This window comes from Defluviimonas salinarum, from assembly GCF_026013545.1.
In the GTDB taxonomy this organism is placed as follows: Bacteria; Pseudomonadota; Alphaproteobacteria; order Rhodobacterales; family Rhodobacteraceae; genus Albidovulum; species Albidovulum salinarum.
On the sequence record NZ_JAPDOG010000007.1, the window covers coordinates 1 to 55,061 of the forward strand.

A 55,061-nucleotide genomic window follows, 5' to 3' on the forward strand; every position below is an offset into this window, starting at 1 on the left:
CCCTACAAGCCCCGCGCACCCCGTGGCGAGGGCGAGCGGCCCGAGCGCTCCGGCGACCGTGGCCCGCGCCCGGGCGGCGGCGCGCGGCGGGGACCGAAGCCCGGCCGAAAGTGAGCCGGGCCCGGCGCGCTAGCCGCGCCGTGGTGTCAACCGCAAATTCCTGTTCCGCCTGCGGTCGCGGTCGCTACCGGGGCTTGGCCCGCGCGCCGCGCCATGCCAGTGTTGCGCGCATGGTGTGGGCAACGGAAACGCGAATCCAGACTCGGTTCAGGGTGTTGCGTCCAGCGTCCACGATCCGGCACTCCGGCGACCGGAAAAGGGAAAGATGATGGGCGAAAGTTGTGCTGGCGGACCGCGTCCCGGCCTGGATCGGGATGGCAACTCCCGGCCGCGACTCGGGCGCCCCCTGCGCCCTCTCTCGACGCCTGCCGACATCAGGCCTGAACGGAGCGGCTGATCGAGAATGACCTCCGCCCGCCTCTCGCGCCTCGTCCTACTGCCCGCGCTCGTCGCGGCGCTCGCGGCCTGCGACCCTGCCGCGCGGACGCCCGGCGCCGCAAGCGGATCGGGCACCTCCGCGCCGGTCGCCGCGCCGCCCTCGGCCGAAACCCTCGCCGCGCGCGACTATTACGGTCGGGTCGAGGCCAACTATCTGGCCCAGGATCTCCTGCGGATCGACGGCGGCGAGCGTGATGCGCCATTCGGGCCGGACGACCTCGCCGAGAACTTCATGCGCATCGCCTTCTACGACGAGTTCACCGAGGCGGGCGGTCGCCTCGTCGCGCAGTCGCGGGAGAACCGGCTGCACCGCTGGGACACGCCGCTGCGCCTCAACGTGGAATTCGGCGACTCGGTGCCCTTCGACCAGCGCCAGGCCGACCGCGCTGAGATCGCGGGTTATCTCGACCGGCTGTCGCAGCTTACCGGGATCCCGATGCGCGTCACCGCCTGGCGACCCAACCATACGGTGATGATCCTCAACACCGACGAACGCGAGGCTGCCGCGCCCCGGATCGCCGCGCTCGCGCCCGGCACGTCCGAGGCCGCGCTTCGATCCGTGACCGCGATGGCGCCCGAGACCTATTGCACGGTCTTCGCCTTCACCTCCGGCACCAGCGCGACCTACACCAATGCCATCACCGTGATCCGCGGCGAACTGCCGGAGCGGCTACGGCTCTCCTGCATCCACGAGGAGCTGGCGCAGAGCCTTGGCCTCGTCGCCGACTACCCGCGCGCGCGGCCGTCTATCTTCAACGACAACGAGGAGTTCGCCGCGCTCACGACGCAGGACGAGCTGATGTTGGAGATGCTCTATGACCGGCGGCTGAAGCCGGGCATGACGCTCGCGGAGGCGCGGCCGATCGTCGAGATCATCGCCGCCGAGCTGATGCCCGGCGAGAGCTGAGCCGGCCTCAGCCGCGCCCGATCGGCACCTTGCGGGCCTTGGTCACTTCGGGCGCGGCGCGCTCCACCGTGAGCATCAGTACGCCGTCCTTGAGATCGGCACTGACCTTGGCGGGATCGGCATCGGCCGGAAGCCGGAACGAACGGCTGAACGAGCCGTACTGGCGCTCGCTGAAATACCAGGTCTCGCCCTTCTCCTCGCGGCTCTCCTTCTTCTCACCCTTCACCGTGACCATGCCGTCGTCGATGCTGATGTCGATGTCCTTCTCCTCGACGCCGGGAAGTTCCACCGCGATGCGGTAGACCTTGCCGTCCGAGGACGCCTCGGCGGCCGGCGCCAGCCATTCGGAAAGCCGCGTGCCGAAATGCCGGAACGGCTCGTAGAACGACGGCCAGAACGAACTTGCAGGGGTTTTCTCGACCATGACGACTCTCCAGTTCTGTCATACAGCACAGATCTTGAACCCGCCCCGCCCCGCCTGCCCTGACGCGCGTCAATCGGTGCGGCCCCGCCCGGTTGCGCCGCCGTTCTGCCCGCGCTATGCCGCTCCTGACAAGCCCGTTCCGAGCCGAGGAGTCCCCGATGCGCGCACTTGTCCAAAGGGTCAGCGAGGCCCGCGTCACCGTCGAGGACCGCGTCACCGGCGAGATCGGCTCCGGTCTGATGATCCTCGTCTGCGCCATGCAGGGCGATGGCGAGGCCGAGGCCGACCAGCTTGCCGCCAAGATCGCCAAGCTCCGCATCTTCAAGGACGAGGCGGGCAAGATGAACCGCTCACTTCTCGACACCGGCGGCGCGGCGCTTGTCGTCAGCCAGTTCACGCTCGCCGCCGACACCTCGCGCGGCAACCGGCCCGGCTTCTCCACCGCCGCCCCGCCGGCAGAGGGCGAGCGGCTCTACCGCTGCTTCTCCGACCGGCTCCGCGCCGCGGGCATCGAGGTCGCGAACGGCGAGTTCGGCGCCGACATGGATGTGCGCCTCGTCAACCAGGGGCCGGTGACGATCTGGCTCGAGACCTGAGCCGGGGCGCTCATCCCTGCGGCGTCATCGCCTTGCGCTGGCGCGCGCGCTCGAGCCCGAGCCGGTGTTCGCGCCAGATGATCAGGATCCCGGCGGTGACCACGAGCGCGGCACCGGCGAGCACGGTCAGCGTCGGCACCTCGTCGAAGACCACATAGCCGACGCCGAGCGCCAGGAGCATCGAGGCATATTCGAACGGCGCCACGACAGAGGCGTCGGCATAGCGGTAGGAGGAGGTCAGAAGTACCTGGCCGAGCCCGCCGAGGATCCCGGCAAGGACGAGCATCGCGGCGCTCGCGGGATCGGGCCAGACCCAGCCGAAGGGCAAGGTGATCAGCGAGAGGAGCGTCGCGTTTAGCGAGAAGTAGAAGACGATCGCCGCCGTGCGCTCCGCCTGCACAAGGCGGCGCACGAAGACCTGCGCGAGCGCGGCGAAGACCGCGCCGACGAAGACCACGATCGCGCCCAGCGCCTCGGTGCTGCCGATCTCGCCCGCGCCGAGCGCGGTCAGCCGCGGCGAGAGGATCACCAGCACGCCCATCATCCCAAGCGCCACCGTCGCGATCCGGAAGGCGCGCACCTCCTCGCCGAGGAACATTGCCGCGAAAACCACGGTGAGGAGCGGCGCGGCGTAGCCGATCGCCGTCACCTCTGGCAGAGGCAGCAGCCCGAGCCCGGCGAAGCCGAAGCCCATCGCGGCCGCGCCGACGAGGCCGCGCCAGAAATGGCCAAGCGGGTTCCTAGTCGCGAGGCCCGCGCGCAGGTCCCGACGCGCAATGAGCCAGAGCAGGATCACCGGCATCGCGAAGGCCGAACGGAAGAACACCGCCTCGCCCGGCGGTACGACATCGGAGGTGGCCTTGATGAGGCTCGCCATGCCGACGAACACCGTGACCGAACAGAGTTTCAGCGTGATGCCGCGCAAAGGTGTCATGGCCGCCCCCTTCCCGGCGCCAGAAAGACCGGGCGCGCGGGCAAGCGCAAGCCGAAACCGTCAGTCGGGCCGGACCCGGGCGGCGGTCTTGTCGGCAAAGGCCTCGAGCCGGCCGCGCGCCTCGCCTTGCGTGTTGACCACGCCCGCGACCACGGCCTCGGCATAGGCGGCGTCGAGGGCGGACATGTTCTGCATGTGGCTGATTGCCGAACAGATCGCGAAATTGGACAGCGGCGGGTTCTGCGCCGCGGCCCGGGCGAGCTCGTAGGCCTTGGACTCGCTGTCCTCGACGAGGTACTGGCAAAGCCCGACCGCGACCGCCTCCTCGCCGCGGTAGACCCGGCCGGTCAGCATCATGTCGATCATCCGCGCCTTGCCGACGAGGTCGGCCACCCGGATCGTCGCGCCGCCGCCGGTGAAGAGCCCCCGCTGCCCCTCGGGAAGGGCGAAATAGGTCGAGACGTCGGCGACCCGGACATGCGCGGCAGAGGCAAGCTCCAGCCCGCCGCCCACCACCGCGCCCTTCAGCGCGGCGATGATCGGGACGCCCGAATATTCCATCTTGTTGAAGGCCTCGTGCCAGCGCAGGCACACATGCATGAAATCGGCCGCCGTCCGCCCGGCGTGGAGATGCTCGACAAGATCGAGCCCGGCGCAGAAATGCGGCCCCTCGGCCCGGAGCACCACCGCCCGGACACCCGCGCGCGGCAGCGCCGAGAACAGCGTCACCAGCTCCTCGATCGTCGCCGCGTTGAGCGCGTTGCGCTTCGCCGGGCGGTTCAGGGTGACGGTGGCGATGCCGTCCTCGTCCGTGGCGACGGCGAGATTGGCGAGCGGCAGGTCGTCGATCCGGGTCATGGCATCCCTCGCATCCGGTGGCGGGTGGACGATGCCAGAGCCGGCGGCTGAAGGCCACCGGCCGAGGTCATGGCGCGCCGTGACGCTGCGTCACGCGCGGGCGGTCAGAGCCCCTTGGAGCGGTAGCTCTTCGCCACCCGGTCGATCGCGACGATATAGGCCGCCATCCGCATGTCGGTAACATCGTTGCGGCTGTGCCAGGTGTGGCTGATCGACTGGTAGGCGGCGCGCATCGTGTCGTCGAGGCCCGAGCGCACCAACTCCAGCTCGCCCGCACCTTTCAGGTACTGCTGCTTGAAGCCCGGCGACAGGGTCCAGCCGAGTCCCTTGTCGTTCGAGAGCCGCTCCAACTCGTCGATCAGGAGCTGGTGGCGCGCCTCTTCCTGGCGCCGCTGCATCCGGCCGAAGCGGATATGGCTGAGGTTCTTGACCCATTCGAAATAGGACACCGTCACGCCGCCCGCGTTGGCATACATGTCGGGGATGATGAGCGTGCCCTTCCCGCGCAGGATCTCGTCGGCGCCGGCGGTGACGGGGCCGTTCGCGGCTTCGATGATCAAGGGCGCCTTGATGTTGCTGGCGTTTCCGAGATTGATCACGCCCTCCATCGCCGCCGGGACGAGGATGTCGCAGTCTTCCTCGAGTAGCTTGGCGCCGTCCTCGACATAGGTACCTTCCGGGCAGCCCTTGACGCCGCCGGTCTCGACCAGCCAGTCGCGCACGGCCTGCACGTTCATGCCCTCGGGATTGAAGAGCCCGCCGTCGCGCTCGATGATACCGGTGATCCGGGCGCCGTCCTCCATCGAGAGGAACAGCGCGGCATGGTAGCCGACGTTGCCGAGGCCCTGGACGATGACCCGCTTGCCGTCGAGCTTGCCGTCGAGCTTCGCGGCCTTCATGTCGTCGGGATGGCGGAAGAACTCGCGCAAGGCGTATTGCACTCCGCGCCCCGTCGCCTCGACCCGGCCCTGGATGCCGCCGGCGTTCAAGGGCTTGCCGGTGACGCAGGCCGCGCCGTTGATGTCGGTGGTGTTCATCCGCTTGTACTGGTCGACGATCCAGGCCATCTCGCGCTCGCCCGTGCCCATGTCGGGGGCAGGCACGTTCTGGGCCGGGTTGATCAGGTCGCGCTTGATCAGCTCATAGGCGAAGCGCCGGGTGATGAGCTCCATCTCGTGCTCGTCGTACTGGCGCGGGTCGATGCAGAGACCGCCCTTCGAGCCGCCGAACGGCGTCTCGACCAGCGCGCATTTGTAGGTCATCAGCGCCGCGAGCGCCTCGACCTCGTCCTGGTTCACCGATGTCGCGAAGCGGATGCCGCCCTTCACCGGTTCCATATGCTCGGAATGGACCGAGCGGTAGCCGGTGAAGGTGTGGATCGCGCCCCTGAGGCGCACCCCGAACCGCACCGTATAAGTCGAGTTGCAGACCCGAATCTTCTCTTCAAGCCCCGGCGAGAGGTCCATCACCGCGACGGCGCGGTTGAACATCAGATCCACGGACTGGCGGAAGCTCGGTTCCCCGTTGAAGGCCATGATTTCCTCCTTGGCTGGCCACCGGCCTCTTTGCGGGCCGGATGCGCGCCGCGACATTGCTTGTTCCGGGATTTCCGGCGCCGTCGGTCACGCTAATGCGCCTTGGTTACCAGAGCCCAAAGGAAACACAACCCGCACCGATTTCGGCAAGAACCCGGCTCCTCGGCCGGCTTTCCAGCGCTCGGGGAAGCATAAAACCCCACCGCTTTCGGCAAGGATCCGCGCAAAAGGGCATGATACCGTACCGAATCGAGGCATTTGGGGCTATGCCGCGCCCATCGCCATATTTTCACCTCATACCAGTCCGCAGAATTGCCCCTGCACGGGGAAACCCTGCGCCAGCTTGCGTGAACACTTCGACAACTCGTCCATGGGGAAGACGTGGAAAGGGTAAAGAGGATGTCACAGTTTCGGATAGCCCCGGACGGCGCCGTCGCGTCGCGGGCGGCGCTCCGCGGCCTTCATGCCAGGCTGGCCCGCTTCCGGCAGGCGGAAGACGGCTCGCTCGTGATCTTCGGGCTTTTCACCTTCGTGATCATGCTCATGCTGACCGGTGTCGCACTCGACCTGATGCGGTTCGAGGAGCGGCGCACGGTTCTCCAGAACACGATCGACAGCGCCGCGCGCGCCGCGGCCGCCCCCGGGCAGACCCTGCCCCCGGAAGAGGTCGTGCGGGACCATTTCGTCAAGGCCGGGCTGACACCTCCGACGAACAGGGACATCATCGTCACGCGGGGCACCGACGATGTGCTCCGACAGGTCGAGATCCGCGCCGCGGAAACGCTCGACACCTGGTTCGCGGATCTTGCCGGCGTGTCGACGCTGACCGCGCCCGCCTCGTCGAGGGTCAAGGAAGACATCGGGCAGATCGAGATCTCCCTCGTGCTCGACGTCTCGGGTTCCATGAACGGCGACGGGCGGCTCGGCCACCTCAAGGAGGCGGCGAAAACCTTCGTCGAGCAGGTCTTCGCTGCCGCCGAGCCCGGCAATGTCTCCATCTCGATCGTCCCCTACGCGACGCAGGTCGCGATGCCCGCCGATCTGGCGAGCCACTTCAACATGACGGTCGAGCATGACAGCTCGGCCTGCATCGAGTTCAGCGACGCGGTGGGCGTCTTCAGCGAGACCGAGAGCGACTTCACGACCACGGCCGTCGCGTTCGGCTTCGGCCCGGACGACCGCCGGTACCAGCGCAACGGCCATTTCGATCCGTTCAGGCTGGCGGCCCCGCCCGAGATGACCAACTGCCCGACCGGGGCCAACCGCGAGATCCTGCCTTTCTCGGGCGACAGGGCGGCGCTCGTGACGTTCATCGACGGGCTCGAGGCCGAGGGCAACACCTCGATCGACATCGGCATGAAATGGGGCGCGGCGCTCCTCGATCCGTCGATGAGGGGCGTCGTCGAGGACATGGTCGGGAAGGGCAAGCTGCCGCTCGACTTTGTCGGCCGCCCCCATGACTTCGCCGGCCCTCATGCACGCAAGGGCCTCGACGTTCTGAAAGTGATCGTGCTGCTGACGGACGGCGCCAACTCGGCCGAATACCGGCTGCGCAACAACGACGACGGCGATCCCTACTACGACGAGGGGATGAGCCCGCTTTGGCGCAATGCCGCCTACAGGACGGATCCGGGCGACGAACTCGGCGACGACGCGCTGGAGCAATATTCACTCTTCGATCCGCAAAGCGGCAAGTTCTACGTCTTCGCACTTCAGGCCTGGCGCGACTCCCCCTGGGGCGATGCCGTCTACGACGCTGATGTGTGCACCGGATCGGGCGAGACCGAAACCTGCGGCATGTCGCAGGCGAACGATGCCGGATTCGACGGCACCCATCCGATGGCCCAGCAAATGACTTGGCCGGAGGTCTGGTCGTCGATGTCGATGTTCTACTTCTCGGACGAGATCATCTACGGCGCCTATCAGGACCGCGACCTGCGCAACCAGTGGCGCCCCGACGCGGAGGATCCGGTCGCGAACACCTCCGTCGCGAACACCGCCGCCGCCAGCACGAAGGACGCGCGGACCCTCGCGGTCTGCGATGCCGCCAAGGATCCGGGCCGTGACATCCGCATCTTCTCGATCGCGTTCGAGGCACCGGTTGAAGGTCAGAAACTGCTCTCCGCCTGCCAGAACTCCGGCTTCTATGCGGTTGACGGCAAGGATATCTCGGATGCCTTCGCCGGCATCGCGGGCGCGATCACCAAGCTGAGGCTGACCCACTGATGGCGGCCCCGAGGGGACATATTCGCGCCTGGTTTTGGCGCAAGATCCGGGAAGAGCACGGCGCGACGGCGACGATCCCGTTCATGATCTTTCTGCCGTTCTTCTTCCTGCTGATGATGTCGTCGCTGGAACTCGGCGTGATGATGGCGCGCCACATGATGCTCGAACGCGCGCTCGACCTCACGGTACGCGACCTGAGGCTGGGGACATGGGAGCAGCCGAGGGGCCGCTTCGCCAGCGAGAAGGCAAACCGGCGGGTAACGCATGCCGCGTTCCGCCGTGCCGTCTGCCGGCACACGGTGCTGCTCCCGAACTGCGAAACGTCCCTGCTGGTCGAACTGCGCCCGGTCAGCACGGAGACCTGGGCCGGGCTGCAAACTGGGCCGACCTGCGCCAGCCGGTCCGAGGACATCGTCATGCCGCCCTCCTACGCCCCGGGTGCCGGCGACGAGATGATGTTGATCCGCGCCTGCGCGAAGTTCGCCCCCGTCTTTCCGACCACCGGGATCGGGATCCGGCTGCCCACGGACGAATCCGGCACCTACTCGCTGGTTTCGGTGACCGCCTTGGTCAACGATCCGGGCACGGGAGGATGACACCCATGTCCCTCATCTCGCGCCTCAGGCTTCGCGGCCGCGACTTCGCCACCGACACGCGAGGCTCGATGCCGGTCGAAGGGATGATCGCCAGCGTCTGGCTGATCTGGTGGCTCGTCGCCTCGGTTCAGATCTTCGATGCCTTCCGCCAGAAGAACCTCAACCTCAAGGCCACCCACACGATCGCCGACATGGTCGCGCGCGTGCAGCAGGACGATGTCGTCGACGACGCCTATATCGAGGGGCTGAACAAGCTCTTCGGCTACATGACCGCGTCGTCCGAACCGACCTGGGTGCGGCTGTCGAGCGTGATCTGGGACGACAAGGACGAGCGTCACGAAGTCGCCTGGTCCCACGCCTCCGGCAGGACCCCGGCGCAGACGACCGGGTCGATCCACCCGCAGACCAGCCGGATTCCGGTGATGCCCGAGGGTGAAGCCGTGATCATCGTCGAAACCGGCATGGCCTACGAGCCGATCTTCAATGTCGGGCTCGCCGCACAATGGCTCACGTCCTTCGTTCCGACCGCGCCGCGCTTCACGTCCTGCGTCAAGTTCGATCCGGGCGACGGCGCGACGGTTCCGGCCTGTGTCTACGACGGCGACAAGAAGATCGAGCTGAACGGCGACGGCAACGACGACGGCACGCGGGATCCGTCGATCGATTCGGACGTGTCAGGCTGACGGCTGCCCGCCGCGCTCTGCGATCAGCGCATCGATCCGGTCGGCCATGTGCCGCCCCTCGGCGCCCGAGATCACGCCGCCGATGCCGACCCGCCGCCCCGAGCGCCACCAGAGGCCCGGCGCCCAGGCGCGCGGCCGAGTCTCGGCCAGGTGCAGGAGGAACCCGTTCGAGGGCTTGAAGGCGAAGGTGCCGCGCTCGACCTTGCGGATCTCGGCGAGCCGGGCGACCTCGCGTCCTTCGCTGTCGCGGATCCCCGCCGCGGTGAGCAGGAGCCCCTGCCCGGTCGCACGGAAGAGCCGCACGCAGAGCACGAGTGCGGCCACGCCGAGCACGATGAGAAAGAACTGCAGCGGCATCGAGGCGGGCGGGCGCAGGAATGCGAGCAGCACCAGGAGTGCGCCGAGCGTCGCCAGAACGCCCGTGGCGAAGGCGCGCCGCGCCGGTGAGGGCGTGATGCTGGCGAGGATTTCGTCCTGGATGTCGTTCATGCCGTGCCCCCGATCGCGCCTGTGCACCGCGGCACAGGTCCTGTGATGCCCCGCGGCTGAGAAGCCCTCCGCCCCGCCGGTTTTTGCCCTATATTACGGCAAAGCCCCAGGAGGAACCGAAATGTCGATCCGTCCCGTCCTCGAAACCCGTCCCGCCCGTCCGGCGCTCGAAGGCGCCGGGGTGCGGCTGCACCGCGCCTTCGGCTTTCAGGACCCGACCGAGCTTGACCCGTTCCTGCTCTTCGACGATTTCCGCAACGAGCGGCCGGAGGACTACCTGAAGGGTTTCCCCTGGCATCCGCATCGCGGCATCGAGACGATCACCTATGTGCTCGCCGGCACGGTCGAGCATGGCGACAGCCTCGGCAATGCCGGCCGGCTTGGTGCGGGCGACGTGCAGTGGATGACCGCGGGATCGGGGATCCTGCATCAGGAAATGCCGCTTGGAAACGCGAAGGGACAGATGCACGGGTTTCAGCTCTGGGCCAACCTGCCCTCTCGGCTCAAGATGACGGCGCCGCGCTACCAGGACGTGAAGGCGGCCGACATCCCCGAGGTGATCGACGACGACGGCACGCGGGTGCGGGTCATCGTCGGCTCGTTCTGGGGCCGGAGCGGCCCGGTCGATGGCATCGCGGCCGACCCGCAATACCTTGACATCTTCGTCCCGGCCGGGGTGAGAAAAACCTTCAAGATCGACACCTATCGCCGTGCATTCGCTTATGTTTTCGAAGGTGCGGGGCGGTTTTCCGAAGCGAGCCGGCCCGAGGGCGTGCTGCTCGAGAAGGAGGTGATGGGCGAGGAGGTCCGGATCCGCGACCTGTCGGGCGACCGCACGCTGGTGCGCTTCGGCAGCGGCGAGGAGGTGACGGTGCAGGCCGGCGACCAGGGCATCCGGTTCCTGTTGATCTCCGGCGCCCCGCTCGAGGAGCCTGTGGCCTGGCACGGGCCGATCGTGATGAACACGAAGGCCGAACTCATGCAGGCGATGGCCGATTTGCGGAACGGGACCTTCATCCGCCCCGTCGGCTAATTGCGGCGATGCGGGGGGCCGTCTGCCCCCCGGCCCCCCGAGGAAATTTTCGGCAAGATGAAGGAACAGCGGTCAGGCGGCGACGGATTTCCGGACCATGTCCCAGTAGATGTCGCCGACCCGGTCGCGGCTCAGCCGGCCGCCCTCGCGGTACCAGGTGTTGACCCCGGTCAGCATCGCGATGATCGCGAGCGTCGCGAGCTTGGTGTCGGGCGCGGCGAAGGTGCCCGCCGCCTGGCCCTCGCTGAGGATCGCCTCGAGCCGGTTCTCGTAGTCGCGCCGCAGTGCCTCGATCGCGGCGAAGTTCCCGGGCCCGAGGTTGCGCAGTTCCATGTAGGACAGGAACACCGCGTCTGGCCGCTCGAGGTTGAAGCGGATGTGGAAGCGCACGAAGGCCTCCAGCCTTTCGCGCGGCGAGGCGCCCCGCGGCTCGGCCTCCCAAGCGGCGATCAGCTCGTCCATGTGCTCCTTCAGGAGATCGAAGAGCAGCGTTTCCTTGTCGGGCGTGTAGAGGTAGAGCGCACCGGCCTGAACCCCGACCTCGGCGGCGATCTGGCGCATCGAGACCGCAGCGAATCCGTGCCGGGCGAAGAGTTTCAGCGCCGCCGCACGAATGCGGGGGCCGGTGATTTCGGAATGGGAGCCGGTCTTGCGTGCCATGGCGCCAGAGTATCTGAACGCACGTTCAATACAATCCCCGACCGCGACCGCTTGCGGCCGGGGCGGCGGCCGGACTACTCTGCCGCCCGCCTGCCGGAGACCCGAACGATGCGCCCCGCCGTCCTCATCGCCGTCCTGACCTGCGCGGCCCTCGCGGGCTGCGCCCGCTTTCCCGAGGTCGAAGCCGCCGCAAATCCGGCGGTCGGCGACGCACCCTACCCGGAGTTCCTGCAGCTCGAAACCTTCGATTCCATCACCCCGCCCGCGCCAGAGGCCGATCCGACGCCCGAACTCGAATCCGGGGCGGCGGCGCTGAAGGCGCGGGCCGAGGCGCTGCGCCAGTTCGACCCGGACGCCTGAGCGGCACCGGACCGTGGCCGCCGCGCCCCCGCCCGTCGCCAATTCGCGCGGGCGCGTTGCAAGGCGCCGCCGGACAGGCTAAGAGCCGCGCGACTTGCCCGCACGCTCGATCACCATGGAGAACCTCATGCCCACCCCCCTGCGTCTCGGCATCGCCGGCCTCGGCACGGTGGGCATCGGTACCGTCAAGATCGTCCAGCACCATGCCGCGCTGCTCGCGCGCCGCGCCGGGCGCGAGATCGTGGTTTCCGCCGTGTCCGCACGCAACCGCACCAAGAACCGCGACGCCGACATCTCCGGCTACGCCTGGGAGGACGATCCGGTCGCCCTCGCCCGGCGCGAAGACGTCGATGTCTTCGTCGAGCTGATGGGCGGTTCGAACGGCCCGGCGCTCGCCGCGACGAAGGCCGCGATCGAGACCGGCAAGGACGTCGTGACCGCCAATAAGGCGATGCTCGCGATCCACGGCCAGAAGCTGGCGCTCGCGGCCGAGGAACACGGCCGCGTGATCCGCTTCGAAGCCGCCGTGGCGGGCGGCATCCCGGTCGTCAAGGCGCTGACCGAGGGGCTCGCCGGCAACGAGATCCGCCGGGTGATGGGCGTGATGAACGGCACCTGTAACTACATCCTGACCCGGATGGAGAGCGCCGGCCTTCCCTACGCCGAGGTCTTCGAGGAGGCGCGCCAGCTCGGGTATCTGGAAGCCGACCCCAATCTCGACGTGGGCGGGATCGATGCCGGCCACAAGCTGAGCCTGCTCGCAGCCATTGCCTTCGGCACCAAGGTCGCCTTCGACGCGGTGGAGTTGGAGGGGATCGGCCGGATCTCGATCGACGACATCCGCCGCGCCGGCGACATGGGCTACAAGATCAAGCTGCTCGGCGTCGCGCAGATGACCGGACGCGGGCTCGAACAGCGGATGTCGCCCTGCCTCGTACCGGCCGAAAGCCCGCTCGGTCAGCTCCAGGGCGGCACCAACATGGTCGTCCTCGAGGGCGACAGCGTCGGCCAGATCGTGCTGAGGGGTGCGGGCGCCGGCGAAGGCCCGACCGCCTCGGCGGTGATGTCGGACGTGATAGAGATCGCCCGCGGGGCGCGGATCTCGACCTTCGGCCAGCCCGCGGCGACGCTCGCCGATCCGGTACCCGCCAAGGCCACGGCCCCGGCGCCGCATTACCTGCGGATGGCGCTTTCCGATAAGCCCGGCGCGCTCGCCAAGGTGGCGACGGTGCTCGGCGAAGAGGGAATCTCGATCGACCGGATGCGGCAGTACCACCATGCCGATTCGACCGCGCCGGTGCTGATCGTCACCCACAAGACGACGCGCGACGCGATCGACCACGCGCTGAAGCGGCTGCCGGCGACTGGCGTGGTCAGCGGCGAGCCGGTGGCGATCCGGATCGAGACCGTCTGACCGGCGGGCCGCTTCGGGCGGCCCTTCGCCCTTGCCCCGGTGGGGCGCGACCGGCTAGATGCTGAGAAACCGACAGTACAGGGACAGACCATGGCCGACGCCCAGGAATTCCACGACCGCATGCTTTCGCTGGGCCTCGCCCGCGTTTCCGAAGCCGCCGCCCACGCCTCCGCGCGCCTGATCGGCCGCGGCGATGAGAAGGCCGCCGACCAGGCCGCGGTGAACGCGATGCGCGACCAGCTCAACCTCCTCGACATCAAGGGCACCGTGGTGATCGGCGAGGGCGAGCGCGACGAGGCGCCGATGCTCTACATCGGTGAGGAAGTGGGCACCGGCAACGGGCCGGAAGTCGACATCGCGCTCGACCCCCTTGAAGGCACGACGCTGACCGCGAAGGACATGCCGAACGCGCTGACCGTGATCGCGATGGCGCCGCGCGGCACCCTTCTGCACGCGCCCGACGTCTACATGGACAAGCTCGCCGTCGGCCCCGGCCTGCCGAAGAACGTCGTGTCGCTCGAGATGAGCCCGACCGAGCGGGTCGTCGAGCTTGCCAAGGCGAAGAAGTGCAAGCCTACCGACATCACGGTCTGCGTCCTCGAACGGCCGCGCCATGCCGACATGGTGGCCGAGATCCGCGCCACCGGCGCGGCGATCCGGCTCATCACCGACGGCGACGTCGCGGGCGTCATCCACTGCGCGGAATCGGAACTGACCGGCATCGACATGTACATGGGCTCGGGCGGCGCGCCGGAAGGCGTTCTGGCGGCCTCGGCGCTGAAATGCATGGGCGGGCAGATCTGGGGCCGGCTTCTCTTCCGCAACGACGACGAGCGCGGTCGCGCGGCCAAGGCCGGGATTACCGACCTGAACCGCGTCTATGCGCGCGACGAGATGGTGCGGGCCGACGTGATCTTCGCGGCGACCGGCGTGACCAACGGCTCGATCGTGCAGGGCGTGAAGCGCGAGCCGCATTTCATCCAGACCGAGACGATCCTGATGCGGTCGAAGACCGGGTCGGTGCGGCGGATGATCTACCGCAACCCGATCCGCTGACGGCGGGCGCCGGGGGCGCTGCCCCCGGATTCCCGAGGTAGTTGGGCCAAGTTGAAGAGGCGGGCGGGTCTTTCGGCCGGTTCCCGCGTCAGGAGGCACATGACCGCATTTCTCGGGGTTGAGTCTTCCGCGACCGGCCGGCGCTGGACCGGCCCCTCGGTCGAGGCCGACCGGCTCGCCGAGGCGATGACGCAGGAGACCGGGCTGCCCGCGGCGCTTGCCCGCGTGCTGGTGGCGCGCGGGGTGGCCCCGGAAGAGGCCGCGCGCTTTCTCGAGCCGCAGCTTCGCGACCTCCTGCCCGATCCGCGAGGGCTGAAGGACATGGAACCAGCCGCCCGCCGGTTCCTGAAGGCGGTCAGGGACCGCGAGCGGATCGCGGTCTTTGCCGATTACGATGTCGATGGCGGGTCGTCGGCGGCGCTCCTCCTCACGTGGCTCCGGGCTATGGGCCACGACGCCACGCTCTACATCCCCGACCGGATCGACGAGGGCTACGGCCCGAACGAGCCGGCGATGGCTTCGCTTGCGCGCGACCACCGCCTCATCCTCTGCGTCGATTGCGGAACGCTGTCGCACGGGCCGATCGCGGCGGCGGCGGGGGCCGACGTGGTGGTGCTCGACCACCATCTCGGCGCCGAAACGCTGCCGCCCGCGCTCGCCGTGGTGAACCCCAACCGGCAGGACGAAGACGGGTCGCTCGGCCATCTCTGCGCCGCCTCGGTCGTCTTCCTCATGCTGGTGGAGGCGAACCGGCTCCTGCGCGAGGAGGGTGCCAAGGGCCCCGACCTGATGGCGATGCTCGACCTCGTGGCGCTTGCCACCGTGGCCGACGTGGCGCCGCTTGTGGGCGTCAACCGGGCGCTGGTGCGGCAGGGGCTGAAGGTCATGGCCCGGCGCGAGCGCATCGGGCTCCGCGCGCTCGCCGACGTGGCGCGGATGGACCGGGCGCCGACGCCCTATCACCTCGGCTTCCTGCTCGGCCCCCGCGTCAATGCCGGCGGCCGGATCGGTGCCGCCGATCTCGGCGCGCGGCTCCTCGCGACCGAGGATCTGCACGAGGCGCAGGCGCTCGCCGAACGGCTCGACGCCCTCAACACCGAGCGCCGCGAGATCGAGAACCGGGTGCGCGACGCCGCCCTCGCCCAGGCCGAGGCGCGCGGCTTCGATGCCCCCCTGGTCTGGGCCGCCGGCGACGGCTGGCATCCCGGCGTCGTCGGCATCGTCGCGGCTCGGCTCAAGGAGGCGACGAACCGCCCCGCCGTGGTCATCGGCTTCGACGGCGACGAGGGCAAGGGCTCGGGCCGCTCGGTCGAGGGCATCGACCTCGGCGCCGCGATCCAGCGGCTCGCGGCGGACGGGCTCCTGCTAAAGGGCGGCGGCCATCGCATGGCGGCCGGGCTGACCGTCGCCCGCGACCGCCTCGACGCGGCTATGGAGCGGCTCGGCGACCTGCTTGCCCGCCAGGGCGCGGATCGCATCGGCCCGCGTGACCTCAGGCTCGACGGACTTTTGATGCCGGGCGCGGTGACCCATTCCCTCATCGAGGAGATCGAGCGCGCCGGCCCCTTCGGCCAGGCCGCCCCGGCGCCGCGCTTCGCCTTCCCGTCCGTAAGGATCACCCATACCCGTCGGATCGGCGAGACACATCTCAGACTCGGCTTCTCCGACGGGCAGTCGCCCGCGATCGAGGCGATCGCCTTCGGCGCCTTCGACAACGGCCTCGGCCCCATGCTGGAAGCGCATGGCGGGCTCGGCCTACACCTCGCGGGGCGGCTCGAACTCAACCACTGGCAGGGCCGTTCGAAGCCGCAACTGAGGCTCGAAGACGCGGCGCGGAGCTAATTTTTGCGGCGGGTGAAAAAACTGAAAAAAGCCTCTTGCGCGCCCCACGGCACTCGCTTAAACACCGCCCCACGCCAAGCGCGGCCCGTTCGTCTATCGGTTAGGACGTCAGGTTTTCAACCTGAAAAGAGGGGTTCGACTCCCCTACGGGCTGCCACTTGGTTTTCTTCTTCCCACAAAATCAGACACTTAAGAGCCGTTTTTGTCCCGCCGTGTGCAACGGGGGTCAAAAGCGGGACACTATTGTTCTAATTCTGTCCGCCTGTCATCTTGCGAAGGGCTGCTTGGGCGCAAACTTTCTGACTGGCGCCCTTGGTGTACCTCGTTACCTCCTTGGAAGTCTGGTGGCCGGTGATCGCCATGATCTCGAATTCCGTGCATCCCAACTCGGCCAGACGCTCGGCGGCGGCCTTTCGCAGCCCGTGAACGGAACACTCCGACAAGCCCGCCTCGTCGCACCACTTGCGGAAGCGATTGCCGAATCCGGCATTCGTGAATGCCCTCCCGTAGCCGTTCACCAGGAACGTGAAGTCGCCTGCGCCGCTGGCGTCGATGATGTGTCGCAGCTCCGGGATGATCGGGATTTCCGGCCGGATCGGATTGCGGGCCTTTCCCTTCTGCTGCGTGAAGACCAGCCATTCGCCTTGAAAGTGCTGGCGGCCGAAAAGAACCAGGTCGGACCGGCGCTGCCCGGTATAGAGCGCCAGAGCGAGCGCCAGGCGCGCGGTCGTGCCCACCGGATGCGTGGTCTCGAATTTCTCGATCTCTGCCAGCGTCCACGAGTGGTAGCCCTCGGAACTGGACGTCAATAGCTCCACGTCCTTCGCCGGGTTCGTGTCCGCCAGATCGTAGGTGATGGCGAAGCGGAAAAGTTGGCGCAGCACCTTGGCATTGATGATGTGACCGCCCCCGACGGCATCCTGCGCCTCCTGACGACGTCGCGGCGGGATTTCGGGGTCGCCCATATGTTCATCAAGTACGATCTCGCGACCGTCGAGGCGATCGCCGACGACGTCGTGGTCATGCAGCGCGGTCGGGTGGTCGATGCCGGGCCGAAACCGGCCGTTCTGCACCCGCCACGCCATGAGTATACGCAGCTCCTGCTGTCCTCGGTTCCCGAGATGGATCCGCGATGGCTGGACAGGGTGCTGGGCGCACGCGAAACCGGATGCGGCCGATAATGACTGAAATCAGTTCATCAAAAGACGTATATTATGAAATTGAACTAATCCATCCTGCGCATAGACTGCCGCGGAAAGAGTAGCCAGGAGGCGTGCCGATGCGGAGAGCCAGACAGAGCCGTGGAGAGGCGCAGTCCCAGGGTGGAGCGACTCGCCCGCCTCCCGGAGGGCGATTCCGGCCGCTTGACGACGGCAGCCTGCGCTCGATCATCGAGGCGGCCTTCGACATCCTCGCCCGCATCGGCGTCGCCGCCGACGCGCCCGAGATGCGGAAGCTGGCCATTGCCGGCGGCGCGGTGGAGCGCCCCGACGGCCGGCTCACCTTCCCGCGCGCGCTGGTCGAAGACATGATCGCGAAGTCACGCAAGCGCGTCGAACTGCCGGGCTTCGATCCCCAGCGCGGGATCGAAGTGGGCGGAGGCCACGTTCACATCGGGACCGGCGGCGCCGCCGTGCAGGTACTCGATGCCGACACCGGCAATTTCCGCGACAGCACGCTGGCCGATCTCTACGGTCTCATGCGCATCGTCGACGCCTGCGACAGCATCCACTACGCGCTGCGCCCGGTGGTTGCGCGCGACATGGCCGACCCGCTGACGCTCGACCTCAACACCGCCTTCGCGGCAATGAAGGCGACCTCGAAACCGATCGGCACCAGCTTTTTCGAACCCGCGCATGTCGCCCCCGTGGTCGAGATGCTGGACGCGGCACTCGGGCCGACCCCTTTCGCCGCGCAGCCCTTCTGCTTCGCGTCCGTCTGCCATGTCGTGCCGCCGCTCACGCTCGCCACCGAGGCCTGCGGCGTGATGCGGGAATGCGTGCGGCTCGGGATGCCGCTGCAGATCTGCTCTGCCGGGCAGGCCGGCGCCACGAGCCCCGCGTCGCTCGCGGGCGCGCTCGCGCAAGGCCTCGCGGAATCGCTCGCGGGCCTCGTCCTCGTCAACATGATGCAGCCGGGCTTTCCCTGCATCCTCGCCTTCATGCCCTTCATCTCGGACCTGCGCACCGGCGCGATGACCGGCGGTTCCGGCGAGGCGGCGGTCGCCAGCGCGGCGGCCGCCCAGCTACTTCTTCACCTCGGTCTGCCTTCGACGGTCTCGGCCGGCATCACCGACGCCAAGGTCGCCGACGCGCAGGCCGGATACGAGAAGGGATATACCGTTGCACTGTCGGCCCAGGCCGGGGCCGACATGATCAACCTCAGCGTCGGCATGCTTGGCTCGATCATGGCGGCCAGCAAGGAGGCGCTGGTGATCGACAACGACATGTGCGGCGCGATCCTGCGCTCGGTGCGCGGGGTCGAGGCGTTCGAGGGCGCCATCGACCTCGACCTGATCGAGGAGGTCGTGACCGGGCCGGGGCATTACCTCGGCACCGACCAGACGCTAAGGCTCATGACGACCGAGTACCTCTATCCCCGGCTCGGCGACCGGCAAAGCATCCCGAACTGGCTGACGAGCGGCGCGAAGACTGTCTGGGACCGCGCCCGCACCCGCGTTGCCGAGATCGAGGCGAGCCCCGCACCCGATCACCTGCCCGCCGACATCGAAGCCGCGATCCGCGCGCGTCTGCCCATCAAGCTGGAAGTCTGAATCGATGAGAACCCAAGCCAAAGTCGTCGTCATCGGCGGGGGCGCCGTCGGCGTCTCGACACTCTATCACCTCGCCCGGGCCGGCGTGACTGACACGCTCCTGATCGAGAAAAGCGAGCTCACCTCGGGCTCCACCTGGCACGCTGCGGGGAATATCCCGACCTATGGGACAAGCTGGGGCGGGATGCGCGCGGGCAACTACGCATGGCGGCTCTACAAGGATCTGGCCGGGGTCGTCGATTATCCGATCACCTACCGCCATACCGGGGCGTTCTGGCCGGCTCATACGCGGGACCGGATGGACTTCTTCCACCACCTCGTCGGCATCTCGAGGGGGCTCGGCTACGACATGGCGATGATCTCGCCGGCCGAGATGGAGGCGATGCATCCCTGGTACCGGGCAGGCAGCAGCGTCATCGGCGGCATCCTCGACCCCTATGAGGGCGATGTCGATCCGAGCCAGCTGACCCAGGCGCTGGCCAAGGGCGCGCGCGATCTCGGCGCCGAGATCGTGCGCTTCACCAAGGTCACCGGGATTAGCCGCAGGCCCTCCGGCGAATGGCAGGTCAGCACGGACAAGGGCGAGGTCCTCTGCGATGTCGTCGTCAACGCCTCGGGCTACTACGGGCGGCAGGTCGGCGAAATGGTCGGCCAGCGCCTGCCGGTGGTGACGCTCGAGCACCAGTACCTCGTGACCGAGGCATTGCCCGAACTGGAAGCGAACCCGGCCAACTTTCCGCTCGTCCGCGATCCCGACATCATGTTCTACCTGCGCCGCGAGCGGAACGGGCTTCTTTTGGGTTCCTATGGCCATGCCGGGCGACCCGCCTGGCTCGACGGGATGCCCGACGACTTCGCCAACCAGCTCTATCCCGACAGCGTCGACGACATCGCCGAGGTGCTGGAGGCGGCGCTCGAACACATACCGATCCTGGGCGAGGCGGGGGTCAGCCGTTTCGTGAACGGTCCGATCCCCTATTCGCCGGACGGCGCGCCGCTCTGCGGCCCGGCCTTCGGCCTGCCGAACTTCTACCATGCCTGCTGCTTCCCGGTCGGCATCACCCATTCGGCGGCGGCGGGAAAGACGCTCACCGAATGGATCACGGAAGGCGAGCCCGAATGGGACATGTCGGCCTGGGATCCGCGCCGCTTCGGAGATTGGGCGACCTTCGACTACACCGTCGCCCGCGCCTGCGAGCTTTACGAGCACCAGTATGCGATCCCCTATCCGCACCGGATCTGGAAATCGGCGCGGCCGGTGAACCGCACGCCGCTTTACGACCGCTTGAAAGCAAAGGGCGCGGTCTTCGGTCAGATCGCGGGATGGGAACGGGCTTTCTGGTTCGAGACCGAGACGGTGAAGGACGACGGATGCCTCAGCTTCCGTCACGAGGCCTGGCACGACGCCGTGAAGGCCGAATGCGAGGGCGTGCGCGACCATATCGGCGTGATGGATCACGGCGGCTTCACCCGCTACGAGGTGGAGGGGCCGGGCGCGACCGACTTCCTCGACCGGGTCTTCTGCGGCGCGATGCCGGCGGTCGGGCGCGTCAAGCTCAGCTACATGCTGACGCCGAAGGGCAAGGTCTGGTCCGAGGCCACGATCGCCCGGCTCGAAGAATACAGGTACCTGCTCTGCGGCCCGACGCTCGCCGATCAGCGCGACCACGACTGGATGGCGCGGTTCCTGCCGGAAAGCGGCGTGACGCTCCGGCGCGGATCGGACTTCGACGCGGCCCTGATGGTGATGGGGCCGAAGTCGCGCGACACTCTCCAGCCCCTGACCGACGCCGACCTGTCGAAGGAGGCTGCGCCCTGGATGTCGGTCCGCGAGATCACGCTGGCCGGCGCCCCTATGATCGCGCTCCGCGTCTCCTATGTCGGCGAGCTGGGGTGGGAGCTGCACATGCGCTCGGCCGATCTCGTGACCGTCTACGAGGCGATCATGCGGGAAGGCGCGGACAAGGGGATGGTGGAGTTCGGCTCCTACGCCCTGAATGCGATGCGGATCGAGAAGGGCTATCACGGCTGGGGCGCGGATTTCGGCATCGAGTACACGCCGTTCGACGCCGGGCTCGAACGGTTCGTCAGCCGTCGAAAGACCGATTTCGTCGGCCGCGACGCGTTCCTCGCCAGTGCCGACCGGCCGCGCGACTATCACTTCACGGCGTTCGAACTCGACGGCCAAGGCCCCGACGCGCTCTCCTCGGACCCGATCCTGAAGGAGGGCCGGGTGGTCGGCTATGTCAGCTCCGCCGGCACCGGCTTCCGCATCGGCAAGCGTATCGCGCTCGGCTATCTGACGATACCCGCCGATCCGGGCGACCGTTTGGAGATCGAGGTGCTCGGCGAGCCGGTGCAGGCAACCGTGCGCGCGTTGCCGTTCTACGACCCCGAAAACGCCCGGCTGAAAGGGTAGAGAGATGGCCAGAGAGCTCCCCTCTGAGGTGCAGGTCGCCGTCATCGGCGGCGGCATCGTCGGCTGCGCGACCGCCTATCACCTCGCCAGGGCCGGCTGGTCGGTGGCGCTCTTCGAGCGCAAGAAACTCACCTCGGGCACGACGTGGCATGCCGCGGGCCTCGTCAGCGAGACGCAGGGCGTGCCGGTCATGTCCGCGCTCGCGCGCTACGGGCTCGACCTGATGGAGCGGCTCGAGGAGGAGACCGGCCAACCAACCGGGTTCAGGCGGAACGGGTCGATCACGCTCGCGCTGACCGAGGCGCGGATCGAGGAACTGCGCCGCAAGGTCGATTACGCCCATGGCTGCGGCATCCGCGCCGAGGAGATCGCCGCCACCGAGGCGAAAGACCGCTGGCCGCTCCTGTCCACGCATGGCGCCAGGGGTGCGTTCTGGTTTCCCGGCGACGGCTACACGAACCCGATCGATACGACCATGGCGCTCGCCAAGGGCGCGCGACTACACGGGGCGCAGATCTTCGAGGACAATAGGGTCGAGCGGATCGTGACCGAGAAGGGCCGCGTCGCCGGGGTTGAGACCTCGGCGGGCTTCGTGCGCGCCGCCCATGTGGTCAACGCGACGGGCATGTGGGCGCGGGAGTTTGGCCTCAGCCACGGCACCCCGATCCCGCTGCACTACACCAACCACTATTACGTCGTGACCGACCCGATCGACGGCGTGACCGGCGATCTGCCGGTGCTCAGGGTCATGGACGAATACACCTACTACAAGGAGGACGCGGGCAAGCTCCTGATCGGCTGTTCGGAGCCCAATGCCACTCCCTGGCAGCCGGCGGGTGGCCTGCCGGAGCATTTCGAGTTTGACGAACTGCCCTGCAACGAGGAGCATCTATTCCCGATCCTCGAAGCCGCCGCCGAGCGCATCCCCGCGCTCGCGAGCACCGGCATCCGCAAGTTCTTCAACGGGCCGGAAAGCTTCACGCCGGACGGGAAATACTATCTCGGGCCTATGACCGAGGTGCCAGGGCTCTGGGTCGCGGCGGGCTTCAACTCCACCGGCATCCAGAATGGTCCCGGCGCGGGCAAGGCGCTTGCGGAATGGATCATGGCGGGCCGGATGACGATGGACCTGACGGATGTCGACGCGCGGCGGATCCATCCGCGCCTGAACGCGCCCGGGCTCGTCGCGGCCAAGGCCGCCGAGACGCTGTCGCTCGCCTACGCGATGCACTGGCCCTATCACCGGCGCGAGGCGGCGCGGGGCCTGCGCCGAACACCCTATTACGCCCAGTTGAAGGCCGCAGGCGCGGAGTTCGCACCCGCCAATGGCTGGGAGCGGCCGCTGATCTATGGGGCCGAGATCACCGACGGTTTCGATCGCCAGCCCTGGTTCGACGCCTGGAAGGCCGAGCACGAAGCCCTGCGCGGCGGTATCGGGATGATCGACCTCACCTTCGGACGCTTCCTCGTCGACGGTCCGGCGGCAGAAGCCGAGATGCAGCGGCTCTGCGGGGCGAACATGGAGGTCACGCCGGGGACGCTCGTCTACACCCACATGTTCAACGAGGCGGGCGGCATCGAGGCCGACGTGACGGTGGCCCGACTCGGCGACCGCCGCTTCCTGATCATGGCCTCGGCCGGCGCGGAGCCGCAGGTCGAGCGCTGGCTGACGACGCGGCTCGGGGATGGCGGGACGAGCGTCGTCAATGTCACCGCGTCCGAAGCGACGCTGGCCGTGATGGGGCCGCGGGCGCGGGACTTCCTGTCGCGGCTTACCGATGCCGATCTCTCAGACGCGGCATTCCCGTTCGGCACCTTCCGGGAGATCTTCGTCGGCAACGCCCCGGTCCGCGCCCAGCGCATCACCTATGTCGGCGAGCTTGGCTGGGAACTGCACATCCCGTCGGACTTCGCCCAGCATGTCTATGAGACCGTGATGGCAGAGGAACTCCCACCGCAGCTCTGCGGCGGCATGGCGGTCGACAGCTGCCGGATCGAAAAGGGCTTTCGCCACTGGGGCCACGACATCGGCCCCCACGACACGCCTGTCGAGGCGGGCCTGACCTTCGCCTGCGACTTCGAGACAGACTTCACGGGCAAGGCGGCGATCCTCGCCCGCCGAGCCGAGGGCGCGAAGTCCCGGCTCCTGTCCTTCCGCCTCGCCGATCCCGAAATGCTCCTCTTCGGCAAGGAGCCCGTGCTCCGCGACGGGCAGATCGTCGGGCGCCTGACCTCGGCGAGCTATGGCTGGACGGTCGGCGGCGCCATAGGGATGGGCTATGTCGCGCTGCCTGAAGGCGGTGTCGGGGCCGCTGACGGGGCAGATTACACGATCATGGTCGCCGGCCGCCCGGTAAAGGCGACCGCCAACCTGCGGCCGCTCTACGATCCGGGCAATGCCCGCATGAAGGGGTGACGGTCAGGTGACGTGAAGGCCGCATCCCGGCCGCGCGCACCACTCGGCCATGTGATCGGCGACGATCCGGATCGGGTCGTCCGGGTCGGCGTCTTCGCTGCGCAATGCGGCGGACCAGGGAATGGTGATGCCCTCTTGGGTGACCTGGACGCCAATGATCCGTCCCTCCTTGAGCGCGGTCTGAAGTGCCCAGCCCGCCAGCACGCTGGTCCCGAGATTGGACGCCACAAGCTCCACGATCGCCTCCGGAAGCTCTACCGTTGCCGTCCATTTCGGATAGGTCTCGGTCGGGCGGAACAGGCGGGCGAACTCTCGGTCGGGCTCTGGAACCTTGGTATAGGTGATGAAGGGTTCGTCGACGATGTCCGTCCCCTCGACGTAATCCCGCCCGGCCAGCCGGTGCCCTGGTGCCATGATGAAGAGGAGCGGATCCTCGAAGAGATGCACCGCGGTGACGCCCGCCTGTGCCGGAACGCCCGAGACCACGGCGATGTCGATGTTGCGGTTCATCAGCCCGGTGAGCGGGTTGAGGTTGCCGCCGGCCATGATCTGAAGATCGATGCCGGTCGTGTGCGACTTGAGGTACTTCAGGAATGCGGGAAGCCAGCGATAGTTCGAATAGGCCTCGACCGACAACCGCACGACATGATGGATGCCCGCGTTCATGCGCCGCACGTCCTCCTCGGCCCGCGTCAGGTCGGAGAGGATCCGGTCGGCGACGACCGACATGTACTCCGCCGCCGGCGTCTTGCGCAGGCGCTTGTGCATCCGGGTGAAAAGCTGCACGTCGAGCCGCCGTTCCGCCTCCCGCAGCCGATGCGAGAGCGCCGAGGGCGTAACCCCGAGCTTCTCGGCCGCATCGGTGATGCGCCCGGTTTCGATGACCGCCTGGATCAGTTGCAGGTGGCGCAGGTCGAGATAGGGTTTCATGGCAGCCTTGGATGAATCAATTTCACGAAAGCGAGAAAACTTCTAGATTGCCGTTCAGTCAAATAGAATGTGATCTCCTACGGTATTCCTCGTCCGGAGACCGCCATGAACGTCGACGCGAAACGCAGCATCGAGCAGGACATCGCCCATCACGTGCATCCGCAGACCAACCTGCGCCAGCATGCCGAGAAGGGCCCGACCATAATCACGCACGGCAAGGGCGTGTTCATCTACGACAGCGAGGGACGCGAGATCATCGACGGGTTCTCCGGCCTCGGCTGCGTGAGTCTCGGCTATCACAACGAGCGGCTCGCCGAGGCGGCGATGCGGCAGATGAACACGCTGCCCTTCGCGCCGACCTTCTACAACCGCTCGCATCCCCGCGTGGCCGAACTTGGCGAACGATTGATCGGCATGGCGCCGGGCGGCATGAACCGGGTGATGTTCCAGTGCTCCGGCTCGGAGGCGAACGACACCGCGATCAAGCTGATCTGGTACGCCAACACCGCCAGGGGCGAGCCGCAGCGGCGCAAGATCATCGGCCGCATCCGCGGCTATCACGGCAATACGATCGCGACCGTGTCGCTGTCGGGCCAGCCGCACATGCATGCGAAGTTCGGCCTTCCCTTGCCGGAGTTCAAGCACACCGAATTGCCGAACTACTACCGCTTCCATATCGACGGCGAGAGCGAGGAGGAGTTTTCGGCCCGGATGGCGCGAAGCTTCGAGGAACTGATCCTGCGCGAGGGACCGGACACCGTCGCGGCCTTCTTCGCCGAACCCGCGATCTCCGGCGGCGGCGCGCTGATGCCGCCGAAGGGTTACTGGGAGGAGATGCAGGCAGTCATCCGCAAATACGGCATCACCTTCCTCGTCGACGAGGTCGTCTGCGGCTTCGGCCGGACCGGCAACATGTGGGGGGCCGAGACCTGGGGCCTCAAGCCCGACATGGTGAGCTGCGCCAAGGCCTTGTCGGCGGCGTTCTTCCCGATCTCGGCCCTGATGTTCAAGGACGAGCTCTATGCCGAGATGATGCGCAACTCCGACGAGGTCGGCCTCTTCGGGCACGGCTACACCTATGCCGGCCATCCGGTCGGCGCGGCGGTGTCGCTCCAGGCGCTCGACATCTACGACGAGATCGACCTGATCGGCCATGTCCGGAAGGTGTCGAAGCGTTTCCTCGAACGGTGCGACGCCATGCAGGACCACCCGCTGGTGGCCGAGGTGCGCGGCGTGGGGCTGTTCTGCGGCTTCGAACTAATGAGGGACGCCAAGGTGCGGATCCCCTTCGACCCGGCCTGGAAGGTCGGTGCATTGGTGCAGGACTTCGCGCATGATCGGGGGCTCTATCTTCGCGCGATCGGCGACCGGATAAGCTTCATGCCGCCCCTGATCATCAACGAGGAGGAAATCGACCTCGCGACCGAGCGCTTCAAGGGGGCGCTGGACGACGCCTGGGCGGTGGTGAAGAACAAGATCTGAAGGGAGTACGACATGGCCGAGTTGCTGGAGCCGAAACTGCCGCAGGCGGGGCTTGCCGGATGCTATATCGACGGCAAATGGCATTGGCCCGCGGACGGGCGGAAGCTGACGGTCGAGAATCCCTCGCGCCGGACGCCCATCTGCGAGGTCGGGCGCGGCGCGAAGGCCGAGATCGATCTCGCCGTCGCCGCCGCCCGCGCCGCACTTCCGGCTTGGCGCGCGCTCGCGGCCTCCGAGCGGGGCAAGCGCCTTGCGGAACTCGGTCGCCGGCTCGAGGAGAGCGCCGAGGAGGTCGCCCGCGTCCTCGCCGCCGAATCCGGCAATGCGATCAAGACCCAGTCCCGCGGCGAGGCGATGGGGGCGGCGGGCGTGCTGAAATATTACGGTGGTGTCGCGGTCGAACAGAAGGGCGAGACGCTGCCGCTCGGCCCCGGTCTTTTCAGCTATTCGACGCGCGAACCGCATGGCGTGGTCGGGTCGATCATCCCCTGGAACTCGCCCTTGCAACTTGGCGCGGTCAAGATCTCCATGGCGCTCGCCACCGGCAACTGCCTGGTGCTGAAGCCCGCCGAGGATGCGCCGCTCGCGATCCTGAAGCTCGCCGAGCTTGCCGACGGCCTGTTCCCGCCCGGCGTCTTCAACGTCGTGACGGGGCTTGGCGAAGAGGCAGGCGCGGCACTTGCCGCGCATCCCGGCGTGGACAAGATCTCCTTTACCGGTTCGTCCGAGGTGGGCCGGCTCATCGGACGCGCGACCGCCGAACGCATCGCCAAGCTCACGCTGGAACTCGGGGGCAAGTCGCCGACCATCGTGTTCCCCGACGCGATCGAGAACGGAAGGCTCGACACCACCGCGCAACAGGTCGCGAACGCGATGCGCTTCGCGCGGCAGGGGCAGAGCTGCACCGCCGGCTCGCGGCTCTTCGTACACAAGGACATCTGGGACGTGCTGATGCCCAGGGTGGCGGAGAAGGCGGCAGCCCTCAAGGTCGGCGACGCGCTCGACCCCGACGTCGACATGGGCGCGGTCATCAACGCGGAACGCTATGGCGAGATCCGCAACTTCGTGGCCGAGGCCGAAGCGGAAGGCGCGGACTTCCTGATCGGGGAAACCCCGGCCGAGAACCCGGCGGGCTTCCTGCCCGGCCCCACGATCATCACCGGCGTCGACAACAGCTGGCGCATCGTCCGGGAGGAGGTGTTCGGCCCGGTCATGGTCGCGATCCCGTTCGAGACCGAGGCCGAGGCGATCGCCATGGCCAACGACACCCATTACGGGCTCGCCGCCTTCATCTTCACCCATGACATCAGCCGGATCACCCGGCTCACCCGCGCCATCGACGCGGGCTGGATCCAGGTCAATCAGGGCGGCGGGCAGATCCCGGGCATGTCTTACGGCGGCACAAAGCAGTCGGGCACCGGCAGCGAATACTCGATCGAGGGCGCGCTCGAGGCCTATACCTACCGCAAATGCGTCACCATCAACGTGGAGCAGGCCGGATGACCTCGGACCGCTTCGGCAACGAAGTCGATCCCGGCGTCGGCTACGCGCGGGGGCGGCTTCTGGCCTCTTCGACCGACGAGGTCCGCCGCCTCCGCCGCGCCGGCCAGATCGCGGCGGAATTCGCCGCGCGAGAGGGGATGGAGAAGGTGGCGATCTGCACCGGCAACCTGCGCTTCTTCCCGGCAACGGCGGCCGATCTGACGGAACTCTGCGAAGAATGGATCGGCCCCGGCCTTTACGGCGAAGACCTCAGACAGGCGGCGATTTCCCACATGGGCGGCGACGGCTCCGAGGCGGTCGCCGTCGTCAACCGCACCAGCGCCGGGATCGTTGCCGCGATCCTCGCGCTGTCCGGCGGTCGGCCAGTCTTGTCCCTTGTGCCCGGAGGCGACCGCTCACACGCCTCGGTGTCGCGCGGGGCAAGACTGGCCGGCGTGCCGGTCGTCGAGATGCATGATCTGCCGGAGCTGAAGCGCATGCTCGCGGCTCACCTGCCGAAGCTGCTGATTGTCACCACGGTCACATCTGAACTCGCCGTGCTGCCGGACGAGCTGACCGCGGTTGCGGTCAAGACCGCGCGGGCGGCGGGCTGCAAGGTGTTCCTCGACGAAGCCTACGGCGCGCGCTTTCGCCCGGTGATCCACGGCGGCGCGCCGTCGCTGTCGTTCGGGGCGGATCTCGTCGTCACCAACTCCGACAAGGCCGGGCTGACCGGCCCGCGCGCCGGCGTGCTCTGCGGCGTCGCGGATACTCTGGTGCCGGTCATCGCGAGAGCGAGCGAACTTGGTATGGAGGCGCGCGCGCCGATCGCTGTCGGCGCGATGCGCAGCCTTCAAGGCTTCACCCCTGAGATGCTGCTCGAAGAGGCGCGCGACGGTCTCGACCTGTCGGAGGCGTTGGAAGCGGCCCTCGGGGGCGGCATCATCCTCCGCTCGGCCCTCGGCCCGAAGATCGACGAGCAGGATCTGTTCGCGCGGGTGCTGGAGCTTGCGGGTGCCGAGAGGTCGGCGCGCGTGCCGGCCGAAGTCGCCGCCGCTGTAGGGATGCTGATGCTGCGCGACAGAGGGATCGTGACCGTCAACACCCATGGCCAACCCGGCGGACGTGTCTCGATCCGGCTGAAGCCCACGACCGGTGCCGTGGCGCGTGCGGGCGGGGCAGCGGCGGTCGCAGGGTGCCTGGCCGGGGCGATGGACGCGGTGGCGGCGCATCTCGAGGACGAGGCCTGGTTCTCGGCGCTCCTGTTCGGAGAGGGGAAATGAGCGACCGGCAGCTGATCGCACGGCTCGACGACCGGCTGGACCGGCTCGTCAACATCGACATCGGCGAGCGCGGGGTGGAGCCGCTGTTCGCCGCCGCCCGTGACCTTCAGGGCGGCTCGCTCGTCGGGGCGGCTGCCGACGCACTCATGGCAGTGCCGATGAGCGGGACCGTGGTGATCACCACCGGCTCCGTTTCCCGCGCCTGGATCACTCCGGAACTGGGCGAGAACGACGGCCCGTCTGGCGCGGCGGCGATCGCCCGCGCGCTGGTCCTCGAACGCAACGCGGCCTGCATCGTCCTCTGCGAGGAAACTCTCATCCCGGCGATCCGCGCGGTCATGGTCGCGGCGGGTCTCTTCCCAGTCGGCCTCGATCAGGCGCGGATCGCGCAAAAGGACCGGAGCCTCGCCACCGTCGTGATGATGCCCTACCCCACGTCCGACGAGGACGGAAGAGCCGCCGCACCCGCGATGCTCGACGCGCTCGCGCCGGACCTTCTCTTTTCGACCGAGCGCGTCGGGCGCAACGACAGGGGCGTCTACCACTCGATGCGCGGCATCGACTACGGGATGGGCCGGGCGCGGGTCGATTTCCTCTTCGACAAAGCCATGGCGAGGGGCATCCCCGTCGTGGCGGTCGGCGATGGCGGCAACGAGATCGGCATGGGCAAGGTCGCGGAACACGTCCGGGCGCATGTGCCCTACGGCGACAACTGCCAGTGCGGCTGCGGCGGCGGCATCGGCGCGACGACCGGCTGCGGCGTCCTCGTGACGGCGGCCTGCTCGAACTGGGGTTGCACCGCGATCGCGGCCGCGATGGCCGCCCGTGGCGGCAATCCCAGACTCGTCCACACGCCCGACGCCGAAGCGCGCCTGCTCGACGCGATGGTGGCGGCCGGCCTTATCAACTCCACCCATGGCATCGTCGACGATGCCGTCGACGGATTCCCCCGCGCCAGCCATCTCAGCGTGGCGACGCTTTGCCAGACGATCGTATCGCGCGCCCTGTGAGCCCAAGCATTCCCAGACGAGAAAGTCCCATGACCGACATCACCCCAGAGCTTCTCGAGAAGATCCGCAGCCGCTTCCATCATGTCGAGGAATGCCCCTATCAGGGCCCCCGCATCTTCTTCGAGAACGCCGGCGGCGCGCTGACGCTGAAATCCGTCGTCGAGACCTCGGCAAAGTTCGCCGCGATCCCGGACAACCAGGGGCGCGACAACCCGGCGAGCCACGCGCTCGTCGAGGTGATCAACCGTGCCAAGGCAGACATGGCCGTTCTGATGAACGCCTCGTCGGGGCAGTTCTTCGTCGGCGAAAGCGGGACCGAGCTTTTGTTCCGAATGATCCGCACCGCCTGCGTCAACGCGCCGAAAGGGGCAAAGGTGCTCGGCAGTTCGCTCGAACATCCGGCCTCGCGTTCTGCGGCGCGGCGTTGGGCGGCCATAGCCGAACTCGATTACGTCAACGTCAGGCATGACGACGCAATCGGCACCGTTACGGCCGAAGCATACGCTGCGCATGTGACGCCGGACGTTGCGGTGGCGACGATCCTGCATACCTCGCCCGTGACCGGAATGGGCGTCGACGTGGCCGCCGTGTCTGCGGCGATCCGCAAGGTCGCGCCCGACTGCCTGATCATCGTCGACGGCATCCAGCATGCCGCCCACGGCCAACTCGACATCGACAGCTACGGCGTCGATGGCTACGCAATTTCGCCCTACAAGGTCTTCTCGCGCCACGGCTACGGCGTCGCCTGGATCTCGGACCGGCTCTCGCTCCTGCCGCACGACATGCTGATCGACGCCCCGGCCAAGGGCTGGGAGTTCGGCACGCGCGACACCGGCGCCTACGCGACCACGTCGGACCTCGTCGCCTATTTCGACTGGCTCGGTGGCGAGGTGTCACAAGAGACGGATCGGCGCCGCCGGATCGAGGCCGCGGGCCACGCGATCCACGCCCATGAGAAGCGGCTCACGGACGCGATGATCCACGGGCTGGGCAACGTGAAGGGCCTCAAGGAGATGGCAAATGTCACCATCATCGGCGGCGCGGACAACCCGGCGCGTGAGGGGCTGGTGTCGATCGTCGTGAAGGACATGCCCTCACCTGACGTCGTGGCCCGGCTGAATGAGCAGGGTATCCGGACACACACCCGAAAGGCAGACCACTACTCGCGCAACATTCTCGATCCCCTTGGGCTCCCGGACTGCATCCGCGTGTCTATCTGCCATTACAACAGCGAGCGCGAAGTTGCTCAGTTTCTGGCAGCGCTTGAGGGGATTGTTTGTGGCGCGGATGCCTGAGGTCCGCGCCGAGCACAGGCATTGCTTGCAGGCGGGTAGGACAAGTCGCCTTCGGTCCCAATGGATCCGATGATCCAGCTGACCACGCCGAGAGACGTGCGAGCGTTTTCGCTTAGTGCCAGTGCGGACGCTCCGCTGCATTCAAGTGAATGACACGCGGCGCACTCAAGAAGCGGCGCGGCTTTCGCCACGCCGCTCCAATGTGCGTGCCCGGTCGGTCGAAGGCCTGGGCGATGCAGGGCGCGAATGGCCGCTTCTGCCGCAGGTGCCCAATGCCTTCACAGCCGCGGAGAAAGTCTGCATGCCAACCGAATTTCCGATTTCACTTTTCGCGCGGAACACCCTGCGACCAGACCCTTGATCTCATTACCCCGCATTGGGCGATATCGTGGGACAGCCGATCCCGCTTTCGGAGGGATGACGAAGACCTGCAGCCCCTAATCCTGTAACTTTATCCTGCAAATATAGATCGTTACAAGGAACAGTTGACGCACCGCGAGAACACGGAAACGGTGCGCGCGCGGCGCGAATTCCCGGTCTGGCGCTCGGCACGGTCCCTCCTGTAACCTGCACCGGACCGGCGGCCGCTGAGGAGGCGCACCAGACGTGACGGCGACGACCCCCGAATCCCAGCTCGACGCGCTCATCGCCTGCCCGACTTGCGACGCGCTTCATCATGTGACCGTGGTCATTCCCGGCGCCCGCGCCCGCTGTCATCGTTGCGGCACGACATTGATGGCGCCGCGCACCGGCGCGATGACGCGAATCGTGATGCTCGCGGCCACCGCGGCGATCCTCATGGTGGCGGCGGTCTTCTTCCCCTTCCTCGAGCTCCAGGCCGGCGGCCTCAGCCGGCAGAGCTCGGTCCTCGGCGCGGTCCTTGCCTTCTCCGAAGGCTGGATGATGCCGCTCGCGGTCGCGGTGGGGGCAATGATCGTCGCCCTGCCCTTCGCCCGGCTCCTCGCCATCACATACGCGCTGGCGCCAATGGCACTCGGCTGGCGTCCCGCGGCCCAGGCTGAGCGCGTGTTCCGCTGGGCCGAAGCGATGCGGCCCTGGGCGATGGCCGAGATCTTCATCCTCGGCGTCGCGGTGGCGATGGTAAAGGTTGCGGGCCTCGCCAAGGTCACGCCCGGCCCGGCGTTCTGGGCCTTCGCGGCGCTCGTCCTCGTGACGGTGCTCAAGGACAACTTCATGTGCAGGCTGACGATATGGAAAACGCTCGAAGAACGCAGGCGGTCCTGACCGCGCGGCGGGCCGGGCTCGTCGGCTGCACCGGCTGCGGCAAGGTCCATGCCGCCGGCGACACCGTCTGCCGGCGCTGTGGCGCGTCGCTGCAAAGCCGCGACGCCAAAAGCCTGCAGCGGGTCTGGGCCTGGCTCGCCGCCGGGATGGTCGCCTATATCCCCGCCAACATCTATCCGATGCTGCTGACGACGAATTTCGGGAAGACGCAGGAGAACACCATCGTCGGCGGCGCGATCGAACTTTTCCTGCACGGCTCCTGGGGCGTCGCGCTCATCGTCTTCGCTGCCTCGGTGCTGATCCCGATCGGCAAGTTCATCGCCATCGGCTATCTCGCGCTCTCGGCGCGGTCGAAGGTGGTGATCCGCGGCCACGGCCGCCAGCACCTCTACGAGGTCGTGGAGTTCATTGGCCGCTGGTCGATGATCGACGTCTTCGTGGTCGCGATCCTCTCGGCGCTCGTCCGGTTCGACTTCGCCGCGACGGTCAATCCCGGCATCGCTGCGGTCAGTTTCGCGCTTTCCGTTGCATTCACGATGATTTCCGCGCAGAACTTCGACCCGCGTACCCTCTGGGACGCCTATGAGGAAGACGATACTTGACCGATCCGCGCCCTGCCGAACTCGACATCTCGCCACCGAGGCCATCGTTCTGGCGGAACCTGTCGTTCGTCTGGCTCGTCCCGGTGCTGGCACTCGCCATCTCGCTCGGGCTTGCGTGGCAGAACTTCGCCAATCGCGGCGTGCTGGTCGAGATCACCTTCCTGAGCGCCCCCGGCGTGACCGCGGGTGAGACGACAATCCGCTACCGCGACGTCACCATCGGCCGGGTCGAGCAGGTGACCTTCACTCCCGACCTCACGAAGGTTCTGATCCGCGCGCGGATCGATAAGGAGGTTGCCACCTTCCTCGACAAGGACGCGCAGTTCTGGATCGTCAGCCCCAAGGTCAGCACCCGCGGCATCTCGGGTCTCTCAACGGTGCTCTCCGGCGTCTATATCGAGGGCGCCTGGGACCAGGAGCCCGGTGTCCAGGCCTACCGCTTCGATGGTGCCGACGGCCCGCCGCTGGTGCAGCCGGGACGCGACGGCAAGCGCATCACGCTTATCACCGACGACGGCAGCCTGATCTCCGAAGGAGCGCCGGTCTTCTTCCACGGCGTCGAGGTGGGGCGGCTGGAAAAGCCTAGGCTCACGGTCACCACGGATTCCATCGTCGTCGACGCCTTCATCGAGGCGCCGCATGACCGGCGCCTCAACTCCGCCACCCGGTTCTGGGACACCTCGGGCTTCGAGGTCTCGCTCAGCGGTGCCGGTCTCAGCGTCAACTTCGACAGCATGGCCTCGCTCCTCGCCGGCGGGGTCGAATTCGACTCGGTCTACGAAGGCGGCGAGCCGGTCAGCCCTGGCCATGTCTTCCAAGTCTATCCCGACCAGGCCTCGGCCCGTAAAAGCCTGATCGCCCGGTCGAGCGCCGACGCAGTCCAGATCGCCGCCGAGTTCGGCGAATCCGTGAGCGGCCTCGAACCCGGCGCCGATGTCCGCTACGGCGGGCTCAAGGTCGGCGAAGTGGTCGCGATCGCCGCGCAGGTCGAGGAGGACGAGACCGGCCCGAACGTCCGGCTGATGGCCAATCTCGCGATCGAGCCCGACCGTCTGGGTCTCCCCGCGGGCGCGGGAAAGGCCGAGACGCTCGACTTCTTCGAGGCCGCCGTCGACGAGGGTCTGCGCGCCCGGCTCGCCGCCACCAGCATCTTCAGCGCCGCCCTGATCGTCGAGCTGGTCGAGATCCCGGACGCCGCCCCGGCGGTCTTCGAACGCGCGGCCGAACCGCTTCCCATCCTGCCGAGCGAGAAATCGAACCTGCCCGACTTCACCGCGACCGCCGAGGGCGTGTTCGAGCGGATCAACGCGCTTCCGATCGAAGAGCTGATCGAGCAGGCGATCACGATGATGGCCTCGATCGAAGCGGTGACGAGCTCCGAGAGCACCCGCGCGGTGCCCGACACGGTGGTCGCACTCCTCGAGGACACGCGCTCGCTCGTCAACGACGAGGCGATGCGGGCGCTGCCCGGCGACATCCGCGCTACGGTGGCCGAACTGCGCGCCGTGGTGAGCGAGCTGAAGGAGGGCGGCGCGATGAAGAACCTCGCCTCCGCGCTCGAACGCGCCGACAAGATCACCTCCGACATCGCCACCGCCTCGGCGGAGTTCCCCGCCCTTGTCGAGGACCTGCGCGCGGTCGCGAAGAAGGCCAACTCTCTCGAGGCCGAGGAGCTTGTCGCCGCAGCGACCCGGGTGCTCGACAGCGCCGACAAGGTGATCGGCAGCGAGGCTGCGCGCGACCTGCCGCCCGTGCTGAATGGCGCGCTCGACGAGATCCGCACGACGCTCGCCGAACTGCGCGAGGGCGGCGCCGTCGAGAATGCCAACGCGACCATGGCCTCGGCCCGCGACGCCGCCGACGCGGTCGCCAAGGCGACCGAGAGCCTGCCGGACCTGTCGGCCCGGCTCGAAAAGCTCGTCACCCAGTCCGAGGCGCTCATCGCCGCCTACGGCGAACGCTCCGACTTCAACGGCGAGACGCTTGCCGCGCTGCGCGAGGTCCGCAGCGCCGCCCGCGCCGTCAGCCAGCTTGCCCGCGCGATCGAGCGCAATCCGAACTCCCTCCTGATAGGACGCTGACCCGATGCGCCGCGCTGCCCTCGCCTGCCTTTTCTGTGCCCTTGCCGGCTGCGCCGGCAACGCCGACCGGTTCCTGATCGACACGCCGGCGGCGGCGACACCGATCGCCGTTCCGGTCGCGACGATCGAGGTCCGCGACGTGTCGCTGCCGGCCTACGCCGCCGCGATCGAGATCTCGCAGGAGGAACAGGGCGGCGCCCTGCGCAACATCCGCACCTCGCTCTGGGCCGACGAGCCGGTGCGCGGCGTGACCGCCGCACTCGCCCGCAGCCTCGACAATGCGACCAGCGCGACCGTCGCTGCCGAGCCCTGGCCGCTCTCCGAGCCCGCCGACGCCCGGCTCGACGTCCGGGTCGAGCGGATGCTGGCACGGGCCGACGGCGGCTTCGACTTTACGGGCCAATACGCGATCTCCGCGCCCGACGGGGCGGTTCGCGAGCGGCTGGAACGGTTCGACATCCACATTCCGGCTGCTCAGACCGGGCCGTCCGGCGTCGCCGCGGCCAGCGGTGCCGCGATCGCGGCCCTCGCGACCGAGATCGCCCGCACCCTCGCGCGCTGATCCGCGCCGTCACCGGCCCAGCCCCGCCGGCCGGCATCGCGACGGCCACTGGCCTGCGTCCCCGACGTCGGCAATCGGGATCGACCGGGCACCCTCCGGCTGAATCACTCCTGCCCCTGTCCCGCCAGTCGGCAGACCCGACCGACATCGCCACAGCCCGAGCGCCGCAATCCTGATGCGCTCAAACGACTTCGTCCGCACACACGCGCTCTATCGCATCGTTGGCGGCCATCTTCATCAGGACCGACGCTCAAGCAGCGGCCCAGAAAATCCGCTCTCACAACGCGTTGCGATCCGTGCTTCCGTCCACGAGCGAGGAACGCACTCCGGGCCGACGCTCCGGCCGGTCCTTGCGGCTGGCCTCGGTGCCTTACGTCGTCACCCGTCCCGCCATCGGCTCGCGCAAGTTCCGCCGCGACGCATCGCCGCATCGTCGGCAAAAACACTGCGCCAAACTCAAGCCAGGTGACAATCCCCCGCTCTGGTCCACCGACGCGCCCGCTCCGCCCCTCTCTCGCCCTGCCCCGACGCGTTCCATCCCGACCCGGGCGCCAGGAGGCCGAGTCGCCGCAGCCATCTCTCAGGTTTCCCGAACCATTCCGTCATTCGACCGACCTTCGCACATCGCCACCGGACCCCGTACACCGCCGCGATCCCCAAAGGTCGCGATGGAACGCTCCGTGGCTGGGCGACCGGCCACGCCCCCGATCAGGCTCAAATACCCCCGGAGCCATCCCGAGCAGGGCGCCCATCCCCGCCGCCGCGCATACCCGGAAGCCCATCGGCCGCTCGATCGCCGGCTCATCCCGGCAGCCCGTCGACATGACCGGACGCTCCGCTTACCCGAGCCGCTGTCATCTCCAAGCGGCACGGTCGATCCCGTAGCGCCCGTGGCCCCACTCCACGTCAGCGACCACGCCCCTTCCGCCTTGCCGACCCGGCCAGTGATCACCCTCCGTTGTCCGGCATCGGTTTCATCCCGCCCGCGTCATCGGACCCGACCCAGTGGATCGTGCATCGCCCCCGCCCCCGCCGCTTGGAGACGTAGAGCGCGGAATCGGCGTCGCTCAGCAGCCGATCCGCATCGGGCGCGGCGTAGGCTGCCGACAGGGTCGCCCCGATGCTGCCGGAGATCCGGCACTCGCGGCCCTCGAAGGAAACCGGACGCTCCAGCCCGGCAATGATGCGCGCCCCGATCTTCATGACTTCCTCCCCGTCGATCGGGCCGCCGAGGATCAGCACGAACTCGTCCCCCCCGACGCGCGCCACCACGTCCTCGACCCGCGTGTGCGCACGCAAGACCTCGGCGACATGGCTCAGCACGAGATCTCCGGCCGCATGGCCGAGCGTGTCGTTTACCGCCTTGAAGAAATCGAGGTCGAGATGCAGTAGCGCGAAGCCCACGCCGCCGCGCCGGACCGCGGCGAGCGCCCGCGCGAGGGCCTGATCGAGCGCCCGCCGGTTCGCGAGCCCGGTCAACGCATCGCTCAGCGCCTGCGCTTCGGCCGCCCGCTGCGCCACCATGAGCCGACGGTTCATCGCCGCAAGCTCCTCCATCACCGCTTCCTTGACCTCGGTCAGGTAGAGCAACTCCACTGTCAGGTCGGTCGGGGCGAAATCGCGGTTGCTCAGCGCGTGCTCACGAACCGCTGCGGCGACCCGGATGCCGAACGAGAGGTTGAGGATCGCGCCCTGGCCGTCGAGCAGAGGGATGCAGAGCCCGCGCAGCGCGGTGCGCGGTGGCTGGCGAAGCGAGAGATGCAGCCGCTGTCCGGCGAGTGGACGCAGTTCCACCATTGTCGCCACCAACTGCGGCCGGCTCACCTCGAACACCTCGAAGAACCGCATCCCGACCAGATCCAGCCCGTCGCAGAGCTTGGCCAGTGTCGGCCCGACGCAGCGGATATGCCCGCTCGGCGCGATCCAAAGGAACATCGGCATCAGCCGGCCGAGTTCCGCCTCGGCGATGCAGGCCGGATCTGATCTCAGCGCGCCGTCCATCACCCCCGCCCCGGTCGCGCGAGATCGAAATGCCGGCCCGACGCGAACTGCGCTTCAAGCAGTTCGATCGTTACGGTGTCCGTCAAGCCCTGTGCGGCGCCTGCCTCGATCAGCGCCAGCGCACCGAAATCGTCCGCCATCGCGCGCAGGACCCCGGCGAAGACCGCCGCATATCCCGGATGCCCGCCGCGGCACAACAACGTGTACCGCCCCGGCCCGGTGGCGATCATCGAGAGATCCGCCATGTCGACCTCGGGCACGGCGAGGCGCACCCGATCCGGCAGTTCGTCGAGCGACAGAAGGAAGTCGGCATAGTCCACGCCGCCAAATCGCAGGAGCCGCCGTAGCGGCTCGCGGCCGGCGAGATAGATGCCGAGATCCTCCAGCAGGGCTTCACGCGGCTTGACCAGCCGCCGCGCCGCGGCGTCGATGACCGCATCGGTCAAGGCATCGTCGTAGCTCATCATTGCCTCGAAGCCCTGCGCCTCGAGGCCCGCGTCGGCCGCGACCGCGGCCCAGAGCGCGAGACCGTAGGTGTCGCGCAGGAAACACTGGATCGACCGGTTGACGAGACCGTGCATGGCACACCCTTCCCTATCCGGGACCGAGCCTAGACCGGTTCGCGTTAAGAAACGGCAAAGCCGGGCAGGGTCGCGCCACGAGGCCTGTTCGAGCTACTTGAGAACGGAGGATCCTGCGCTGAGCCGCAGCGCGCGTTGCGGCACGAGCGCAATCTCGCCGGCCGCGAGCGTCGTGAAGATCCACTCCACCTCTCCCGTTCCGAGCCGAACACTCCGCGTCTCGGTCATGGCCGCGCCATCCGGGCCCTGCGGTTCGTAGAGCGTGACGTCCAGCCGCCCCATCCCGCCCGGGTCGATCCGGTCGAGTGCCAGCACCATCGCCTCGGCGCCCGCCACTTCGGGGACGAAGTCGGCCAGGACGACCGCGCACCCCGGAAGGCCCGGTGCCGCGTTCCGGTCGCAGGCAGCCTCCCAGTCCCGGCCCTCATGCGCCAGCGCGCCCTCGAACCAGTCCGGCAGCGCAGCGCCCGCTGGCACCCGCAGCGCGCCGGCGCGGAGCGCCGCGAGCCGCGCCTCGACCCCGGTGCCGGGCCGCTCCGCCCAGCGGTTCGTTGCGGTCCGCGCCCAGTTCACCTCGGCCGCCAGCGGCGACGCCCGCGGGTGATCGCCAAGCGCCGGCAGCCGGTCGAGCATGACCGGCCCGCTCCGTCCCCAGTCGTTCTGCATCTCCCAGACCGGCAGCTCCGCCGTCGCGGCCCGGCCATCGGCATATCGCGCCGCCTGGCTCGCGACCGAGATCGCGCCCGCATCGAGAACCGGCGTCAGCCACAGCGCCGCGAGCCCGACGAAGATCAGCGCAACGGCGACATTGCCGCGCCGGATCCGCGCCATCAAGTCGCCGGGGCCGAGGGCCGCACCTGCGTAGAGCGCGCCATAAGCCAGCAGGACCGCCGCGCCCGCGGCCGCCAGCACCCGCTCCGGCGTCCAGCCGTAGTCGCGCACCCTGAGCCAGATCGCCCAGGCGGCAAGCCTCGCCAGTACCGGCAGCACGAGCGCCAGCCCCCGCGCCGCGCCCCGCATGACCCGGCCCTGCACCGGCTCCGCCTCTTCGTCCGCCACCGCGATCGACACGAGCGCGACCGCCGCGATGGCGATCGCCATCAGCAGGCCCGCCGTCGAGCGGCCGCCGAAAAGCTCCGACAGGCCGCGCGCCGGCAGCCCGGCGAGGAAGGCGAGGCTCACCGTCAGCCCCACCGGAACGAACAGCCGCAGAAGCCGCAACACCAGCCGCGGCACGACGATGTCGGCGACATCGCCCAGAACCGCGAGGCTGAGCCCGACGGAGGTGCCGCTCACGACCGGCCCGAACCAATCCGTCCGCATCAACAGGCGCAGGACGTCGATCCCGACGAGAATGAGCAATTCGCTGCTGAGATTGACCACCATCCAGACGATCCCGACGAAGATCAGCGTCGCCATCGCGAAAGCAGCGGCGAGCGGGTGACCGTCGTGAACGATGGCCTCGGGCGCGTCGTGGCGCAAGCTCACCCGGACCACCAGCGCCGCGACCGGCGCGGCGAGCCCGGCGGCCATCAGCACGACCCGCCGGCTCCGCATCGTGTCCGCGAGGATGTGCGCGACTCCGAAGAAGACCAGCGCAAAGACCGTGAGCCCGAGCACCGGCCGGGTCAGACCGGCCTTCCAGCTCGTCATCGCCGCCCAGAGGCTCGCACCGCCGAGCACGCCCAAGCCGCCGCGCATCACGCGCTCTACCTGCTCGCCAGTCATGGCTCCGCCGCGCCCTGCCTGCCCGCCGGAAGCCTATCTACCCCGGCGGCAGCCACAACCCGCAACCGCCGGCCGGGCACAGGCCCGCCGCCCCCTGCTGCTCCGGATATCCCCCGCGATGCGGCACCCGAGCGACCTTCGCCCCGGCGAAGGTCGCGAGAGGAAAACCATGTGCGCGGGCCTGCCCGCGCACTCCGCTTGGTCGGCTCAGAAGTCGGTGGGCGCGCCGCCCTCCAGCTTGCGGCGCTCGACGAAGGCCTTCAGCTCTTCGCGGACCGCGTTCTCCATCGGCGGCGCCTCGAACTCGGCGATGATCGCCTTGAAGATCCGGTGCGCCCGCTCGGCCGTCCAGACCGAGCCGTCGAGCTGCCAGGCCTCGTAGTTGCGCCAGTCCGAGGCGATCGGCTGGTAGAAGGCCGTCGTGTAGCGGTCCTGGGTATGCTGGCAGCCGAAGTAATGGCCCTCGGAGCCAACCTCGGCGATCGTGTCGATGGCGATCTCGTCCGGCCCCGTGGCCCAGACCTCGGGCTCCATGTAGCGCTGCATCATCTGCAGCACCTCGCAGTCCATCACGAACTTCTCCGGGGACGCGATCAGCCCGCCCTCGAGCCAGCCCGCCGCGTGGTAGACCATGTTGGTGCCCGACTGTATCGCCGCCCAGAGCGAGTTGCAGGTCTCCCACATCGCCTGGCCGTCCGGCACGTTCGCCGCGCAGACGCCCGAGGATCTGAGGGGCAGCTTGTAGAACCGCGCCATCTGGCCGGTCATCTGCGTCGCGCGCATGTATTCCGGTGTGCCGAAGGCGGGCGCGCCCGACTTCATGTCGACGTTCGAGGTGAAGGTGCCGATCCCGACCGGCGCCCCTGGCGCCACGTATTGCAGAAGCACGATCGCCGCCAGCGCCTCGGCGATCGAAAGCGTTACCGCGCCCGACATCGTCACCGGCGCCATTGCCCCGGCGAGCGTGAACGGCGTCACGACCACCGCCTGCCCGTTCCGCGCCAGCCGCAAGGCCCCGTCGATCATCGGAAAATCGTGCTTCAGCGGCGAGACCGAGTTGATGTTGGTATACATGTGCGGGCGGGCGCGGAACGCCTCCTCGCTCAGCCCCCCGGCGATGCGGACCATCTCCATCCCGTCCTCGACCCGCTCCTTGCCCAGCGCATAGGCGTGGCAGACCTTGTCGGTCAGCGTGAGCTTCTCGTAGAGGCAGTCGAGATGGCGGATCGACGGATGCACGTCGATCGGCTCGACCGGGTAGCCGCCGGCGAAATGGATGCAGTTGAAATACTGCGTCAGCTTGATGAAGTCGCGGAAGCCCTCCATGAAGCCCGAGACCTTGCCGCGCTCCAGGTCCCAGTAGTTCGGCGGCGAGGAGACGTTGCCGAAGAGGATGTGCTTGCCGCCCATCGGCAGCGCGCGGGCCGGGTTGCGCGGGGTGATGGTGAACTCGGACGGCGCGCGGCCGACCATCTCCATCACGAAATCCTCGTCCATGCGGACGGTGTCGCCCTCGACCTTGCAGCCGGCCTGCTTGAAGATCGCCAGTGCCTCGTCGTTGAAGAAGCGGATGCCGATCTCGCTCAGGATCCGCATCGCGCCCTTGTGGATCGCCTCGACGCCCTCGGGCCCCATCGGCTCGATCGGCCGGTCCGGATTGACCGGAATGCGCCACGGCATCTGGTCGATGGTCTTGACCCCGGCCCGCTCGGCATGGCCGGCGCGCCCGCCCGCCCGCTTGCGCCTGATTTCGCTCGACATGCCCTGTCCTCCCATGCCCGTCCCGGACAGCATCGGCAGGCGGCGACCACACTTCGCCGCGCTCTGCGACAGGACTGCGTCGTTTTTAGGACAAGCCGCTCAGGTTACGGCCATGACCTGCGTATCGATCCATCGCGGCAGATGGCCGATATCGGGCAGGACCACGTCGGCGAGCGGGGCCAGTTCCTCGGCCTCGGCGACGCCGGTCAGCACCGCCACCGTGCGCATTCCCGCCGCGCGCCCCGCGACGAGGTCGTGGCGGCTGTCGCCGACCATCGCGACGCTCTCGGGGTCAAGCCCCTGCGAGCGCGCGAAGGCCAGAAGCGGGCCCGGATCGGGTTTCGCGCCGTGACCGCTGTCGAAGCCCGAGACGAACTGGAAGAAGCGCGCGACATCGGCGGCGCGCAGATGCGCATGGGCCGGCTCCTCGGCGTCGTTCGTTGCAAGGCCGAGCCTCAGGCCACGCGCGGTCAGCGCCTCGAAGAGCGGCACGAGCGGCGTCGCGGCGACAAGGTCGGTCACCGCCGCCATCGCATTCATCCGCGCCACCAGCACGGCATGATCGGCGCCGGGCAGATGCGGCAGCAGGTAGGTCGCGATCTCGGGCGCGGTATGGGCGATCACCGGGCTGTCCGGGGCGAAGCTGCCGTCGGACAGGTCATAGCCGATCGCCGTGCCGAGCGTCGCGGCGAGATCGGTCGACCCGCCCGCCAGCTCCTCCAGAATACGCCGCGACCAGCCGCCCCATGTCGCGCGGAAGTCGAAGAGCGTGCCATCCTTGTCGAAGACGAGGCCGCGGATCTCGGTCATGATTCCTCCCGTTCCCGCTTTGGCGGGTTTCGCGCCAGACCCTGCCGGTTTTCCGACCGCAAGGCAACGCCGAAGGCCGATGGCCTCAGGTCCAGTGGGTCTCGGCCCCGCCCGGCAGCGCCTGCCGCGCCGCCATCGGCACCGTGTAATCGTAGCCCGCCGCGTCGCAAAAGCCGATCACCCAGGCATCGTCCATCAGCAGGAAGTCGAGCACCGAGACGAGAAAATCCGGCTCCGCCGCGCGGTTGCGGAGTTCGGCCGCCGAGAGCCCGCTCGCGCCGAGGAAAACCGGCAGCAGGTCCTCCTCTCCGGCAATCCACGAAAGCGCCCGGAGCGCCAGGGTTTCGGCGAAGTCCCGCCCGACCGCCATTGTGTTTCGCATTCGTTACCGCCTCGGAAAGCATTTCTTAACCATTGTGACCGAAAGATGAGCGTAACGGACGCGCATGTAAACGGGACGGAGCTGCATCGTGGCTGGGAAGATTCTCATCGTGGACGACGTCGCGACGAACCGTATCGTGCTGAAGGTCAAACTCGCCTCGGCCTTCTATGAAACCGTGCAGGCCGCCTGCGGCGCCGAGGCGCTGAAACTGGCGCGCGGAATGCGGCCCGATCTCGTGCTCCTCGATGTCGAACTGCCCGACATGAACGGGATCGAGGTCTGCCGGCGGCTCAAGGCCGATCCGGCGACCAGCGACATCCCGGTGGTGATGGTCACCGCCTTCCACGACCATGCCCGCAAGATGGAGGCGCTCGCCGCCGGCGCGGAAGAGGTGTTCTGGAAACCGCTCGACGAGGCGGTGCTGATGGCACGGCTGCGGAGCCTCCTCCGGGCGCGCGAGACAGCCGAACAGCTCGGCCTGCGCGACGGCACCTACCGCGAGCTTGGCTTCGCCGAGGGGCCGCAGCCCTTCGCCGGCCCCGCCCTCGTCGGCCTGATCGCCGGCCGGGCCGAGACCGCGCTCGCCTGGAAACGTGACCTCACCGGCCACCTGAACGACCGGCTCCAGGTGCTCGACGGCACCGCGGTGCTCGGCGACCTCGGCTCGGGGCCGGTGCCGGACGTCTTCGTCGTCGCCGCCGACCTCGCGCGGCCGGGTGACGGCCTCACGCTGATGTCGGAGCTGCGCTCGCGGCCCGCGACCCGCTTCTCGGCGGTCTGCGTGATGCTGCCGCGCGCCGGGCGCGACACCGCCGCCATGGCGCTCGACCTCGGCGCGAGCGACCTGATCGAACCCGGCGCCGACCCGGTCGAGATGGCGCTCCGGATCCGCACCCAGATCGCGCGCAAGCGGCAGTCCGACCGGCTCCGCGCCTCGCTCGAGAACGGGCTCAGGCTCGCGATGACCGACCCGCTCACCGGGCTCAACAACCGCCGCTACGCGCTGCCGCATCTCGCCCGGATCGCCGAACGGGCCCGTGCGGCCGGGCGCCAGTTCGCGGTCATGGTGCTCGACCTCGACCGCTTCAAGGCGATCAACGACAGCCGTGGCCATGCCGCCGGCGACGCGGTGCTGATCGAGGTGGCGGCACGACTGCGCGGCAACCTGCGCGCCGTCGACCTCCTCGCCCGGATCGGCGGCGAGGAATTCCTCGTGGCGCTTCCCGACACCACGCCCGAAGCGGCGCAAGCCACCGCCGAGCGGCTGCGCCGGGTGATCGGCGACCGGCCCGTGCCGATGCCCGACGGCGCGGCCGCGATCCCGGTCACGCTCTCGATCGGCCTTGCGCTCGGACCGGGGCCTGCGTCTGTAGAGGATCTCGTCGATCTCGCCGACCGTGCGCTCATGGGCTCCAAGGCCGATGGCCGCAATATCGTCACGGTCGGTCGCAGCGCCGCCTGAGCTGCAGCCTCAGCGCCACCAGCGCCGCGACGTCGCGGCCTCGATCCGGTCGGCAAGCTTGTGCCGCGCCTCCGGCGACATCTGGGAAATCCGCTCGACCAGGAGCCGCTGGCCAAGCTCGAGCCGCTGGGCGGTGCGCGCACCCTGTGCCGCCATCGCCGCTGAGACCGCGGCCGGGTCCCAGGGCTCCGCCCGCAGCGAGGCCACGAGCCGCTCGAAATCGCCGCGCGCCTCGCGCCGCATGTCCCGGAAATCGGGCCTGGCAGCGAGGAAGGCGTCACGCAGGGCGGCCCGGTCCTCGCGGCTCAGCGCCTCGGTGAAGGGTCCGAAACCCACGTCATGCGGGCGCCAGTGGCCACCGCCGCGATGATGCCCGGCCACCGACCCGGCGATCACCGCCACGACGAAGAAGTTGAGCCCGAGCGAGGCGATGAGCGCCCACTTCAACCAGCCCCCGCCGCGCTTTCCGGTCTTTTCCGGTTCAGCCATGCTCATCACTCCCCAACCACCAGCGCCGCGAAATCCTCGGTCCCCGGCATCAGCTCGACCGACGCGATGGGCTCCAGACCCAGAATATCGCCGCCATAGGACGCCGGATCGGCGATGCCCGCATAGCCGATCCAGAGACCCGCCGCCGTTGCGGTGACGAGCCCGCCGAGCCCCTGCCAGCCGCCGAGCGCCTGCGCGAGCCGCGCCCTGAGCGGCACCCGGGGCACCTGCGCCGCAACGGGCCGCGCCACGTCCTGCACCTGCCGCGCATCCGCGTGTATCCGCGCCAGAAGCGCCTCCGTGGGCACCGGCGGCTCTCTCCGCGCCGCTTCGAAGAAGGCTTCCAGCCGCTCGTCTGTCCGGTCCGTCTCAGCCATCGTCAAACCCCAGTTCCTCGCGCTTGCCCGCCAGCGCCTCCGCCAATCCCCGCTTGCCGCGTGCGACAAGGCTTTCGACCGCCTCGACGCCCACCTCCATGATCTCCGCTATCTCGGGATTGGCGAGCCCTTCGAGATGGCGCAGCACCACCGCCTGGCGCTGCCGTTCCGGCAACCGCATCAGCGCTGCCTCGAGCGCCGCCGCCCGGTCCTGGGCGACAAGCCCGGCCACGGCCCCCGGCCGCTCGTCCGCCGGATCGGCCGCGGCGTCGAGCGGCAGCGTGCGCCGCCGCCGCAGCCGGTCGGTGGCGAGGTTGGCCGCGACCCGGTAGAGCCAGGTCGAGACCCGAGCCGCACCGCCCTGCCAGTCCGGCGCGAGGCGCCAGAGCCGCAGCATCGCCTCCTGCGCCACGTCCTCGGCCTCGGCCGGATCGGCGAGCATCCGCGCCGCGACCCGGTAGGCCACTGGCGCCAGCCGGGCGGTCAGAATCCGCGCGGCCTCCGGATCCCCGTTGCCGTAGAGGATCAGGAGCGCCTCGTCCGAGGCCTCGGCCAATGCGTCGATTGCGTTGCCCATCGGCGGAATGGCTAGCCTCAAACCCATGAAACCGCAATCGCCGCCCGCCCCAGTGCCGGGGCGGGCGGCGCGTCATCATCACTCGGTGCCACCCTCTTCGCCCGTGGCCGCATCGGGCGCGAACATGCGGTGCATGGCGCCGCGGCGACCCATCCACTCATGCACTGCGTCGAACTCGTCCGCGCTCACCGCGCCGTCGCCATCAGCATCGGCAAAGCCGAACATCCGCTCCGGCATCGGCATCGCCAGCATCTCGGCCGCGCCGAGCTTGCCGTCGCCATCGAGATCGCGCGATTCGAGCATCCGCTTGGCCATGACCTCGGCGCGCGCCTGCATTCGCCCGGCGATATGCGCCGACAGTTCCTCGGCCGAGATCAGGTTGTCGCCGTCGGCATCGAGCCCGGCGATCTCGGCCTGACGGTGGGCGCGGAACTCCTCCTCGGTAATCTTGCCGTCGCCGTCAGCATCGAGTTCCGCGAAGTCGAGCCCGGAACCGGCCATCATGCCGCCCATCCCCATCATGCCGCCCATCATCCCATGGCCCGGCATGTCGTGCATCATGCCGCGCATCTCGTGCCCGGACATGCCGCCGCGCCCGAAGCCGCGGTCATGCGCCGCGAGGACGGTCGGTGCGACGAGTGCCGCGGCCCCGACCGAAAGCGCCAGCGCTGCGAGAATGCTGTTCCTGATCATGCTCGATTCCTTTCCGTTGCAAGAACCGGGCGGCCGCGCCGCCCTCTGATATGTAAAACGCGCGGGCCGGGCGGTTCCGTCGGGCGCGGGGCCGAAAAAAGCGCGGCGGGGTATCGCACTCCCTGGGTTCGGTGCTAGATGCTGGACATCAGGAGACGCGACCATGACCGATGTGACGATCGAACCCGAGGACGACCGCCCGGTGAAGCCGGCGCTCCTGCGCGGCTGGCGCCGGCGCTGCCCGGCCTGCGGCGAGGGCGCGCTTCTGAAGGGCTACCTGAAGGTGCGGGACGCCTGCCCCGCCTGCGGCGAGGCGCTGCATCACCAGCGCGCCGATGACGGGCCGGCCTATGTGACGATCCTGATCGTCGGCCACCTGATGGCGCCGCTGATCGGTTGGGCCTTCGTCGAGTTCCGGCCCGACCCGCTGGTGCTGTCGGGGATCTTCGCGACCGGCTGCGTCGCGCTCTCGCTCTATCTCCTGCCGCGGATCAAGGGCATGTTCGTGGCCCTGCAATGGGCCAAGCGGATGCACGGGTTCGGCGCGGGCAGCGATGTCTGAGGCCGCCTCCCCGCCGATCCGCGACGCGGCGACGGTGCTTCTGGTGCGCCGCGACGGGAACGAGCCTGCGGTGCTGATGGGCCAGCGCGGCGCCGGCGCGGCCTTCATGCCAAGCAAGTACGTCTTTCCCGGCGGCGCGGTCGACGCGGCCGATGCCTCGGTGCCCTTCGCCTCCGAACTCGCGCCGGGCTGCCTCGCGCGCATCGCCGACTTCGCGGCACCCGGCCTCGGCCCGGCGCTCGCCGCCGGGGCGATCCGCGAGCTCTGGGAAGAGACAGGGCTCATTCTCGGCGCGCCGGGCGCCTGGCCCGGACCGGTTCCCGAGGGCTGGCGCGACTTCGCCGCGACCGGCCACCTGCCGGCGGCGGCGGCGCTCAGCTTCGTCTTCCGCGCGATCACGCCGCCGGGCCGGCCGCGCCGCTTCGACGCGCGCTTCTTTCTCGCCGATGCCGCGGCGATCGCCGGCGACCCGGACGATTTCGCCCGCGCCTCCGACGAGCTCAGCCACCTGCACTGGGTGCCGCTCGGCGCGGCGCGGCGGCTCAACCTGCCGTTCATCACCGAAGTGGTGCTGGGCGAGGTCGCCGCGCACCTGAAGGGCGCGCCGGTCGAGGACGGTGTGCCGTTCTTCGACAATTCCGGCTCCGTTCCGGCCTTCCGGCGGCTCGTCTGATCCGGTCGAGCGCGCGGTTCCCGCGCGCATGATCGCGTCTCGCGCCCCTTGCTTTCGCAAGGGCCGCTCGGGTTTGCCTCCGGCAGGGATACTTTGAAAAAGAAGAAAGCACGGGGCCTAGCGGCAGGTTAAAGGGGAAGAGGCGCATCAGCCGAACGTCAGAACGATCACAACGACCGAAGCGACGACGAGCGCCATGCCTGCGGCTTCGCGCGGGCTCAGCCTTTCGCGGAAGACGAGCGCAGAGGCGAGGAGCGTGAAGACGATCTCGATCTGGCCGAGGGCGCGGACATAGGCTGCGTTCTGAAGCGCGAAGGCCGCGAACCAGCCAAGCGAGCCGAGCATGCCGGTAAGGCCCACGAGCGCGGTGCGGCGCCAGCGGGCGAGGACGCGGGCGATCTCGCCTTTCTCGCGCCACGCGAGCCATCCCGCCATCGCCACGGTCTGCAGCGCGGTCGCCGCGGCGAGCGCGAGGAGCGCGCGGATGAGGAACGGCAGCGGCATCAGCTCCAGCGTCGCGCCGCGATAGCCGATCGCCGAGAGCCCGAAGAGCGCCCCCGCCGCGATCCCGTAGAGCGCCGGCCGGCCCAAGAGCCGCGAGCCCCGCGCCGGCGCCTTCGACAGAAGAAGCACGCCCGCGAAGCCGAGCGCGATGGCGAGCCAGCCGACCCCGCCCACCGCTTCGGCGAGGAAGAGCGCCGAGAAGAGCGCCACCTGCACCGTTTCGGTCTTGGTGAAAGCAACGCCCACGGCGAAGTTCCTGAGCTGGAAGAGCGCCACGGTCAGCATCGTCGCGACGATCTGCGCGAGCCCGCCCATCGCGACGTAGCCCCAGAAGGCCGGCGCCGGGCGCGGCAGCGCGGTCCCGGTCGCCGCCAGAGCGAGCATCGCGACGCAAGCCGCCACCGGCGCCGCGAAGAGGAACCGCGCGAAGGTGGCGCCGCCGGTCGAGAGCCCCGCGCCCCGGAGCTGCTTTTGCAGCATGAAGCGCAGTGTCTGCAGGGCCGCGGCGGCCAGCGTGAGGATCACCCAGAGGCTCATGCCCCCTTCTGGCACGGCCCCGGGGCGCGGGAAAGCTCAGCGCAAGGGATGCGGCACCGGATCCTTCGGCTTGACGAGGTAGCGCCGGAAGATCTCGCCATAGGAGGCGAAGACGTAGTTGTCGTTGCGGCGCAGGAACTCCGCCCGGTTGGCGGCGTAATGTGCGGGCAGCCGGTACCAGGCCATGCCGGGCTTGCTGTGATGCACGACATGGAGGTTGTTGTTGAGGAACAGGAACGGCAGCACCCCGCCGCGCTCGACGATCACCGAGCGGCCGCGCGCGAGGTCATGGGCGCGGTGCTCGAGGAAGGTGCGGATCTTCAGGATCGACATGCCGGCATAGGCGGCGGTGAAATAGGCCCAGAACGGCATCGCAGCGGCAGCGATCCAGAGTGTGACGAGCGCGAGCCCCGCGCCATGCAGCGCCCAGTCCCGCGCGATTGCCCGGTCGCCAGCGTGGATCGCCCGGAAATCGCTGCGCAGGAGCGCCACGACCGAGATCGCCGGGCCGAGCACCATTCGCCCCAGAAGCGTGTTGTTGATCCTGAGGAGCAGCTTCAGCGCCCCCGGCAGCCGCGCCCAGACCGTCGGGTCGAGATAGTTCGATTCCGGATCGTCATAGGGATCGGTGAGGTGCTCGTCGCGGTGATGCGCGAGGTGCAGGTCGCGGAACCGGCCATAGGGATAGAACAGCCCGATCGGCAGGAACACCAGCGCCTCGTTGAGCGGCCGCGAGCGGAACGGGTGGCCGTGCAGCACCTCGTGCTGGAGCGAGGAGTGCAGCGTCACCGCGAGCGTCAGCGCCACCATTGCGAGCGGCAGCGACCAGGCGGCGAGCCAGAGTGTCGCGCCGGCCCAGACAAGGTAAACCGCGCCGATGAGCGCGAGCGTCGGCCATTCGACGGCAGGGGTCCGCTCAGCCATGAGTCTGCCCCCCGGACCGGCCCCAGCCGATGCGCGCCCAGACCCGCTCATAGGCGACGTAGCAGGTGAGCCCGATCAGCGTGTTCACCAACGCCATCGCGCCGCCCACTGCGGCTGAGCCGGTCATCGCGAGTCCCACGAGGGACATCGTCAGAAGCCCCAGCGCGTTCCAAAGAATTGCCTTTAGAATCGTACGTTTGCCAGTGTCCATTCACGCACCTTTCCCCTGTCCCCAGCTAGCCCCGGATCGGTGTGATTGCGAATTCCGAATATGATTAACATTTTTCATCATCCGTGATATCTTTCATCACATGCGCAAGAATATCGACAAACGCGACCGCGCCGGCCTGTTTCGCGACCGTCTCGCCCGGGCGATGGCGGAGAAGGAGACGACCCAGAGCGGCCTCGCCCGCGCCGTCGGCGTCGACCGCTCGACCATCTCTCAGCTCCTCACCGGCCAGGGCGCGCGGCTGCCGAACGCCCAGGTCGTGGCCGAATGCGCCGCGGCGCTCGGGGTCTCGGCCGACTGGCTCCTCGGCCTCACCGAACGGCCGGAGCGGCTCGCCGACCTGCTCGCGACCTCGCTGACGATGACCGAGGCGCCTCGAGCGCTGATCGACGAGACCATCTTCGGCTGGCACCAGGAGGCGGCGGGCTACAAGGTGCGCCATGTGCCGGCGACGCTGCCCGACATGCTCAAGACCCGGGCGATGCTCCGCTGGGAATACGAACCCCAGCTCGGCCGCACCGCCGACCAGGCGATCGGCGCCTCGGAGGACCGGCTGAACTGGATGGCGAAAGCGGGGTCGGATTACGAGATCGCGCTGCCCCGCCACGAGATCGAGGCCTTCGCCCGCGCCGAGGGCTATTATCGCGGCCTGCCGGCGGCGATCCGCGCCGAGCAGATCGCCCGGCTGAAGACGCTCTACGCCCAGCTCTACCCCTCGCTCCGGATCTATCTCTTCGACGCGCGGCGCGTGTTCTCGGCCCCGGTGACGGTGTTCGGCCCGCTTCTCGCCGTGCTCTATCTCGGCCGCCACTACATCGCCTTCCGCGACAGCGCGCGGGTGACGAGCTTCTCGGGCCATTTCGACTGGCTGGTGCGCGAGGCCGAGGTCGGCGCGCGCGACTTTCCGGGCTTTCTCGACGGGCTCGCCCGCGACGCCGGGCCCTGAGCCGGGCCCGCCCTTTCCCCGCATTCCGCCGCTGGAGAACCGCCCGGCCCGTGCTAGACTGCGCGCGGCCATCAGTGCGGGCGCGCGGCATGGGTACAGAGACCTTCTCGGCCATCTTCGGGGACTGGGGAACGATCGTCCTCAGCAGCGCCGCGATTCTCGTCGCCGCGGTCGTGCGCGGCTTTGCCGGGTTCGGGTTCTCGCTGATCTCGATCACCGCGATCTCGCTCTTGATGCCGGTAGCGCAGATCGTGCCGACGATCTTCCTGATGGAGATCCTCGCCTCGCTGAACCTGCTGCCGGGAATCTGGCGCGAGATCGACTGGCGCTCGCTGCGCTGGGTGCTTCTCGGCTACGTCGCCGGGCTGCCCATTGGCACCCTGGTTCTTGTCAGCCTGCCCGAGGCACCCGCCCGGATCGCGCTCGGGCTGGTGGTCATCGCCGCGGCCATCCTGATGCTGAAGGGGTTCCGGCTCGCCCGCCGGCCCGGCTCCTCCGCGAGCACCGGCATCGGGGCGGCGTCGGGACTGCTCAACGGGGCCTTCGGGGTCGGCGGCCCGCCGGTCGTGCTGTTCTATTTCTCCGCTCCCGGCGCCGCGGCGATCGGGCGGGCGTCGATCATCTTCTACTTCTTCTGTTCGGACCTGCTGGGCGCGGGCTATTTCGCGACCCAGGGCTTGATCACAGGACGGAGCTTCATCCAGCTTGGCTTCTGGCTACCGGCGCTCCTGCTCGGCGTCTGGCTCGGCGCGCGTAGTTTCCGGCGCACCGGCGAGGACGTGTTCCGGCGCTGGGTGCTGCGGATCCTGATCGCGCTGGCCGCCCTCGTGGTAGCCCAGAGCGTCGCGACCGGCGGCTCGCCCGCCGCTTCGTGAGACGGAGCCCCCACAGCGGAGCGGGAGACGCTTCCGAGCCGGTCAGATCGGCTGGAGCCCCGCCGGATCGTAACCGTTGAACTTCAGCACGTCCCTCGCCGCCTGCATCAGGTCCGGCCGCACCTCGGGCGTGCGTGACAGGACGCGGCCGAAGCGGCCCGAGGGCGTTCCGATCACCGCCACCCGGTAGTCGGCATCGACCCAGAGCACCCAGAGCTCGGCCGGGCCGCCGGCCTCGTCCCGCGTGATCCGCCCCGGCCCGGTCACCACGGCGTCCGTCGCCAAGGCGCGCGCGCCGCTCGGGCCGCAGGCCGTGCCGGTGACCCGGTAGCGCCCCGGCCCGGTCGGCGCCCAGGTCTCGGCCAGCGGGCCGCAGCGCGCCTCGTCGCCGTAAGCGGCGGCAACGTGCCAGACATCGACGAACCGCGCCGGATCGAAGGCCGCCGACGAGGAGATCAGCGCCGCACCGTCGCGGTAGCCGGTCGCCGGAGGCGGCGGCGCCGCGCAGGCGGCGAGGGCGAGGCAAAGCGCGAGGGCGCGACGGGGCATGGCGGTCTCCTACCGAGTCAGGCCGACACACTCCGCGAGCCGCGGCGCCGGCACAAGCCGGGTTGCGCGCGATCGCTGCACGAAATACGAAACCGCTTGATGAAAACCGAAAACTCGATCTTCGCCTCCGACCCCGCGCCGCTCACGGTGGCGGTGCTGGTGATGGCCGATACCAACGCGCTGTCGCTGGCGGCCTCCGTCGATCCGATGCGCGCGGCGAACCGGCGCGCCGGGCGAGGCGTCTTCAGCTGGCGCTACTATTCCGCCGCCGGCGGCCCGGTGCCGCTCACCGCAGGGTTCGAGATCGGCACCGAGCCGCTGCCCGACCGGCTTGAGGCCGATCTCCTGATGGTCGTCGCGGGCTTCCGCCTCGCCGAGCAGGCGACGCCGCCGCTCCTTGCCCGGCTGCGGCGGCTCGCGCCGCGGCTCCGGGCGATGGTCGGCATCGACGGCGGCCCCTGGTTTCTCGCCCTCGCGGGGCTCCTCGACGGCCGCGCCGCGACCGTGCACTGGGAAGATCTGGAGAGCTTCGCCGACCGATTTCCCGCGATCGACGTGCGCCGCGACCGCTATGTGATCTCGGGGCCGATGGTGACGGCGGGCGGTGCCGCACCCGCGCTCGACATGATGCTGGAGCTGATCCGTGCCCGGCACGGGGCGGAACTGATGCTTCGGGTCGCTGGCGCCTTCCTGTACGAACCGCTGCATGCCGCCACCGTGCCGCAACAGGCGGTGTCTGCCGCCCGCCTCGCCCGGGGCGACCCCGCGCTCGGCCGCGCCATCGCGCTGATGGAGGGCGCAATCGAGGAGCCGCTGCCGGTCTCGGCGATCGCCCGCCGCATCGGCCTGTCGCAGCGCCGGCTGGAGATGCTCTTCGCCGAGCGGCTCGGCATCAGCCCGGGCCGGTTCTTCCTCGACCTGCGCCTTGACGAGGCGCGACGCATGGTCACCGACACCCGGCTTCCCCTGCAGGAGGTGGCGCTCCGAACCGGCTTTTCGAGCCAGGTCGCTTTCGCCCGAGCCTTCCGCGCCCGCTTCGGCGCGGCCGCCTCCTCGCTCCGCGCCCCCGCGCGGCGGCGTCAGTAGGGCATCGGATGGGCGCGGTGCGCCGCCGCGATCTCGGCCAGCACATCCTCGCCGAGCCTGAGGTCCGCCGCGTCGAGCGCATGGTCGAGCTGGCCAAGCGTCGTGGCGCCGAAGATCGGCACCACCGGGAAGGGCCGCGTCAGCGTCCAGGCCAGCGCCATCTGCGCGGGATCGAGCCCGGCCCGGTTCGCGATGCCGAGATAGGCCGAGACTGCCTCCCAGACCCGGGGCGATACCCGCCCGCCGAGGCCGGGATTGACCGCGCGGCGCGACCCTTCCGGGATCACGTCGCCCGCGTACTTGCCGGTCAGGAGCCCCGCGGCGACGGGCGAGAACGCGAGGAGCGTGACCTTCTCGTTATGGCCGAGCTCGGCGAGGTCGGTGTCGTAGAGCCTGCAGAGCAGCGAATACTCGTTCTGCAGCGACAGCGGCCGCGGCCCCCGCCCCTCGTCCGACAGCCGGAGCCACTGCGCCATGCCCCAGGCGCTCTCGTTCGAGAGCCCCCAGTGGCGGATCTTGCCCTCGGCCTGAAGGGCCGCCAGTGTCTCGAGGCATTCGGCCATGTTGGCGAGCACCGCCGCGCGGTCCTGCTTCGAGGGGTCGTAGCTCCAGTTCTGGCGGAACATGTAGCTGCCGCGATTGGGCCAGTGGAACTGATAGAGGTCGACATGGTCGGTCCGGAGCCGCCTGAGCGAGGCGTCGAGTGCACGGCGGATCGAGCCGGCGTCGATCACCTCGCCCTTGTCGCGCGCGATGCTGCCTTCGCCCGCGATCTTGGTGGCGATCACCCAGTCCTCGCGCCGCCCGCCCCTGGCGATCCAGCTGCCGATGATCTCCTCGGTGCGGCCGAGCGTCTCCTTCAGCGCCGGGTTGACCGGGTACATCTCGGCGGTGTCGAGGAAATTGACGCCGCGCTCGGCGGCGCGGTCGATCTGGGCATGAGCCTCGGCCTCGGGCGTCTGGCTGCCCCAGGTCATGGTGCCGAGGCAGAGGATCGAGACCTCAAGGTCGCTCGTCCCGAGCGTGATACGCCGCATGGTCCCTCCTCGATTGCGCGGGGTCGAGCTTGGCCCGCCGCCGCGCCCGGCGTCAAGCGCGGCCGGGGGCGCCGCCCCCGGACCCCCGGGGGTATTTGGGCAATGAAGAAGGGCAGAAGCGGGGCGCGGGGCGTTGAGAACAAATAAAGAACAATATACTCTTTTCCCATGCCGACTCACGCCCTCGCCCAGCTCGTCTCGCGCCAGAACCGCCGGCCGCGCGCCGCGCTGCCCTTCCTCGGCGCGCTCACGCTGGCGCGGGCGCGGGCGCACGAGTTCTGCGGGCCGGCGCGGCGCACGCTGGCGCTGATGGCGGCGCGCGGGACCGAGGGGCCGGTCGTCTGGCTCCGCCCCGGCTGGCTGCCCGAGCGGCTGTTTCCCGAGGGTGTCCTGTCCTTTATCGAGCCGGGCCGGCTCATCTTCGTCACCCCGCGCCGGCCCGAGGATCTCATGTGGTGCTTCGAGGAGGCCTTGCGCGGCGGCGCGGTGGCGCTCGTCGTCGCCGAACTGCCCGAGCCGCCGCGGCTCACGCCCGTCCGCCGGCTCCATCTCGCCGCCGAGACCGGCGCCGAGGAGGGCCGGGTGAC

53 protein-coding genes and 1 tRNA gene (1 of these 54 running past the window's edge) are annotated in these 55,061 nt (G+C 68.8%); 31 read left to right on the top strand and 23 right to left on the bottom strand.

Annotated elements, in window-relative coordinates:
* Positions 1 to 463 precede the first annotated feature (463 nt).
* Positions 464 to 1,405, top strand: a complete 942-nt coding sequence (locus OM960_RS09190; protein ID WP_264771765.1) for a DUF2927 domain-containing protein — start codon at positions 464 to 466, stop codon at positions 1,403 to 1,405.
* A 7-nt stretch (positions 1,406 to 1,412) separates the two neighbouring features.
* Here the strand turns inward: OM960_RS09190 and OM960_RS09195 are convergent, their stop codons facing one another.
* A complete protein-coding gene (locus tag OM960_RS09195; RefSeq protein WP_263334623.1) occupies positions 1,413 to 1,829 on the bottom strand; it encodes an Hsp20/alpha crystallin family protein in 417 nt (138 codons plus the stop codon).
* Positions 1,830 to 1,987: 158 nt separating this feature from the next.
* Between OM960_RS09195 and dtd the strand changes: the two genes are divergently transcribed.
* Positions 1,988 to 2,425, top strand: coding sequence for a D-aminoacyl-tRNA deacylase (gene dtd / locus OM960_RS09200; protein ID WP_263334621.1), 438 nt, complete (start codon positions 1,988 to 1,990; stop codon positions 2,423 to 2,425).
* 10 nt (positions 2,426 to 2,435) lie between these two features.
* Here dtd and OM960_RS09205 read toward each other — a convergent pair whose 3' ends face one another.
* The 3 genes from OM960_RS09205 to OM960_RS09215 all read right to left on the bottom strand — a co-directional run bounded on the left by OM960_RS09205 (position 2,436) and on the right by OM960_RS09215 (position 5,752).
* Positions 2,436 to 3,359 (bottom strand): DMT family transporter, encoded by a 924-nt coding sequence (locus OM960_RS09205; protein ID WP_263334619.1) that lies wholly within the window; start codon positions 3,357 to 3,359, stop codon positions 2,436 to 2,438.
* A gap of 60 nt (positions 3,360 to 3,419) precedes the next feature.
* Complete coding sequence (locus OM960_RS09210; RefSeq protein ID WP_263334617.1) at positions 3,420 to 4,217, bottom strand: crotonase/enoyl-CoA hydratase family protein; 798 nt, start codon at positions 4,215 to 4,217, stop codon at positions 3,420 to 3,422.
* A 104-nt stretch (positions 4,218 to 4,321) separates the two neighbouring features.
* On the bottom strand, positions 4,322 to 5,752 hold the full coding sequence (locus tag OM960_RS09215) for a Glu/Leu/Phe/Val family dehydrogenase (RefSeq protein WP_263334616.1): 1,431 nt from the start codon (positions 5,750 to 5,752) through the stop codon (positions 4,322 to 4,324).
* A gap of 399 nt (positions 5,753 to 6,151) precedes the next feature.
* Between OM960_RS09215 and OM960_RS09220 the strand changes: the two genes are divergently transcribed.
* The 3 genes from OM960_RS09220 to OM960_RS09230 are packed head-to-tail and all read left to right on the top strand — an operon-like array spanning position 6,152 to position 9,257.
* Positions 6,152 to 7,978: a TadE/TadG family type IV pilus assembly protein gene (locus tag OM960_RS09220; protein WP_264771766.1), complete on the top strand. Its 1,827-nt coding sequence runs from the start codon at positions 6,152 to 6,154 to the stop codon at positions 7,976 to 7,978.
* Positions 7,978 to 8,574, top strand: a complete 597-nt coding sequence (locus OM960_RS09225; protein WP_263334613.1) for a TadE/TadG family type IV pilus assembly protein — start codon at positions 7,978 to 7,980, stop codon at positions 8,572 to 8,574. The genes OM960_RS09220 and OM960_RS09225 overlap by 1 nt, the downstream gene beginning before the upstream one ends.
* A 5-nt stretch (positions 8,575 to 8,579) precedes the next feature.
* Positions 8,580 to 9,257, top strand: coding sequence for a hypothetical protein (locus OM960_RS09230; protein WP_264771767.1), 678 nt, complete (start codon positions 8,580 to 8,582; stop codon positions 9,255 to 9,257).
* On the opposite strand, the gene OM960_RS09235 is transcribed toward OM960_RS09230, so the two are convergent.
* A complete protein-coding gene (locus tag OM960_RS09235) occupies positions 9,249 to 9,746 on the bottom strand; it encodes a hypothetical protein (RefSeq protein WP_264771768.1) in 498 nt (165 codons plus the stop codon). The genes OM960_RS09230 and OM960_RS09235 overlap by 9 nt on opposite strands.
* Before the next feature lie 121 nt (positions 9,747 to 9,867).
* On the opposite strand from OM960_RS09235, the gene OM960_RS09240 reads away from it, so the two are divergent.
* Entirely contained in the window at positions 9,868 to 10,779 is a 912-nt protein-coding gene (locus OM960_RS09240) for a pirin family protein (RefSeq protein ID WP_264771769.1), read from the top strand.
* 72 nt (positions 10,780 to 10,851) lie between these two features.
* Here the strand turns inward: OM960_RS09240 and OM960_RS09245 are convergent, their stop codons facing one another.
* Positions 10,852 to 11,439 carry a TetR/AcrR family transcriptional regulator gene (locus OM960_RS09245; RefSeq protein WP_263334606.1) on the bottom strand — a complete coding sequence of 196 codons (588 nt, stop codon included), beginning with the start codon at positions 11,437 to 11,439 and terminating at the stop codon, positions 10,852 to 10,854.
* Positions 11,440 to 11,547: 108 nt separating this feature from the next.
* Between OM960_RS09245 and OM960_RS09250 the strand changes: the two genes are divergently transcribed.
* From OM960_RS09250 to OM960_RS09270, 5 genes are all read left to right on the top strand, one after another.
* Positions 11,548 to 11,799: a hypothetical protein gene (locus OM960_RS09250; RefSeq protein ID WP_263334605.1), complete on the top strand. Its 252-nt coding sequence runs from the start codon at positions 11,548 to 11,550 to the stop codon at positions 11,797 to 11,799.
* A 127-nt stretch (positions 11,800 to 11,926) separates the two neighbouring features.
* Positions 11,927 to 13,213 carry a homoserine dehydrogenase gene (locus OM960_RS09255; RefSeq protein WP_263334603.1) on the top strand — a complete coding sequence of 429 codons (1,287 nt, stop codon included), beginning with the start codon at positions 11,927 to 11,929 and terminating at the stop codon, positions 13,211 to 13,213.
* 90 nt (positions 13,214 to 13,303) lie between these two features.
* Positions 13,304 to 14,269, top strand: coding sequence for a class II fructose-bisphosphatase (glpX, locus tag OM960_RS09260; protein ID WP_263334601.1), 966 nt, complete (start codon positions 13,304 to 13,306; stop codon positions 14,267 to 14,269).
* A 99-nt stretch (positions 14,270 to 14,368) separates the two neighbouring features.
* Positions 14,369 to 16,111 carry a single-stranded-DNA-specific exonuclease RecJ gene (gene recJ / locus OM960_RS09265; RefSeq protein ID WP_264771770.1) on the top strand — a complete coding sequence of 581 codons (1,743 nt, stop codon included), beginning with the start codon at positions 14,369 to 14,371 and terminating at the stop codon, positions 16,109 to 16,111.
* 82 nt (positions 16,112 to 16,193) lie between these two features.
* Positions 16,194 to 16,268 (top strand) — tRNA-Glu (locus OM960_RS09270).
* A 91-nt stretch (positions 16,269 to 16,359) separates the two neighbouring features.
* Here OM960_RS09270 and OM960_RS09275 read toward each other — a convergent pair.
* Positions 16,360 to 17,196: a tyrosine-type recombinase/integrase gene (locus OM960_RS09275; RefSeq protein ID WP_264771771.1), complete on the bottom strand. Its 837-nt coding sequence runs from the start codon at positions 17,194 to 17,196 to the stop codon at positions 16,360 to 16,362.
* On the opposite strand from OM960_RS09275, the gene OM960_RS25530 reads away from it, so the two are divergent.
* The 4 genes from OM960_RS25530 to OM960_RS09290 all read left to right on the top strand — a co-directional run bounded on the left by OM960_RS25530 (position 17,134) and on the right by OM960_RS09290 (position 23,719).
* On the top strand, positions 17,134 to 17,292 hold the full coding sequence (locus OM960_RS25530) for an ABC transporter ATP-binding protein (protein ID WP_354003550.1): 159 nt from the start codon (positions 17,134 to 17,136) through the stop codon (positions 17,290 to 17,292). The genes OM960_RS09275 and OM960_RS25530 overlap by 63 nt on opposite strands.
* A gap of 98 nt (positions 17,293 to 17,390) precedes the next feature.
* On the top strand, positions 17,391 to 18,884 hold the full coding sequence (locus OM960_RS09280) for a trimethylamine methyltransferase family protein (RefSeq protein WP_264771772.1): 1,494 nt from the start codon (positions 17,391 to 17,393) through the stop codon (positions 18,882 to 18,884).
* 4 nt (positions 18,885 to 18,888) lie between these two features.
* A complete protein-coding gene (locus OM960_RS09285) occupies positions 18,889 to 21,303 on the top strand; it encodes a GcvT family protein (RefSeq protein WP_264771773.1) in 2,415 nt (804 codons plus the stop codon).
* Positions 21,304 to 21,307: 4 nt separating this feature from the next.
* Complete coding sequence (locus OM960_RS09290) at positions 21,308 to 23,719, top strand: GcvT family protein (RefSeq protein ID WP_264771774.1); 2,412 nt, start codon at positions 21,308 to 21,310, stop codon at positions 23,717 to 23,719.
* Positions 23,720 to 23,722: 3 nt separating this feature from the next.
* On the opposite strand, the gene OM960_RS09295 is transcribed toward OM960_RS09290, so the two are convergent.
* The gene (locus tag OM960_RS09295; protein WP_264771775.1) at positions 23,723 to 24,649 is read right to left on the bottom strand and encodes a LysR family transcriptional regulator; all 927 of its coding nucleotides are present in this window, start codon (positions 24,647 to 24,649) and stop codon (positions 23,723 to 23,725) included.
* Positions 24,650 to 24,754: 105 nt separating this feature from the next.
* On the opposite strand from OM960_RS09295, the gene OM960_RS09300 reads away from it, so the two are divergent.
* From OM960_RS09300 to OM960_RS09340, 9 genes are all read left to right on the top strand, one after another.
* Positions 24,755 to 26,131 (top strand): aminotransferase, encoded by a 1,377-nt coding sequence (locus OM960_RS09300; protein ID WP_264771776.1) that lies wholly within the window; start codon positions 24,755 to 24,757, stop codon positions 26,129 to 26,131.
* 12 nt (positions 26,132 to 26,143) lie between these two features.
* Entirely contained in the window at positions 26,144 to 27,634 is a 1,491-nt protein-coding gene (locus OM960_RS09305) for an aldehyde dehydrogenase family protein (protein WP_264771777.1), read from the top strand.
* Complete coding sequence (locus OM960_RS09310; protein ID WP_264771778.1) at positions 27,631 to 28,896, top strand: aminotransferase class I/II-fold pyridoxal phosphate-dependent enzyme; 1,266 nt, start codon at positions 27,631 to 27,633, stop codon at positions 28,894 to 28,896. Before OM960_RS09305 ends, OM960_RS09310 begins: the two co-directional genes overlap by 4 nt.
* Positions 28,893 to 29,906: a DUF4392 domain-containing protein gene (locus tag OM960_RS09315; protein ID WP_264771779.1), complete on the top strand. Its 1,014-nt coding sequence runs from the start codon at positions 28,893 to 28,895 to the stop codon at positions 29,904 to 29,906. Before OM960_RS09310 ends, OM960_RS09315 begins: the two co-directional genes overlap by 4 nt.
* Before the next feature lie 29 nt (positions 29,907 to 29,935).
* Positions 29,936 to 31,201 carry an aminotransferase class V-fold PLP-dependent enzyme gene (locus OM960_RS09320; RefSeq protein WP_264771780.1) on the top strand — a complete coding sequence of 422 codons (1,266 nt, stop codon included), beginning with the start codon at positions 29,936 to 29,938 and terminating at the stop codon, positions 31,199 to 31,201.
* A 606-nt stretch (positions 31,202 to 31,807) separates the two neighbouring features.
* Positions 31,808 to 32,446, top strand: coding sequence for a paraquat-inducible protein A (locus OM960_RS09325; protein WP_264771781.1), 639 nt, complete (start codon positions 31,808 to 31,810; stop codon positions 32,444 to 32,446).
* Entirely contained in the window at positions 32,413 to 33,048 is a 636-nt protein-coding gene (locus OM960_RS09330; protein ID WP_263334582.1) for a paraquat-inducible protein A, read from the top strand. Before OM960_RS09325 ends, OM960_RS09330 begins: the two co-directional genes overlap by 34 nt.
* Complete coding sequence (locus OM960_RS09335; RefSeq protein ID WP_263334580.1) at positions 33,045 to 35,129, top strand: MlaD family protein; 2,085 nt, start codon at positions 33,045 to 33,047, stop codon at positions 35,127 to 35,129. Before OM960_RS09330 ends, OM960_RS09335 begins: the two co-directional genes overlap by 4 nt.
* Positions 35,130 to 35,133: 4 nt before the next feature.
* Positions 35,134 to 35,691, top strand: a complete 558-nt coding sequence (locus OM960_RS09340) for a PqiC family protein (protein ID WP_263334578.1) — start codon at positions 35,134 to 35,136, stop codon at positions 35,689 to 35,691.
* Positions 35,692 to 36,639: 948 nt separating this feature from the next.
* Here the strand turns inward: OM960_RS09340 and OM960_RS09345 are convergent.
* The 6 genes from OM960_RS09345 to OM960_RS09370 form a co-directional block, all read right to left on the bottom strand.
* Positions 36,640 to 37,692, bottom strand: coding sequence for a GGDEF domain-containing protein (locus OM960_RS09345; RefSeq protein WP_263334576.1), 1,053 nt, complete (start codon positions 37,690 to 37,692; stop codon positions 36,640 to 36,642).
* Positions 37,692 to 38,273 (bottom strand): heme NO-binding domain-containing protein, encoded by a 582-nt coding sequence (locus OM960_RS09350; protein WP_264771782.1) that lies wholly within the window; start codon positions 38,271 to 38,273, stop codon positions 37,692 to 37,694. The genes OM960_RS09345 and OM960_RS09350 overlap by 1 nt, the downstream gene beginning before the upstream one ends.
* 93 nt (positions 38,274 to 38,366) lie before the next feature.
* A complete protein-coding gene (locus OM960_RS09355) occupies positions 38,367 to 40,001 on the bottom strand; it encodes a DUF4153 domain-containing protein (RefSeq protein WP_264771783.1) in 1,635 nt (544 codons plus the stop codon).
* A gap of 207 nt (positions 40,002 to 40,208) precedes the next feature.
* Complete coding sequence (locus OM960_RS09360) at positions 40,209 to 41,762, bottom strand: trimethylamine methyltransferase family protein (RefSeq protein WP_264771784.1); 1,554 nt, start codon at positions 41,760 to 41,762, stop codon at positions 40,209 to 40,211.
* Positions 41,763 to 41,861: 99 nt separating this feature from the next.
* Complete coding sequence (locus OM960_RS09365; protein WP_264771785.1) at positions 41,862 to 42,572, bottom strand: HAD family hydrolase; 711 nt, start codon at positions 42,570 to 42,572, stop codon at positions 41,862 to 41,864.
* Positions 42,573 to 42,657: 85 nt separating this feature from the next.
* A complete protein-coding gene (locus OM960_RS09370) occupies positions 42,658 to 42,942 on the bottom strand; it encodes a DUF3572 domain-containing protein (RefSeq protein ID WP_264771786.1) in 285 nt (94 codons plus the stop codon).
* 100 nt (positions 42,943 to 43,042) lie between these two features.
* Between OM960_RS09370 and OM960_RS25535 the strand changes: the two genes are divergently transcribed.
* The gene (locus tag OM960_RS25535) at positions 43,043 to 44,416 is read left to right on the top strand and encodes a diguanylate cyclase domain-containing protein (protein ID WP_264771787.1); all 1,374 of its coding nucleotides are present in this window, start codon (positions 43,043 to 43,045) and stop codon (positions 44,414 to 44,416) included.
* 9 nt (positions 44,417 to 44,425) lie between these two features.
* On the opposite strand, the gene OM960_RS09380 is transcribed toward OM960_RS25535, so the two are convergent.
* The 4 genes from OM960_RS09380 to OM960_RS09395 all read right to left on the bottom strand — a co-directional run bounded on the left by OM960_RS09380 (position 44,426) and on the right by OM960_RS09395 (position 46,552).
* Positions 44,426 to 44,905 (bottom strand): periplasmic heavy metal sensor, encoded by a 480-nt coding sequence (locus OM960_RS09380; protein ID WP_263334561.1) that lies wholly within the window; start codon positions 44,903 to 44,905, stop codon positions 44,426 to 44,428.
* Positions 44,906 to 44,910: 5 nt separating this feature from the next.
* The gene (locus OM960_RS09385; protein WP_263334559.1) at positions 44,911 to 45,282 is read right to left on the bottom strand and encodes a hypothetical protein; all 372 of its coding nucleotides are present in this window, start codon (positions 45,280 to 45,282) and stop codon (positions 44,911 to 44,913) included.
* Complete coding sequence (locus OM960_RS09390) at positions 45,275 to 45,859, bottom strand: RNA polymerase sigma factor (RefSeq protein WP_263334558.1); 585 nt, start codon at positions 45,857 to 45,859, stop codon at positions 45,275 to 45,277. Before OM960_RS09390 ends, OM960_RS09385 begins: the two co-directional genes overlap by 8 nt.
* 78 nt (positions 45,860 to 45,937) lie before the next feature.
* A complete protein-coding gene (locus OM960_RS09395) occupies positions 45,938 to 46,552 on the bottom strand; it encodes an EF-hand domain-containing protein (RefSeq protein WP_263334557.1) in 615 nt (204 codons plus the stop codon).
* A gap of 163 nt (positions 46,553 to 46,715) precedes the next feature.
* Between OM960_RS09395 and OM960_RS09400 the strand changes: the two genes are divergently transcribed.
* Both OM960_RS09400 and OM960_RS09405 read left to right on the top strand, forming a co-directional pair.
* A complete protein-coding gene (locus tag OM960_RS09400; RefSeq protein WP_263334556.1) occupies positions 46,716 to 47,114 on the top strand; it encodes a DUF983 domain-containing protein in 399 nt (132 codons plus the stop codon).
* Positions 47,107 to 47,787, top strand: a complete 681-nt coding sequence (locus tag OM960_RS09405; protein WP_264771788.1) for an NUDIX hydrolase — start codon at positions 47,107 to 47,109, stop codon at positions 47,785 to 47,787. The genes OM960_RS09400 and OM960_RS09405 overlap by 8 nt, the downstream gene beginning before the upstream one ends.
* Positions 47,788 to 47,934: 147 nt before the next feature.
* Here the strand turns inward: OM960_RS09405 and OM960_RS09410 are convergent, their stop codons facing one another.
* The 3 genes from OM960_RS09410 to OM960_RS09420 are packed head-to-tail and all read right to left on the bottom strand — an operon-like array spanning position 47,935 to position 49,900.
* Positions 47,935 to 48,828, bottom strand: coding sequence for a DMT family transporter (locus tag OM960_RS09410; protein ID WP_264771789.1), 894 nt, complete (start codon positions 48,826 to 48,828; stop codon positions 47,935 to 47,937).
* Positions 48,829 to 48,864: 36 nt separating this feature from the next.
* On the bottom strand, positions 48,865 to 49,752 hold the full coding sequence (locus tag OM960_RS09415) for a fatty acid desaturase (RefSeq protein WP_264771790.1): 888 nt from the start codon (positions 49,750 to 49,752) through the stop codon (positions 48,865 to 48,867).
* Complete coding sequence (locus OM960_RS09420; protein ID WP_411709788.1) at positions 49,745 to 49,900, bottom strand: DUF2061 domain-containing protein; 156 nt, start codon at positions 49,898 to 49,900, stop codon at positions 49,745 to 49,747. Before OM960_RS09420 ends, OM960_RS09415 begins: the two co-directional genes overlap by 8 nt.
* Before the next feature lie 163 nt (positions 49,901 to 50,063).
* Here OM960_RS09420 and OM960_RS09425 point away from each other — a divergent pair, with 163 nt between their 5' ends.
* A complete protein-coding gene (locus OM960_RS09425; RefSeq protein WP_264771791.1) occupies positions 50,064 to 50,927 on the top strand; it encodes a helix-turn-helix domain-containing protein in 864 nt (287 codons plus the stop codon).
* Positions 50,928 to 51,016: 89 nt separating this feature from the next.
* Positions 51,017 to 51,802 carry a sulfite exporter TauE/SafE family protein gene (locus tag OM960_RS09430; protein ID WP_264771792.1) on the top strand — a complete coding sequence of 262 codons (786 nt, stop codon included), beginning with the start codon at positions 51,017 to 51,019 and terminating at the stop codon, positions 51,800 to 51,802.
* Between the two features lie 42 nt (positions 51,803 to 51,844).
* On the opposite strand, the gene OM960_RS09435 is transcribed toward OM960_RS09430, so the two are convergent.
* The gene (locus OM960_RS09435) at positions 51,845 to 52,351 is read right to left on the bottom strand and encodes a lipocalin family protein (protein WP_264771793.1); all 507 of its coding nucleotides are present in this window, start codon (positions 52,349 to 52,351) and stop codon (positions 51,845 to 51,847) included.
* A gap of 99 nt (positions 52,352 to 52,450) precedes the next feature.
* On the opposite strand from OM960_RS09435, the gene OM960_RS09440 reads away from it, so the two are divergent.
* A complete protein-coding gene (locus OM960_RS09440) occupies positions 52,451 to 53,437 on the top strand; it encodes a GlxA family transcriptional regulator (protein ID WP_264771794.1) in 987 nt (328 codons plus the stop codon).
* On the opposite strand, the gene OM960_RS09445 is transcribed toward OM960_RS09440, so the two are convergent.
* On the bottom strand, positions 53,431 to 54,474 hold the full coding sequence (locus tag OM960_RS09445; RefSeq protein ID WP_264771795.1) for an aldo/keto reductase: 1,044 nt from the start codon (positions 54,472 to 54,474) through the stop codon (positions 53,431 to 53,433). The two genes, OM960_RS09440 and OM960_RS09445, sit on opposite strands and share 7 nt — an antisense overlap.
* A 168-nt stretch (positions 54,475 to 54,642) precedes the next feature.
* Between OM960_RS09445 and OM960_RS09450 the strand changes: the two genes are divergently transcribed.
* Positions 54,643 to 55,061: the 5' portion of an ImuA family protein gene (locus OM960_RS09450; protein WP_263334539.1), read on the top strand. The gene runs 247 nt beyond the window's last position; 419 of the gene's 666 nt are visible here — the first part of the coding sequence; it begins with the start codon at positions 54,643 to 54,645; the stop codon falls past the right edge of the window.

What these genes read in the sequence shown, in the direction of transcription:
- OM960_RS09190 (WP_264771765.1), top strand. Translation starts at nt 464, where the DNA reads ATGACCTCCGCCCGCCTCTCGCGCCTCGTCCTACTGCCCGCGCTCGTC.
- OM960_RS09195 (WP_263334623.1), bottom strand. Translation starts at nt 1,829, where the DNA reads ATGGTCGAGAAAACCCCTGCAAGTTCGTTCTGGCCGTCGTTCTACGAG.
- dtd (WP_263334621.1), top strand. Translation starts at nt 1,988, where the DNA reads ATGCGCGCACTTGTCCAAAGGGTCAGCGAGGCCCGCGTCACCGTCGAG.
- OM960_RS09205 (WP_263334619.1), bottom strand. Translation starts at nt 3,359, where the DNA reads ATGACACCTTTGCGCGGCATCACGCTGAAACTCTGTTCGGTCACGGTG.
- OM960_RS09210 (WP_263334617.1), bottom strand. Translation starts at nt 4,217, where the DNA reads ATGACCCGGATCGACGACCTGCCGCTCGCCAATCTCGCCGTCGCCACG.
- OM960_RS09215 (WP_263334616.1), bottom strand. Translation starts at nt 5,752, where the DNA reads ATGGCCTTCAACGGGGAACCGAGCTTCCGCCAGTCCGTGGATCTGATG.
- OM960_RS09220 (WP_264771766.1), top strand. Translation starts at nt 6,152, where the DNA reads ATGTCACAGTTTCGGATAGCCCCGGACGGCGCCGTCGCGTCGCGGGCG.
- OM960_RS09225 (WP_263334613.1), top strand. Translation starts at nt 7,978, where the DNA reads ATGGCGGCCCCGAGGGGACATATTCGCGCCTGGTTTTGGCGCAAGATC.
- OM960_RS09230 (WP_264771767.1), top strand. Translation starts at nt 8,580, where the DNA reads ATGTCCCTCATCTCGCGCCTCAGGCTTCGCGGCCGCGACTTCGCCACC.
- OM960_RS09235 (WP_264771768.1), bottom strand. Translation starts at nt 9,746, where the DNA reads ATGAACGACATCCAGGACGAAATCCTCGCCAGCATCACGCCCTCACCG.
- OM960_RS09240 (WP_264771769.1), top strand. Translation starts at nt 9,868, where the DNA reads ATGTCGATCCGTCCCGTCCTCGAAACCCGTCCCGCCCGTCCGGCGCTC.
- OM960_RS09245 (WP_263334606.1), bottom strand. Translation starts at nt 11,439, where the DNA reads ATGGCACGCAAGACCGGCTCCCATTCCGAAATCACCGGCCCCCGCATT.
- OM960_RS09250 (WP_263334605.1), top strand. Translation starts at nt 11,548, where the DNA reads ATGCGCCCCGCCGTCCTCATCGCCGTCCTGACCTGCGCGGCCCTCGCG.
- OM960_RS09255 (WP_263334603.1), top strand. Translation starts at nt 11,927, where the DNA reads ATGCCCACCCCCCTGCGTCTCGGCATCGCCGGCCTCGGCACGGTGGGC.
- glpX (WP_263334601.1), top strand. Translation starts at nt 13,304, where the DNA reads ATGGCCGACGCCCAGGAATTCCACGACCGCATGCTTTCGCTGGGCCTC.
- recJ (WP_264771770.1), top strand. Translation starts at nt 14,369, where the DNA reads ATGACCGCATTTCTCGGGGTTGAGTCTTCCGCGACCGGCCGGCGCTGG.
- OM960_RS25530 (WP_354003550.1), top strand. Translation starts at nt 17,134, where the DNA reads ATGCAGCGCGGTCGGGTGGTCGATGCCGGGCCGAAACCGGCCGTTCTG.
- OM960_RS09275 (WP_264771771.1), bottom strand. Translation starts at nt 17,196, where the DNA reads ATGGCGTGGCGGGTGCAGAACGGCCGGTTTCGGCCCGGCATCGACCAC.
- OM960_RS09280 (WP_264771772.1), top strand. Translation starts at nt 17,391, where the DNA reads ATGCGGAGAGCCAGACAGAGCCGTGGAGAGGCGCAGTCCCAGGGTGGA.
- OM960_RS09285 (WP_264771773.1), top strand. Translation starts at nt 18,889, where the DNA reads ATGAGAACCCAAGCCAAAGTCGTCGTCATCGGCGGGGGCGCCGTCGGC.
- OM960_RS09290 (WP_264771774.1), top strand. Translation starts at nt 21,308, where the DNA reads ATGGCCAGAGAGCTCCCCTCTGAGGTGCAGGTCGCCGTCATCGGCGGC.
- OM960_RS09295 (WP_264771775.1), bottom strand. Translation starts at nt 24,649, where the DNA reads ATGAAACCCTATCTCGACCTGCGCCACCTGCAACTGATCCAGGCGGTC.
- OM960_RS09300 (WP_264771776.1), top strand. Translation starts at nt 24,755, where the DNA reads ATGAACGTCGACGCGAAACGCAGCATCGAGCAGGACATCGCCCATCAC.
- OM960_RS09305 (WP_264771777.1), top strand. Translation starts at nt 26,144, where the DNA reads ATGGCCGAGTTGCTGGAGCCGAAACTGCCGCAGGCGGGGCTTGCCGGA.
- OM960_RS09310 (WP_264771778.1), top strand. Translation starts at nt 27,631, where the DNA reads ATGACCTCGGACCGCTTCGGCAACGAAGTCGATCCCGGCGTCGGCTAC.
- OM960_RS09315 (WP_264771779.1), top strand. Translation starts at nt 28,893, where the DNA reads ATGAGCGACCGGCAGCTGATCGCACGGCTCGACGACCGGCTGGACCGG.
- OM960_RS09320 (WP_264771780.1), top strand. Translation starts at nt 29,936, where the DNA reads ATGACCGACATCACCCCAGAGCTTCTCGAGAAGATCCGCAGCCGCTTC.
- OM960_RS09330 (WP_263334582.1), top strand. Translation starts at nt 32,413, where the DNA reads ATGGAAAACGCTCGAAGAACGCAGGCGGTCCTGACCGCGCGGCGGGCC.
- OM960_RS09340 (WP_263334578.1), top strand. Translation starts at nt 35,134, where the DNA reads ATGCGCCGCGCTGCCCTCGCCTGCCTTTTCTGTGCCCTTGCCGGCTGC.
- OM960_RS09345 (WP_263334576.1), bottom strand. Translation starts at nt 37,692, where the DNA reads ATGGACGGCGCGCTGAGATCAGATCCGGCCTGCATCGCCGAGGCGGAA.
- OM960_RS09350 (WP_264771782.1), bottom strand. Translation starts at nt 38,273, where the DNA reads ATGCACGGTCTCGTCAACCGGTCGATCCAGTGTTTCCTGCGCGACACC.
- OM960_RS09355 (WP_264771783.1), bottom strand. Translation starts at nt 40,001, where the DNA reads ATGACTGGCGAGCAGGTAGAGCGCGTGATGCGCGGCGGCTTGGGCGTG.
- OM960_RS09360 (WP_264771784.1), bottom strand. Translation starts at nt 41,762, where the DNA reads ATGTCGAGCGAAATCAGGCGCAAGCGGGCGGGCGGGCGCGCCGGCCAT.
- OM960_RS09365 (WP_264771785.1), bottom strand. Translation starts at nt 42,572, where the DNA reads ATGACCGAGATCCGCGGCCTCGTCTTCGACAAGGATGGCACGCTCTTC.
- OM960_RS09370 (WP_264771786.1), bottom strand. Translation starts at nt 42,942, where the DNA reads ATGGCGGTCGGGCGGGACTTCGCCGAAACCCTGGCGCTCCGGGCGCTT.
- OM960_RS09380 (WP_263334561.1), bottom strand. Translation starts at nt 44,905, where the DNA reads ATGGCTGAACCGGAAAAGACCGGAAAGCGCGGCGGGGGCTGGTTGAAG.
- OM960_RS09385 (WP_263334559.1), bottom strand. Translation starts at nt 45,282, where the DNA reads ATGGCTGAGACGGACCGGACAGACGAGCGGCTGGAAGCCTTCTTCGAA.
- OM960_RS09390 (WP_263334558.1), bottom strand. Translation starts at nt 45,859, where the DNA reads ATGGGCAACGCAATCGACGCATTGGCCGAGGCCTCGGACGAGGCGCTC.
- OM960_RS09395 (WP_263334557.1), bottom strand. Translation starts at nt 46,552, where the DNA reads ATGATCAGGAACAGCATTCTCGCAGCGCTGGCGCTTTCGGTCGGGGCC.
- OM960_RS09400 (WP_263334556.1), top strand. Translation starts at nt 46,716, where the DNA reads ATGACCGATGTGACGATCGAACCCGAGGACGACCGCCCGGTGAAGCCG.
- OM960_RS09405 (WP_264771788.1), top strand. Translation starts at nt 47,107, where the DNA reads ATGTCTGAGGCCGCCTCCCCGCCGATCCGCGACGCGGCGACGGTGCTT.
- OM960_RS09410 (WP_264771789.1), bottom strand. Translation starts at nt 48,828, where the DNA reads ATGAGCCTCTGGGTGATCCTCACGCTGGCCGCCGCGGCCCTGCAGACA.
- OM960_RS09415 (WP_264771790.1), bottom strand. Translation starts at nt 49,752, where the DNA reads ATGGCTGAGCGGACCCCTGCCGTCGAATGGCCGACGCTCGCGCTCATC.
- OM960_RS09420 (WP_411709788.1), bottom strand. Translation starts at nt 49,900, where the DNA reads ATGTCCCTCGTGGGACTCGCGATGACCGGCTCAGCCGCAGTGGGCGGC.
- OM960_RS09425 (WP_264771791.1), top strand. Translation starts at nt 50,064, where the DNA reads ATGCGCAAGAATATCGACAAACGCGACCGCGCCGGCCTGTTTCGCGAC.
- OM960_RS09430 (WP_264771792.1), top strand. Translation starts at nt 51,017, where the DNA reads ATGGGTACAGAGACCTTCTCGGCCATCTTCGGGGACTGGGGAACGATC.
- OM960_RS09435 (WP_264771793.1), bottom strand. Translation starts at nt 52,351, where the DNA reads ATGCCCCGTCGCGCCCTCGCGCTTTGCCTCGCCCTCGCCGCCTGCGCG.
- OM960_RS09440 (WP_264771794.1), top strand. Translation starts at nt 52,451, where the DNA reads ATGAAAACCGAAAACTCGATCTTCGCCTCCGACCCCGCGCCGCTCACG.
- OM960_RS09445 (WP_264771795.1), bottom strand. Translation starts at nt 54,474, where the DNA reads ATGCGGCGTATCACGCTCGGGACGAGCGACCTTGAGGTCTCGATCCTC.